The sequence below is a fragment of the Rickettsia aeschlimannii genome (assembly GCF_047973405.1).
GTDB lineage: Bacteria > Pseudomonadota > Alphaproteobacteria > Rickettsiales > Rickettsiaceae > Rickettsia > Rickettsia rickettsii.
The window spans coordinates 1-57,671 of record NZ_JBFQGO010000002.1; the positions used below are offsets into that span (position 1 = coordinate 1).

Here is a 57,671-nt window from a genome sequence, read left to right on the forward strand (position 1 = left end):
AAGATTAGCTTCTGCTTCTCATTCTGTATATAGGGTAGGTCCATACCATTATTTTATTAAAGCCCTCTTTATATAATAAATGAATATTTGCCAATAATATTTCAGCATCGTCTTGGTTTATTCCAGCTTTTTTTAAAGTCATGGGATTACTTTTAGCATTTTCTTCTAAGTTTGTTATGGCCTTTTCTAAATTAATTTTTTCTTTTGGATCACTAGCTTTCGCTAGTTTTTTGTTTAATTGTTCTAAGCATGTAACTTTCATTAATTTCTTCTTTTATAATTATTCTACAGAAAACCATAAAACATGGTAATTTTTAGAAAATAGCAAGGATTAGATTAATTTTTCTTAACGAAATCAAGGGATGAGTGTTAAGGATAATTTAGAAATACATCAAATAGCAAATTATATAGAGTAACTTGCTTTTATATTAGATCACACCAAATATTGCTTTAAATATCTACCGGTATGGCTTTCCTCACAGGCAGCGATGTCGGCAGGGGCGCCACATACAACTATCTTACCTCCTTTGTCGCCCCCTTCAGGACCGACATCAATAATATAATCTGCAGTTTTTATAACATCTAAATTATGTTCAATAACTAAAACGGTATTACCCATATCAACAAGTTTATGTAACACTTTTAACAATTTATTAATATCGTCGATATGTAATCCCGTAGTCGGTTCATCAAGTATATAAAGCGTTTTACCGGTTGAACGTCTTGATAATTCTTTAGCAAGCTTAACGCGTTGTGCTTCACCACCTGAGAGAGTAGTAGCAGACTGACCGATTTTAATATAACCTAGACCCACTTCATTTAAGGTAATTAATTTTTCATAGATTAACGGTATTTTTTCAAAAAACTGCATCGCATCTTCTACAGTCATCATCAAAATATCGGCAATAGATTTACCTTTATATTTTATTTCAAGCGTTTCTCTATTATATCTGTGACCGTTACAAATATCACACTTTACATATACGTCAGGTAGGAAATGCATCTCTATTTTTATTAGCCCGTCACCTTGGCATGCTTCACATCTACCGCCTTTAACATTAAACGAAAATCTGCCTACTTTATACCCTCTAGCTTTTGATTCAGGTAATTCCACAAACCAATCCCTAATATGGGTAAAGGCACCTGTATAAGTCGCAGGGTTTGAACGAGGAGTTCTACCTATCGGAGATTGATTAATATCGATAATTTTATCAATATATTCAAGTCCTTTTAACTCTCTATATTTGCCGGGGAATACTTTGCTAGTTGGCTCTAAATGCTTTAGAGCCGCTTTATATAGAGTATGAATCATCAAGCTTGATTTACCGCTTCCCGATACTCCCGTTATAGCGGTAAAGGTACCAAGCGGAATTTTGATATCAACATTATCTAAATTGTTGGAAACCGCCCCAAGTAATTCAATTGCCCTATTATCATGCCCTACTCTTATTTCAGACGGCACTTTGATTGTTTGACGACCGCTTAGATACCTACCTGTGATACTTTCTTCAAAATTCTTTATTTCTTCAGCATTTCCTTCCGCAATAACACGACCGCCGTGAATACCGGCTCCCGGTCCTATATCAATAATATGGTCTGCTTCATATATTGTTTCTTCGTCATGCTCGACTACCAAAACGGTATTACCCAGATCTCTAAGCCTTTTTAGTGTCTCAATTAATCTTGTATTATCTCGTTGATGAAGACCGATAGACGGCTCATCAAGTACATATAAAACACCGCTCAGTCCTGAACCTATTTGAGATGCAAGACGAATACGCTGACTTTCTCCCCCCGATAAAGTACCTGCTTCTCGTGATAACGTTAGATAATCAAGCCCAACATTCATAAGAAATTTTAATCTCTCGGTAATTTCTTTGAGTATACGCTCAGCAATAAATAATTGCTTTTTATTTAATTTTTCTTCTAAGTGACTAAACCATTTTTGCAAGGCTGCAATACTCATACCTGCTACTTCACCTATATGAAAATTTGCTATTTTAACGCATAATGCTTCGTCTTTTAATCTAAACCCTGAACAAGCAGTACATTTATGCTCTGACTTAAATTTAGCTAGTGCTTCTTTAATTAAAACCGATTCTATAGTACGGTCCTTTTCTTGCAAACTTGGTATTATACCGGCAAAAGGTTGTTTTATTATTTGCGTTTTAGAACCATCGTGAAATTCAAACTTTATTGCCTCTTCTCCTGAACCTTCAAATAAAATATCCTTAACATTTTGTGATAAACTTACAAAAGGTACTTCAATAGAAAATTTATAATGATCGGCAAGAGCCTTTAATGTCTCTAGGATAAATTTAGAAGATGTACTACCCCAAGGCACTATTGCACCATCTTTAATAGAAATTCTTTGATCCGGAACTATTAAATCTCTATCAAAGAAAAACTCCTTACCTATCCCTTCACATTTAGGACATGCTCCAAAAGGGCTATTAAAAGAAAAGATTCGAGGCTCTATTTCAGTAAGCTGGAAACCCGATACCGGACAAGAATATTGCTCGGAAAAAGTAATACGCTGATTTTTTTCAAACTCGCTCTTAACTGCCGGCGGTAATTCTACAATTTCCAAATAAGTAATACCCTCGGCAAGATTTAACGAACTCTCTAAACTATCTGCAAGTCTATTACCTAAACTTTCGTCTAGAACTATTCTATCAACGATTACTTCTATATTATGCTTCTTATTTTTATCAAGTTTCGGTAAATCATCAATTTCGCAAACTTCCCCGTTAACTATTAATTTCTGAAAGCCTTGCTTTTTCAGATTCATAATTTCACGCTTGAACTCACCCTTATGTCCTCTAACAATAGGAGCGAGTAAATATATTTTCGTACCCTTAGGTAGTTCGTTAATTATATCTACCATCTCGGAAACTGTTTGGCTATGTATCGGAAGACCAGTTGCCGGAGAGTAAGGAATACCCACCCTTGCGTATAATAACCTAAGATAATCGTAAATTTCCGTTATAGTTCCAACCGTAGAACGTGGATTTTTGGAAGTAGTTTTTTGGTCAATTGCAATAGCAGGCGATAATCCAGAAATAGATTCTACATTAGGTTTATTTTGTAAATGTAAGAATTGCCTTGCATATGAAGATAAACTTTCAACATATCGCCTTTGACCTTCTGCATAAATAGTATCAAACGCTAAAGAAGACTTGCCTGAACCGCTAAGACCGGTGATAACAACAAATTTATTCCTTGGAATATTAACATTTATATTTTTTAGATTATGCTCTTTAGCACCGCGTACCTTAATATATTCTTGGTTCATAATCACTTCACTACAAAATCTTTGAGATATTTTTTAAAAAACCTGTAGTATTATAGGCTCTTTTATTTTATTATTGCAATAATAATATTTTAAAGTAGGTAGTAATCTATGGCAGGTAGTTTAAATAAAGTAATATTAATAGGTAATGTAGGGCGTGATCCGGAAATGAGAACTACGGGCGAAGGGAAAAAAATCATTAATCTTTCCTTAGCAACAACTGAAACTTGGAAAGATCGCATTACCAGCGAACGAAAAGAACGAACTGAATGGCATAGAGTAGTGATATTTAGTGAAGGGTTAGTATCTGTTGTAGAACGCTATGTCACAAAAGGTAGCAAATTATATATTGAAGGTTCATTGCAAACCCGTAAGTGGAATGATAATTCAGGTCAAGAAAAATATACCACGGAAGTTGTGTTACAAAACTTTAATTCACAATTAATATTATTAGATAGTAAAAACTCTAATAATCATACTCAAGATTCAGGACATAGCGAATATAAACATACTGAAACTAAAAATCATTCCTTTGACCATAGCGACTTAGACGACGAAATACCGTTTTAATCAAAATTGTTATGAAAAATTTTATTTGGGCAATAATATTTTTAATACCAATATTTCTTTCAGGGTGTTCTACTACTCATGATATAGCTAGCAGGGTAAAGCATTCGCAAGATATAGCAACTCAAAATAACTTTCAGATGAGGCTAGTAAACGGTGGTGATTTTACTCTTACAACTTATCAGCGTATTACCAACCGTAACCTACCTTTTGTATTCTATATTGAGGGAGATGGACATCTTGCGGATGGATCTGCTAATTCTGACAACCCTACTCCCGTTAATCCGATGCTCTTAAAGCTTGCTACAATGGATAAAAGACCGAATATTGTTTATATAGCAAGACCTTGCCAATATACTCCTTTAGAAATAAACTCAAAATGCATTAGCGATTATTGGTTAGATAAAAGAATGGGACAGGAAGTCGTAGATTCAATTAACAATGTCATAAATATTATCAATAACGGACAAAAATTTAGCTTAGTCGGCTTCTCCGGTGGCGGCGGGCTTACAATATTAATTGCCGCTCAAAATAGTAATGTTAAAGATATTATAACGATTGCCGGTAATTTAGATACTAAAAAGTTTGATAAATATCATAATTATCGTGGTTACTTAGTTAAATCCTTAAACCCGATAAATTATGCAAAACAGGTTAATAATATCCCTCAATTACATCTCTCCGGCATGGATGACAAAAGAGTCCCGCCTTTCATAGCAACACTTTACGTAAAAACAAGTAACTCACCGTGTGTAAAAAAGCAAACTTTTCCTAATATTTCTCATGCAAAAGGTTGGGATAAAGTTTGGTCTAATATATTAGATATTCCTGTGATTTGTAATTAGGCATTAGGAAATATCATTAATCTATATTCAAGCACTTATCATGGCTTTTGCCCTTAATGTTATGCCGGCTTTACCAAATTGTTTTAGACATTTTCCAATCTTTAAACGATTTACTTCCGTAACATTTACATATGCTGTATCAGCTACTTGTATATATGTTATTAGCTCTTTTGGTTTTCCTCATTTAATAAAAACCTTTGGAAACTGGGGAGTATTAATTATTATGATTCCAACAAGTATTGGATTTGGTATATTTCTTTTGAAAAATTGGAGAAAGAAAGTGGAAATTATCTAACAAAATCTTTTGCTCCTTCTCCGGTGATGTCTGCTTAATTGATAAATATTTATAGCAGGTTTCCTGTAATATCTCTTAGTTTAAGACACTCAGCAAAAATTATAAAATGCGTATTATTAGAAAATTAAAAGAAATAATTAGAAGTTTAATAATTAGTAATAATTATAATCTATAATATTGCCGACGTTTCACTAAACCTTGCAGCTTAAGACCGCCTTTAGCACGCATCCATCACAGTAACTCGTTAGCAGCGTTTGCATATTCACCTCCGTTTAGCTTTTACCGCAATGTTGATGCTTGAAATGCTCCAGCCCCGCAGTTGAAAATAAATGAGATTAAGGCGGCTTGTTGGTTTTCGGTTAATGGCACACCCTAGTGGACGATTATCGACACATTTACCAGCTTCGAGTAATTATTTTATTTATCTTTCTACAGATCTTCGCTTGCTTTTTTGTGATATATTCTTTGGGAGTAGTAATAGAATGAGGAAGGGGAGATTTATGTTTGTTAATAGTAGGCCTTTATGCGTTCTAGTGTTTGCTTAGTATTTTTATTAGCATGTGTTATAGCATCCATATAAATACCTACTTCTTTCTGTTCTTTTTTGAAAACTTCTCTATTTCCTATATTAGCCAAAGCTTTAAAACTATGTTTTATAACTTGTCCAATATTTTTAAAAACATGCGAATTATCTTTTTTAGCTGTTTCTTTGCACCATATATCTAGATTTTCTAATTCTTTTTTGATTTCAGGATTTTCCTTCCCTTTTTCATAAGTATTAATAATCTTTTCTAATTTTTCTTTAAACTCTTTTTCGTTATTACTCGGTTTTAAATTAAGTATTACACCAGAATGGTCTGATGATAGTTCTTTGAGGATATTAATAATCATTTCTTCTTTTAATCCATTATTAGCTCCATTAAGCAAATTTTCATATTTATGTTTACATATGGAGCTATACTTGTGATATCATGATTATTAAATATTAGTTAACACAAAAGAAATTAAAGCTTTAATTAATAAACTTGAGAAATATTTTTAATTAAATTATTAATATTTCGTTTTATAAGGTGATAAATTTACTATTTAGAAGAAAGAGCAAAGCTGCTTAGTTTAGAGACTTGGTGAAAGACAATTAATATTCAGTTAAACGGTCAAAAGCTTCATTTTATGCTGCATCTGCGGTTTGATACGTTTTGTAAAAATACCGAAAAATGAAGAATGGCGCACCCTAAAGGATTCGAACCTCTGACCCACAGATTAGAAATCTGTTGCTCTATCCAGCTGAGCTAAGGGTGCTAAACATTTATGGTAAACGTTATATCAGTTTAAGCAAAGTTTTTCAAGGATTCTTTTTTTTATTAAAAATAATAAGCAAATATGATAAAAAATATTCATGGATAAATTCTACAATTACAATTCTTCTTCACATCAGGCTTTACTTAGTTTTAAAGTAAAGACTAATTCTAAACAAAATCTAATTAGCAATTTTGTAATTATTAATAATATCCCATATCTAAAATTATCTATAAAAGCAATACCGGCACAAGGTAAAGCGAATGAAGAAATCATAAATTATTTAGCAAAAGAATGGAAATTATCACGTAGTAATATCGAAATTATTAAAGGTCATACTCATAGCTTAAAAACGATATTGATAAAAAATATTAATGAAGACTATTTAAATTTGATTATTAATTCCTATATTAAATAAGGTACAGTTGTTGCTAGACTTCCAATGTCATTCCCGCATAGGCGGGAATCCAGTTTATATTTATTATTTTCTAGATTCCTGCTTCCGCAGGAATGACATAAGCAGTCATATGACGAAAAAATAATTTATTAACTGGAATAATTATGACACAAGAAAAAAAGAAATTTGATGCCGAGGTTGGCAAGATTTTAAATTTAATGATTCACTCTCTTTATAGTAATAAAGAGATTTTTATGAGGGAGTTAATTTCCAATGCTTCGGATGCTTGTGATAAATTACGTTATTTATCTCAAAGTAATAGTAAATTAGTAGCTGGCGATAGCAATTTTAAAATTACGGTTAAAGTCGATAAAGATAACGGACAAATCATTATCCGTGATAACGGCATCGGCATGAATAAAGACGATTTAATTGAAAATCTCGGTACTATTGCAAGATCGGGTACGGCAAATTTTCTCAAAAGCCTATCCGGTGATTCTAAAAAAGACAATATGCTAATCGGTCAATTTGGTGTTGGATTTTATTCAAGCTTTATGGTAGCCGATAAAGTGACTGTAACCTCAAGAAAAGCTGGGGAAGATAAAGTTTATACTTGGGAATCAGATGGACTTGGTGAATATACTGTCTCAGATTCAGATAAAGAGTTCACAAGAGGCACGGAAATCGTTTTACATATCAAAAAGGAAGAAGATACATTCCTTGATCATTTTAGATTAAAACACATCGTTAAAAGCTATTCCGATCACATAGCAGTACCGATATATTTCTTTGATGAAGCTGGTAATAATGAAATCCAGCTTAATTCAGCTTCTGCATTATGGACAAGACCGAAATCGGAAATTACGGAAGAACAATATAAAGAATTCTACAAAAGCCTATCTTATGCCGTTGATGACCCTTGGATAACTATGCATAATAAAAACGAGGGAGCTATAGAATTTACTAACCTACTTTTCATTCCATCAAGCAAAACATTTGATTTATTCCACCCTGATCGCAAAAGGCGAGTAAAATTATATATAAAAAGAGTATTTATATCTGATGAGAACATAGATTTAATCCCATCATATTTAAGGTTTTTACGAGGCGTGGTTGATTCAGAAGATTTACCACTAAATATTAGCCGTGAATCACTACAGCATAATAGCGTGCTTGAAAAAATCAAAAATGCTATTACAAAAAGAGTGCTTGGCGAGCTTAGAAAAAAGAAAGAGGAATCACCTGAAGAATATAATAAGTTTTGGGCTAATTTCGGCGGTGCTTTAAAAGAGGGTTTATGTGAGGCTACTACCGATCATGAAAAATTATTAGAGGTATGCATATTCAGAAGTGCCTTGCATAATAAAATGATCAGCCTTGACGAATATATAGCGAATTTTAAAGAAGGGCAGAGTACTATATATTATTTAAGCGGTGATAACCCCGATAAATTACTTTCAAGCCCACAAATCGAAGGGTTGTTAAGTAAAAAAATCGATGTATTACTTTTTACCGATACAGTGGATGATTTTTGGGTAAATGTTAATAGCAAATATAAAGAACGTGCTATTAAATCAGCGACAAGAAGCGATATCGATGTAGAGCAAACTACTTCACAATCTGAGGAGAAAAATACAGATAGTAAAAAATCCGATGATGAATATAAATTGCTAACAGATTATTTTAAAGAGACACTAGGGGAGTTGGTAAAAGAAGTTAAGATCTCTAAAAAACTTACTTCAAGTCCTGCTTGTCTTGCCGTTAGCGACGCTGCTATGGATATTCGTATGGAAAGATTTTTGATTGAGCAGAAACAAATAGCTAATGCCTCAGCTAAAAATCTAGAGTTAAACCCTAAAAATAAAATCATAGAGAAAATCTTTAACGACTTAAAAGCAAATAATAAAAATAATGAAGAATTGGTTAATCTAATATTTGATCAAGCCTGTATTTTAGAGGGTGAACCGGTTGCTGATACAGGTGCATTTTCAAAGAGATTAAACGATATTGTACAAAAAGCCATATTATAACTTTAAACTTTTTTAATTTTAATGTAGAATAGTTGCAAACGTGAGTTTGGAAGTATTGTTCTGTTCGATGTCATTCCCGCGTAGGCGGGAATCCAGAAAGAACATTCAAAATATCTGATTATAGAATTTTATAATTAATAAAATGGATTCCCGCCTACGCGGGAATGACATCGAGAAAATGTCTTATTACAATACTATATTTAGCAAACATATAGATAAGATCAAAAGCGAAGGAAGATATCGAGAATTTAAGGCCTTAAAAAGACAAGCCGATAATTTTCCTTTTGCAGAACACGCTAATAAACAAATAGTTATGTGGTGCATTAATGACTATTTGGGTATGAGTAAACATGCAAAAGTAATGCAAGCTTCTATAGATGCCTTGCTAAAATACGGTGTTGGATCAGGCGGAACTCGCAATATCGGTGGTAATAATATAGCCATTCTTGAGCTTGAAAAAGAACTTGCAAATTTACACAAAAAGCAAGCAGCCTTAGTTTTTACATCCGGTTTTGTTGCAAATGATACAACACTTGCAAGTCTTGCTAAAATCATGCCGGATATAGTATTTTTCTCCGATGAGCTAAATCATGCATCAATAATTGCAGGGATTACAAGTTCAAGAGCCGAGAAATATATATATAGACATTTAGACATTAAGCATCTAGAAGAGCTTTTACAATCAGTCGATATTAATAGACCGAAAATTATTGTTTTTGAATCAGCTTACTCTATGGACGGTTTTTTCTCACCTATTAAAGATATAATCAACTTAGCCAAAAAATATAATGCTTTAACCTTTATCGATGAAGTTCATACGGTCGGTTTATACGGTAAACAGGGTAGCGGTATTGCCGAGCTTCTTAATTGTAGTGATCAAATCGATATTATTCAAGGGACCCTTGCCAAAGCATATGGTACTATCGGCGGTTATATCACTAGCAACCATAATTTAGTCGACGCTATAAGACTAACCGCTCCAGGGTTTATTTTCACTACTTCATTGCCGCCGGTAATTTCTACCGCTGCAACGCATAGTATTAGACATCTTAAAGAATCGAATAAAGAACGAATAAAACATCAAGAAGTAGTTACAAAACTTAAAAATTCTTTTGAACGTTTTAATATACCTTATTTGAAAAATGAAAGTCATATAGTGCCGATAATTATTGGTGATCCGATTAAAGCGGCGAAAGTCTCAAATATGCTCCTTAATGAATACGGTATTTACGTTCAACATATCAATTTTCCAACCGTACCGAGAGGTACGGAACGCCTCCGAATCATCCCAACCCCTGCTCATACCGACAAAATGATCAATGATTTATCTGTAGCTTTAGTGCAGATATTTGCCGAACTTGATATAGAATTATCTTCTGCTAAAGAACTTAACGAAGAAGTACGCTTAAATCTTATTGCTTAACGCCATTGCGAGAAGAATTACTTAGTAATTCGACGAACCAATCCAGTAAAAAATTCTGTAAATCAGAATTTTTTTAATTATTTTTTTGGATTGCCACGTAGCTTCACGCCTCGCAATGACGATTTGGCCTCCACGCAACAATGCTTTCAGTTGTTTAGCTCATGATGATATCTATCTTTGGTTAACAATGCCACAAATCTTATACCCAATTTATTTACTTGCTTTTGCTCCTAAATCATCTAGTTTATTGAAATATACTCTAAAAAAAGTAAGATATAACCCTTTAAATTCTTTTTAAAAAATAAAGTAATATGAATTTTAACTTAATATAATTACCGAATATTAATAACATAATTAATCATAATAATAAATGCTATGAGATATTTGATCTTAAATCCGCAATCGCAATTATTAAGTTTCTTAAGATTAATGCCGGAAAAGAATTTACTGCTTCCCAAATAGCCGTATGGATAGTTGAAACGTACTCTCAAGAGGCTGCTCGAAAAGCGCAAACAAGTAACGATAAGCTATTAATGAGCGTTAACAAGATGAGTAACACAAAAGAAATAGCGATTTTTGTATAAAAATGAAATGAAGACGCTATTACCTACAACCATACCAAAAATAGAACCGAACATTAAAATAATAAAAAAAGGGCTTTTGACTAAATATTGTTATGTTAATAATACCGATAAGATATTTGATATATCCAAATTATTAAAGCCCTTGAAAATTATAAGAAGCAGGAGCTTACTGCTATGGAAATGGCTCAATTGCTGTTAAGTGCTAACGCGAAATAATTAGTGATTGCAAAAATAGACGACTATATGCCAGCAAAGGTGAGTTCTGCAAAACTCACAGTTAGCAATGCCTAATCCTAATGGGATTTTACAAAAACTATTGCACATTTCAGTTCTTTAGTTTATTTTGATTAGCAAACTATATACAGAATTAATGGATTATTAAAATGGGAATTACCGTATTAAAAAACGAAGGACTAGATTTTCATGCAAGAATTTCTACTCCTTTAAGTGAGATAGATGACGATATTCAAAAAGAATTACTTGATTTAACCAAAAAAGTTAAAATAGCAGGCTTTAGAGCCGGTAAAGTACCGGTTTCAATTGTTAAGAAAAAATACGGTACTTCCGTCAGGAATGATATAATAGAAAGAAGAATTAACCATTCAGTAAATCGCGTTATTAAAGAGCATAATCTAAATATAATCGGTAGACCCAAAATTGAAGAATTACAAAACGAATCCGATAAAGCTTTAGAATTTACCGTAAAAATAGAGCTATTACCTAAAATTACTATTCCGGATTTAAAAAAAATCTCACTAGATCGTCCAAAATTAGAAGTAAACTCTAAAGATGTTGAAGAACAACTAGAAAAACTTGCCGCATTAACAAAAAACTATACTAAAGAAAGTAAAGCAAAAATAAAAACCGGAGATCAGGTTACTATTGATGCAATCGGGTACATCAAGGAGAAAGCTTTTGAGGACGGTAAATTAAATGATTTTAAGGTAATAATAGGTAGTAATACACTTATTCCCGATTTTGAGAAACAATTAATAGGTTCTAAAACAGGTAGTGAAGTAGATGTTAATGTTACTTTTCCTGAAAATTACCATGCTAAAGATTTAGCAGGTAAGGATGCTCGTTTTGTAGTACAAATTAAAGCAGTACATACTGCAGAACCTACCGTTATCGATGACGAATTTGCTAAAAAATTCCAAAGTAATAGCCTTGAAGAATTGCGTACACATTTTACTAAACAAATAGAAAATGAGTCGGAAGAAGCTATTAATACTATAATGAAAATGAACTTATTTGATAAGTTAGAAAAATTGTTAGATTTTGATGTACCGGAATCTTTATTAGAGCAAGAAAAAAATATTCTAAAGTCCGGAACCGATAAAAATGAACAAGATGAATCATTATTGAAAGATAAATCCTCTAAAGAAATAACAGCATATTATAATAAATTAGCCCTACGCCGTGTGCGAATAGGCTTATTACTTGCTGAATATGCAAAATCTAAAAATTTGCAATTAGAGCCTGATGATTTAAGAAAAGTTATTATGCAACAAGCACGTAATTTTCCTGGGCAGGAAAATATGATATTTGATTTTTATAAAAATAATCCTAGAGCAATTGAAGGACTTAAAGGTCCTGCCTTAGAAGATAAAGCTGTACAATATATATTTAATCACGAAATAAAGCTTAAAGAAAAGAAATATACTAAGGAAGAGCTAGAGAAATATCTAGAAGCAGAAGAGCAACGTATTACTTTAATTTAAAGTTTATTAATTGTCATTGCGGGGGGATATTATTGCGTGGGTATCAAGTCGTCATTGCGAGCGAACGTTAGTGAGCGTGGCAATCTCAAGAATCCTCGCAATGGCAATCCTCAGTATCCACGCAGGCAATACCTAGTAGTATTACTCCTGATTTTTTATAGTCTCTAAAGCAAGTTTAACTATTTTATTTACTCCAGCATTAGTGTAGGTAGAGATAGGAAAAACTTCTTTATTAGTAACTTTCTGCAACTTATTTATTTTCTCCTGTATTTCCTCATCTGTGAGAACATCACATTTATTAAGACATATGATTTCGATTTTATTTTTTAGATAATCGGAATATAATTCAAGCTCAAGACGTACCGTATTATAATCTGCAACTACATCATTACTAGAGCCATCTATTAAATGTATTAATACATTACATCTTTCTATATGCTTTAAGAATTTATCGCCAAGTCCGTGATCTTGATGAGCCCCCTCAATTAAGCCAGGAATATCGGCTATGACAAACTCTTCGTCATCAACATATACCACTCCAAGATTCGGCACTAAAGTAGTAAAGGGATAATCGGCAATTTTAGGCTTGGCTGCCGTTACAACGGATAAAAAAGTAGATTTACCGGCATTTGGAAGCCCCACAAGCCCAACATCAGAGAGAAGTTTTAAACTTAAATGAATCCACATTTCTTCGGCAATTTCTCCTTCCGTACGCTTTCTTGGAACTTGATTAACCGACGATTTGAAATGGCTGTTACCAAGACCGCCACTTCCTCCTTTAATTATTTCAAAGCTTTGATCATCCACAGTGAAATCATGCAATAATATATTGCCGTCCTTGGAAAAGATTTGAGTACCGATCGGGACATCAAGAACTAATGATTTTCCTGATTTACCGCTTCTATTTGAATCTTTACCGTTTTCACCGTTTTCTGCGGTAAAATGCTGTTTATATCGATAATTTACTAGCGTATTAAGATGGTGATTACTCCTGAAAATAACACTACCGCCACGTCCACCATCACCACCGTCCGGTCCACCTCTGTCAATAAATTTCTCACGATGGAAACTAACGCAACCATTGCCACCGTTTCCACCTTTTATATATATTTTAACTTCATCAATAAAATGCATATGATTTATATTTTCAACGTCATTGCGAAGGAGCGAAGCGACGTGGCAATCTCATCAAATCTCTTGAGATTGCTAGGCTCCTTACAGTCGCTCGCAATGACGACAATGTTTACCTCTCCCGAATACCCTTATACTCTCTATGCACATAACCGGTGTAACGCTGTCTAGGTCTACTGATTTTTTGTTCAGGGTCTTCGTGCATTTCTTTCCATTGTGCCATCCAGCCTACGGTTCTTGCTATTGCAAAAAGTACCGTGAACATTTGCGACGGTATACCCATAGCTTTATAGATAATACCCGAATAAAAATCAACATTTGGATATAATTTTCTCTCAATAAAATATTCATCTTTAAGAGCGATAGCTTCAAGTTCTATTGCTATTTGTAAGAGCGGATTGTTGTCTAGCTGCCCGAGTTCCTTTAATACTTCTTTGCACGTTTCTTTAAGTACTGCGGCACGCGGGTCATAGTTTTTATATACACGATGACCAAAACCCATTAACCTAAATGGATCATTTTTATCCTTAGCTTTAGCTATATATTTAGGAATATACTCAGAACTACCGATTTCTTTAAGCATATTTATTACCACTTCATTAGCCCCGCCGTGAGCAGGTCCCCAAAGTGAGGCAATACCCGTGCTAATACAAGCAAAAGGGTTAGCTCCGGATGAGCCGGCAATTCGGACTGTTGAAGTAGAAGCATTCTGCTCATGATCGGCATGTAGGATAAATATCTTATTAAGAGCATTTTTTATTATTGGATTTACTTTATATTTCGTACAAGGCGTTGCAAACATCATATGCAGAAAATTTTCGGTAAAATCTAACGAATTATCAGGATAAATAAACGGTTGTCCTATAGAATATTTATAAGACATTGCGGCGATGGTAGGTATCTTAGCAATCATTCTAATAGCGGTAAGTTCGTAATCTGCTTCCTTAAAATTCAATAAATCAGGATAAAATGCCGAAAGAGAACCGACAGCCGCAAGCATAATAGCCATAGGATGAGAAGAGCTACAAAAGGTTTGAAATAAATAGTGTAATCTTTCATTCACTAATGAATGATGAGCAACCTGTTTAGTGAAATTATTATACTGCTCGCCATTTGGTAGTTCCCCATAAATCAGTAAATATGCCACTTCTAAAAAATCACTTTTCTCAGCTAAGTCTTTAATATCATATCCTCGATGCCGCAAGATTCCTTTATCACCGTCTATATAGGTGATAGTAGACTGACAAGAAGCAGTAGACATAAAACCCGGGTCGTAAGTAAAGCAATCGGCTTCCGCAGATACCCTACTTATATCGATTACATCCTCACCGATACTTGCTTTAAGTATAGGTAATTTAAATATTTTTCCTCTGATTTTTAATTCAGCAAATTCTGAATCATTATTATTTTCATTGGTCATATGGATATACCTTATATTTTTATACATCAGTAAGTATAACCATAATTTAATGAAATTAGAAATGAATTATGATTTATTAGGATTTAAAAATTTTCTTTGATATCTTGCTCAACTTGCAAGGTTAATGAAAATTTAAAACGCACATGCTTCTACTTGCAACTGCAAGCCTAAAGCGTTTAATAAAGATCCTATATTGTCGACACTTGGATTACTGATAACATTCTATAATATATGTTGTCTATTTATATGAGCTTCTTTAGAGATTTTTCTATACCTCCTCTTGCTATAAATGGCTTCTTTTAAAGTAGCCATTATAGCTCATTATTATGATCCGCGAAATATTGCTCTAACGCTTCATTAATATACCCTACTAATATTTCCTCATTTTGTAATTTTTCTTTTAAATAATCTGTAAACTTTCCATATAATACCCTCAATTTCGTTTATAAACTTCTTCTATTATTTCTAAGGCTTTTTTAATATCTTTGCCTTGAGTATCTTTATTACCTGCATTTAATAGCAGAATATCTATTATAAAAATTGTATTTGTTTAGTGTTTTGCATATTAAGCTTAACTAGAGATGATTACACTGTCGCATATATACGACTAATTGTCCAGTAGAAAATTATTTTGAAAAGTACGTGAAGCTGTGAGTACTAGATTAATGTACAAGTTATGCAAGAAGTCTATTATTGACTAAATACTCCTTAATCTTGAGTAAATCATACCAAGAGGTGCGTTTTTGCATAGGTTGGCGGAGTAAATAGGCAGGGTGGAAGATTGCCGTAGTTTGAATAGGAGCGGATAGATATTTATTGGTATAAAAATAATATTCTTGTCTAATTTTAGTAATACCAGAATTTTTTCCAAGTAAGCTAGTTGCAGCCGTGCTACCGACTAGAATAATTAGCTTCGGGTTAATAAGAGCGATATGCTTCTCGACAAAAGGTCTACAAATATCGACTTCTTCGAACGTCGGCTGTCTATTAGCAGGAGGACGCCAAAATACCGTATTAGTAATATAAGCGTTATTTTTTCGTGAAATTCCGATAGCGTGTAGCATATTATCAAGTAAATTGCCACTTTCGCCGTAAAAAGGTATTCCTTTCAAATCTTCAGTACTTCCCGGGGCTTCGCCTATTAACATAATTTTAGCTTCCAAATTACCGTCACCGAAAACCGTATTAGTAGCAAATTTCTTAAGTTCACAACCATTAAAATTTAGTAGAGATTCTTTTAGTTCTTCGATATTATTAGCTTTATCGGCAAGAGATCTTGCTAGGGTTATATTATCATGAACTTTATCATTCATATTGAATGCAGTTTCTTTTGTAGACATAAGTTTTACTTGTAGCTTTTCAGTTAGTTCAGTATTATTACGTACCTTTAATTGCGTTGGATGTTCATGGCAATAATATTCAACACCGATTGCACTTAACCATTTAAGCGTATTATTCATTATCTTAAAATTAAAATATGTTAAAATATTCCGTACCACACGAACTAAGTGGCATAAGGCTTGATAAAGCTCTATCATCGCTTCTTGAAAATGTTTCAAGGAATCAAATCCAAAAAGCTATTAAAGATTCGCAAGTACTAGTTAATGATGTAATTATTTCTGATCCTGATGTTTTGGTCAAGGAGAATAATATTATATTATTTTCTTTTAAAGAACCTGAAGAGCTAAAAATTGCAGCAGCAAATGTAGCACTTGATATAATATATGAAGACGATGATTTGATAGTAATTAACAAAGCTGCAGGTATGACGGTACACCCGGGAGCAGGGCATCATGACGATACGCTTGTTAATGCTTTATTACATCATACAAAAAACTTATCGGATATCGGCTCATCAGAAAGACCCGGGATAGTACATCGTTTAGATAAAGACACTACGGGCTTGATGGTAGTGGCTAAAAATAATAAAGCACATATGCTACTTGCAAATCAGATAGAACAAAGGCAGGTAATACGGAAATATAAAGTGTTAGTGTGGGGAGTAATAAATCCGCTAGAAGGAGTCATTAAGAATAATATAGGTCGCAGCCGAAGCGATCGCCAAAAAATGACCATATTAAAATATGGCGGCAAAGAAGCCGTTACACATTATAAGACTCTAGAATTATTTTATAAAGGTAGTATTAGTATGGTGGAGTGCAAGCTTAGTACAGGTAGAACTCACCAAATTAGAGTACAGCTAAGCCATTTAAAGCATTCGGTAGTCGGTGACCAAACTTACGGCAATAACGACCGAAAAATTGCTCATTCTCCCCCTGAACTAAAAGCAAAATTAATTGATTTTAAACGTCAAGCCCTGCATTCTTGGTATTTAAGTTTTACTCATCCGACTAGTAATGAGATTATGGAATTTTCTTGTGAGTTGCCAAGGGATATGGAAAAGATAATTAGTTTATAATTGACAAAATATCAATTTTTTAATATAATATTAAGGTTAAGGATTAATATTTAAAAGATTTATAAAATGAAAAAATCTAATGCTAAATAAGAAGAAGCCTTATATTCTATGGAAGAGGGTATTTTAAACCTTAGAAAACAAAAAGTGATCTTAGAAGAGATTTTTACTTTTCTGCAAGATTTAAGTACCGCCACAGACAAAATTATTTCCTTAGATACATCAAATTATAGAGATTGGCCAGAAGTAAAAGATTTTATTTTAAAATTAGGTAATAATTTATCTTTTGAACCGCAATCTATAAAAATTGCTAGCTCTTCCCAATATAGTACAGAACATGAAATTAAAATTTCTGAATTCGTCAATGAAATTCTTTCTCTAAGATTAAAAACAGGTATAGATATTAATAATAATACGTATATTGATGATGCAAATTATAGGAAAGAAATTTTATTAAAAAAATTTTTAGAAGAATTTAAAAAATGATTTTAATGAGCAAGAAGAACAATTAAATAAATTTATAAAAGTCGCATGCAAAGAAGCAAAAACACCTGATAATATAGACATGCAATATAAGCTCTGCGGATTTTCTCTGAATTTGATTTCAGTAAAATAGATGAAAAATATTCTAATTTACAACATCTTTTTACAAAGCTATATAAAACACAAATCAGAAATTTATCATTATGAAGTAGAAGATGATTTACATTTTTATATGGTAAAAGTTAATGGAGTAAATGTAACTACTTGGCAAAATTTCTTAAAGAAACAGGGGGAGTTTATAAACCAGTCCGGGAAAAAAGAATATAGAAAAGCTTTTATGGGACTAGATGCTTTTGACTCTAGCATAGAATATCATGACCAAAATTTAACAGATGTATATGTAGTTTTTACCTATAATAAAGCATGGGAACAGAAAAGTAGTATTGATATAGCATCGGTAGAAATGATTATAACTATGATAACTTCTCAAAACGCAAATTTTATTTCACATATAGGAATAACAAAAGCTCCAATATATGACTATAAATAATACTAAAAAACATTCAAGTCTTTCGCTTAAACTTTATAGTTTTATTGCTAAATGTGTAGAGATTATTTATCCTAACAAAAAAGAATATATGATTACTGTTCCAACAAAAAATATGACTCATATTATTAAAGAATATGAGAAAAAATTTTAGATAAAATATATATAGGACATCAAGACACAAAAATACCGCAAGAATCTTTAGAGGAATTAAAATCTAAATATCAAAATACTAAGTGTACACGATATGAGGGACAAGAGTATAAGCATTATTTTAAAGCTTATTTAGAATATATTTTAAAAAATCAACAAGAAATTTTAGGTGAGAAAAAAGCTCCCATAAAATTTACCGAAGCAGGATATGGTGCTTTTTCTGACTTTATTTTGTATGGGAAAAATGGTAAAGTACTAAATAAACTAACTGCTGGCCAAATAAAAGTAGAGTTCGCTTGGTTTTGTTGTACACTAGTTCTTATTTATTAAAAAATCAACACGAACAAAAACCTTTAATCACTTGTGATTTAGAAACATTAGCAAATCTTAGCTTTAAAAATAGCTATATAGAACATGAATATTATTCAGAAATAATTGGTGATATAATAACATAAAACGGTTTATGAAAATAATTAAAATACCTAAAACCAAAAATTATCTTAAAATAGATATTATAACTCTAGAACCCGAATATTATAAGAATAAATTTGGTAATAATATATTTCGTGAATTTACTGAACTTAAAAAACGAGCACCGCTAGGTAGTGTAGATGAGATTTTAGAAATGAAAAATTTTGGCAGAAAATAAAACTTTCCATGCAATGTTCTATAAAGCAAATTCTTAGTAACGCTACAGATAAATTAAATAAAATAGGTATCAGTTCGCCGCAATTAGAAGCACGAATTTTACTACAGCATGTTATAAATAAACCTATTGAGTATTTACTTATTAACCTTGATGAGCAGTTAAATGAAGCCGAGATAGAAGCTTTTGAAAAACTGTTAGAGAGAAGATTAAAGCATGAACCGATAGTATATATTACAGGTGTTAAAGAATTTTACTCACGTGAATTTATTGTTAATAAACATGTATTAATTCCAAGAAGCGATACCGAAGTTTTAGTGGATGTTGTATTTCAATGTCATCCCCGCGAAAGCGAGAATCCAGAAAAAAAGCAACTGGATTCTCGCTTTCGCGGGGATGACATAAGCGAAAACTGCAATGACAAATTCTTAAATATCCTAGAACTTGGCACAGGTAGCGGCTGCATTGCTATCAGTCTATTATGTGAGTTACCGAATGCTAATGTAATTGCGACCGATATAAGTCTTGATGCTATAGAAATTATCAAAAGTAATGCGGCAAAATATGAGGTAACGGATCGCATTCAGATTATTCACAGTAATTGGTTTGAGAATATTGAAACTCAGAAATTTGATTTTATCGTTAGCAACCCGCCATATATAGCTCACAGCGAAAAATCAGAGATGGCAATTGAAACAATCAATTATGAACCGTCTATTGCTTTATTTGCTGAAAAAGACGGACTGCAAGCTTACTTTCTCATCGCCGAAAATGCCAAACAATTCTTAAAACCAAACGGTAAGATTATATTAGAAATAGGGTTTAAACAGGAAGAAGCGGTAACCCAAATTTTCTTAGATCATGGTTATAATATTGAAAGCGTTTATAAGGATCTACAAGGCCACAGTAGGGTAATATTATTTTCTCCTATTAATCTCAATCGGTCATATGCAAGACGTATCGGTAAAAGCTTATCAGGAGTGCAACAGAATTTATTAGATAACGAACTACCAAAATATTTATTTTCTAAAGAAAAGCTTATAAATGAAAAACGTAAAGTGTTTCTTGAGATAGGCTTTGGTATGGGTGAGCATTTCATTAATCAAGCTAAAATGAATCCTAATGCACTTTTTATTGGGGTAGAGGTATATTTAAACGGAGTTGCAAATGTTTTAAAGCTTGCAGGCGAACAAAATATCACGAATTTTTTATTATTCCCTAATAATTTGGATTTAATATCAAATGAGATACCAAGTAATAGCCTTGATGGAATTTATATTTTATTTCCCGATCCATGGATAAAAAATAAGCAAAAAAAGAAACGTATTTTCAATAAAGAACGACTTAAGATTTTACAAGATAAGCTAAAAGACAATGGTAATTTAGTATTTGCTTCCGATATCGAAAATTATTTTTATGAAGCAATAGAGTTAATACAGCAGAACGGTAATTTTGAAATTATAAATAAAAATGATTATTTAAAACCGCACGATAACTATGTAATTACCAAATATCATCAAAAAGCTATTAAGGCGAATAGAATGCCGAAATTTATGATTTTGCAGCACGTTTTAGGCGATCATTAATTGCAGCCCCTATATTCACTTCAGGTATAGGGCTAACTGCTATACCTCTTACATCATGAGATGCAGCATAATCGTCAAGTATTCTTAAATAAGCATAAAGATTTGCAGCGGCTTCTATAAAGTCACCTTTTACACTTAAGTTTAATGAGAATCTTCCTGTAAGATTGCTATTGCCAAAATTTAATCCGATTTCTTTATCCTCTAAATTTATAGCATTTAGCCTAACCGATACTTTTGGTGAATAGTGTTTTGCGAGCATTCCCGGAGCTTTTATAGTACTTGTCTCTGATGCTTTTAAAACTTCTATCCCTAGTATTTCTCCTAAAATTTCAGCAGTTATAAACCCTTCTCTAAGAATAGTAGGAGTAACAGTTGTTGTATCGATTATCGTTGACTCTAGCCCATATTTAGATTGATAGATTTCAGGTGCTAAAATAAAAATTTCCTGATTATCCTTAAAATGTTTTGTGACATGCTCAACGTTAGTTGGACTAATATAGTTTGCAGGGTTAGCACTTGGGGCAGCTATAGGTATGCCTGATTGTCTGATAAGCTCTAACGCTACAGGATAAGACGGTATCCGAAGTGCTATGGTATTTAGTCCTGCTGTTACGCTAGGGGCAATATTTGCATTCTCTTTTAAAGGGACAACTATAGATAATGGTCCAGGCCAAAATTTTTCTGCTATTTTTGTGGCTAAATCCTTAAACTCCCCTATTTCCTTTGCTTGCTCTATGGATGAGACATGCACGATAAGCGGATTGATAGCAGGGCGCCCTTTGAACTGAAAAATCTTTAAACACGCCTCATTATTTGTGGCATCCGCACCAATCCCATAGACTGTTTCAGTCGGGAAAATAACTACTTTACCTGATTTTATAAATTGAACCGCTTTGTTTATCATAAGCGGTTAAACTTAGCTACTTTATCAAATAATTCGCAAATATTCTGTAATAACGACAAACGATTTTGAGCGATCTTTGGATCAGAGTCATTAACGAGTACATTGTCAAAAAAGCTAGTAATGGGAGTTAATAGAGACGATAATAAATTTAAGGCTTTCTTATAATCTTTATCAGCTATACTATCTATAATTTGCGGAGAAACTTTTTGGATTACTTCAAATAATTCTTTTTCAGGTTGTGTACTAAAGAGACTCGCATCAACTAAGCCGGTAACTTTCTGATCACCAATTATATTGCTAGCTCGTTTGTAAGCATTTAATAATTGCTTGCCTGCGTCTTCTATTAAAAATTCTTTTAACGCATCAAGCTTAAAGTTTGTATCTACTAAATTTAAATCAAGAACTGCATTAATTAACGCAATATCATAGTCATTTTTAAAGTAAAATTTTGCTCTTTCTTCAAAAAAAGATATTATTAAATTCTTATTTTCATCAGATGAATCTTTATATAAGTTTATAGAAAAACTAATTAAATCATTAAAATTTAGCTCTAATTTATTTTCAAGTATTATTCTTATTATACCAAGAGCTTGACGTCTTAAGGCATATGGATCACCTGAGCCTGTTGGTGCTTCTCCTGCTATCATCAAACCTACTAAACTATCTAGCTTATCAGCTAAAGCAAGTAAAGCCGCATTTCCGCTTGGTACATTGTCGCTCAAACCTTGCGGTTTATAATGGTCTCTAATTGCAGCGGCTATTTCTGCATTTAGCCCTTCATGTTTTGCATAATAATAACCCATAATCCCCTGTAAATCAGGAAATTCCCCGACCATCTCAGAAACAAGATCACTTTTACAAAGTCTAGCTGATGTAATCAAATCCTTATTATTTGGAGCTATATAATTACAAATATCGGTTATGCGTTCAATTTTTTCTCTTAAATTACCAAGCTTTGCATGAAATGTTACAGCTTCTAATTGGCCTAATCTTGATTCTAAAGTTTTAGCTATATCCTGCTTACAAAAATATAAAGCATCCGAAAGACGTGCTGATAGAACTTTCTCGTTACCTTGAATAACTAGTTTAGCATTTGTAAATCTGCCATTACTGACAAAGAGAAAATACGGTGTGAAATTTCCTGTTTTATCAAATAAACAAAAATATTTCTGATGCGTACGCATTGAAGAAATAAGTACTTCTTTAGGTAACTCTAAAAATTTTTGCGGGATTTTTCCAAGCAGTACAACAGGAAATTCGCTAAGCCCTGCTACTTCTTCTACTAAACGATTATCTTCTTTTATAATTAAATCATGAGAATTTGCTAGTTCTAGTAAACCGGTTTCAATTATTACCTCTCTCTTTGCTCTTTCTAAAATAACATGATTTTCTAAAAGCTTATTTCTATAATCTTCAAAATCTGTTACTTCTAATTTTTTATTATCAGTAAGACGATGCCCATACGTAATATTATTAGCGGTTAAATGCCCAAATTGCATCGGTAATATTTCGCCGTCAAATATGCATAAAATATTTCGCAGAGGTCTAATCCATTTTATTTTGTAATCACCCCAAAACATCGATTTTGCCCAGCTATATTTATTAATAGCCTCTATAATAATCTCCGGCAAAATCTCTTTTATTTCTCTTTCTTTTGTTTTTTTGACAAAGAAATAATATAGCTGATTACTAATTAACTTAGTAGAAAGCTCTAATTTACTAACATTATGAGCTTTACAAAAGCCGTTAATAGCAGCTTCTGGAGCTTCTATGCTTGGTCCTTTAATTTCTTCCTCTTTTGGCAAAGTTATCTTTGGCAAATGGGTAGCATGCAGCGTTATCCTGCGAGGTCCCACGAATACTTGTACTTTTGCAAATATTTCGTTTTCTTCAAAAATTTTCGTGAATATATTTAAATAACCCTCTTCAGCATTTTTTTGCATAAAAGCCGGAATTTCTTCGCTAAATAGCTCTAATAATAACTCGCTCACTTGTTCATCTCCAACCATTTTGTACAACAAATTCTAGCTAAATGACGCACTCTTAAAACATAAGAAGCACGCTCAGTGACGCTAATTACTCCAAGTGCATTTAGTTGATTAAATGCATGAATTGCCTTAAGGCATTCATCATAAGCCGGCATAGGTAAATTAGCTTTGATTAATCTCTCACACTGGTCTTCGCTATCCTTGAAATGTCGCAGTAACATTTCACTATCGGCAAGCTCTAAATTATATTTTGAAAATTGCCGTTCAGCTTCGAAATCCACTTCACCATATTTTAAAGCTTTTTCGCCTACTTGCCCGTTCCAATCAAGCTCTCTTACTTCATCAACACCTTGAATATATAAAGCAAGCCTATCGAGTCCATAAGTGATTTCACCGGCAACGGGACGGCATTCAATACTGCCGATTTGCTGCATATAAGTAAATTGCGATACTTCCATACCGTTACACCATACTTCCCAGCCAAGCCCGGCAGCACCTAAGGTTGGCGACTCCCAATCATCTTCAACAAATCTGATATCATGAATTTTTAAATCTATGCCTAAACATTCTAAGCTTTTAAGATATAACTCCTGAATATTATCCGGCGACGGCTTTAAGATAACTTGAAACTGATAATAATGCTGCATTCTATTAGGATGCATGCCATACCTGCTATCCCCTGGTCTTCTTGATGGCTGAACATATGCAACAGACCAAGGTTTAGTACCAAGGCAGCGAAGCACAGTTGCAGGATGAAACGTACCGGCTCCAACATGGGCATCGTAAGGCTGCAATATTGCACAGCCATAATCCTGCCAATAATTTTGTAATGTCAGAATAATTTGCTGAAATGATAGTTTTTTCATAGGATATTATTATTGGGAAAGAAAATTTTGATCAGTTAAAAGGATCGAATATTTTTATATTAAACATATTATAATGTTTGATATTTCTAGTAACTAGTATCATATTGCTTTGTTTTGCCTGTGCAGCTATTAAAGCATCGATTGCATTCGTACTATCAATACTCATTAATTCACCCCACTCCTCACATATTTCTTTGTCAATATTAAGAATTCTTTCATTATAATCTATTATTATTCTTTCTAACCATTTTTCTAATTTCAAACTTGCTATTTTATCTTTCTTTGCTAATTTTGATATTTCCTTTCTTATTTCGCCGATAGTAATACAACTTAAGTGTAACTGGCTAGAATGAACAATTGAAAACCATACTGCTACTTGAGAATTGGATTTTTTCTTTTGAATTTCAGATACAACATTAGTATCTAATAAATATTTCATAATTCAAAATCTCTAGCATACCCTTTTGCTCTCTGAATATCCAAATTATCTGTCTTAGGTATGCTCAATAAATATTCTTTGAAATCAGGTTTTTGTTTAGTAAGTTGTTTATAGTCTTTTATATTAATAATTACAACTGCTTCTTCACCCCTTTTTGTAATACATTGAGGGGTACCACGCATTGCAATATCAATAATCTTACTTAACTTATTCTTTGCTTCGTGTAATTGCCATTTATTCATATAAATCCTCATATAGCTAGATTGTCTAGATTATTATAATATAAAGATTCAAAAAAATAAAATATTTTTTTATTAATTTAAGGTCTTAATAATACTCCTTGCCGATCTCGATTTTAGGGCGATTGTTTGCTACTCTCCAATCGTTAGTATCACGGAAAGAATAAACACAGCCGCAAAATTCTTGTTTATAAAAGTTCTCTTCTTTGGCAATTTCGTACATCCTGCTAGCACCGCCGTCTTTACGCCAATTATAAGTCCAATAGATCACCCCTTCATAATGAGATGCCGCCTTAGTTCCTGATTCATTAATTTGGTTTATATCTTTCCATCTAGAAATACCAAGCGAGCTAGTTATAACTTTAAAGCCGTTCTCATAAGCATATAAAGCCGTACGCTCGAAACGCATATCAAAACACATTGTACAGCGTATACCTCTCTCAGGCTCAAACTCCATCCCTTTAGCACGCCTAAACCAATTTTGCGGATCATAATCTGCATCGATAAATTCTATATTATGTTTCTCGGCAAATTTAATATTTTCGTTTTTACGAAGCTCATATTCTTTTTTAGGATGAATATTAGGATTATAGAAAAAAAGCATAAACTTAATGCCGGTATCGATCATTTTTTCCATTAAAGGGCCAACACAAGGAGCACAACAACAATGGAGTAAAACCTTGCTTTCACCGTTTGGTATTTCAAAAACTTCGCTCATATTAATTTACTAGATTCTTTTTATAGGTTTCTTTATAGAATTTTAGAATTATAGAAGATAACACGGCAAGTGCAATTAAATAATATGCAATAGCATAATTGTCTCCGGTAACTTTCGTTAATATCATTGCTAACATTGGAGCAGTACCACCAAATATAGCAACTGCAAGGTTGTATGAAAGTGCAACACCGGTAAATCTTATGCTAGTCGGAAATATCTCTACTAAAACCATTGGAATAGGCCCCATATAAATGCTAATAACTCCAGCAAATATTACTTGAGATATTATAGCTAAAGTAAAATTCATCGACCCTAAGGCTACAAAAATAGGATAGACTGATAAAATTAACAAGATAATCCACCCATATTAGTACAGGACGTCGCCCCACCTTATCCGAAACATACGCAGATATAAGAAATACTATCATCATTACGATTAATATTATACTACTAACAATTGCGCTTTGCTGATTAGTATAACCGAGTGTTTGCATAAAATTATCAATAAAAACCTTAGAAGTATAAAAAGGAGCAGTTACGGTAATATACAGACCAAGTGCGATAATTAGTTCTTTTGGGTATTTTGTTAATGTTTCTCGTAAAGGAAAACGTGCTAAACGCCCTGTTCCTTAGCTTTTTTATAAATAGGACTTTCTGCTAGGTTTTTTCTAATATATAAACCTACGGAGCTAATAAATAAACCGGCAATAAAAGGTATCCTCCAACCCTATTCAAATAGCATATCGGCAGGCATAAAATAAGAAAAACCGGCTAATGTACCAAATCCAAGCAACATACCGCCGCACATACTAACAAATGAGCTACTCCCCGCAAGTCCTCGCTGCTCGAACGAAGCATGTTCTACAATATATGAAATACAACTGCTAAATTCCCCTCCTAAAGAAAAACCTTGTATGAATCTAATAATAGTTAAAATAATAGGAGCGACAATTCCAATAGTTTTATAACTTGGTAAGAGCCCTATCCCGGCAGTCGGTATTGCCATAGCTATAATACCCATCACCAAAGCAGTACGTCTAGCGAATCTATCACCTATATTACCGAAAATAATACCGCCGAGCGATCGTACTACAAAGCCTGCAGCAAATACTGCAAAAGTTAAAGTCTCTCGCATTTCTGGATCCGAAAAAGAATGCCGCCCTATAATATAAGCAAATTGCGCATATAATGGCATAATCATACCATTCTAAAGCATGGCCGATCATGCCGGATATTACTACTTTTCTCATTAAGTTATTTTATTGATTTTATCAAGTAAAAATAGCTTTATTTCATGCGAATAGCTTTGCTTGCGTTGATACCGTAGTCGTCATTGCGAGAAGCGTAGCGGTGTGGCAATCTAGAAAAATAATTAAAAAAATTATGATTTACAGAATTTTTTGCTTCGTCGAATTACTGCGTAATTCTTCTCGCAATGACTATACCCTATCTATGTTTTTCATTAACCACTTTCTTAGTTAATTTAGCATTGATCTTAGAAGGAGAAACTTTAATATTTTGTTTGATGTTTTTTGTTTTTTCTTGAGATAGAAGACTTTCTTTATCATTTTGTAATGTTTTCATAAACTTATCTATATTGCTTTGTTCTAGTTTTATTGCATTATCATTATTCAAAATTAATCCTCCAATTTTTTCACCAAGTTCAGGTGCATATCTGACGGCAAAAATTGATGCCGGTACAACTATGATAGAAAAAGCCGCTCCCGCAGTCGCAACACTGATTGCTCCGACTAATAAAGCACAAACAGCACCGGCGATTTTTCCGGTTGCTTGTTTAAACATATTACTTTTTTGTGTAAATACTAAAGACATCTCTAATATTTTATTAAATTCTTTCTTTATATAGATGGTTGCTTCATCAATATTATTATATTTCTTCATTGCATACATTACAGAAGCCTTAAATAATTTTTTGTGAGACCCCGCATAATTTATTATTTTGTCAAAATTCTTCTCTTTTAAAAGAGTTTTAAATATATTTTTAATTTTTTCTTTTTCGGTGCTATTTATTATTTCATCTCCAAAACAAACTTCTACAAGATTTTCTGCTATTATATCTTGTGATTGCTCTAAAATATTATTCTTATTTTGCTCATTTTCGTCTTCAGAAGTAATCATTATTGCAAATAACTCTAATGCTACGGAAAAATTATCATCGTTAATAACCCGCATACCTAAATAATTTTTGAGTCTAGAAATACATTTATTAATATATTTTTCAGCTTCTGGTTTAGAATTAAGCCTTAGCGTATAATCTATAGCAAGCATATTTGCAATAGTAGAGCAAGTAGATTTCATAAGATTATTGACAAAATTATCAACAATATATTTTTTAAATAAATTAACGTTATTAAGTACTATTGCATTATTCATTTTGGTAATTTATTTTGAGACTAATTCTCTGATATATAATATCAATTTAGCATAAATAAGATTAGGAGCATGATTTACTGAAAGTTTATATATATTCTTAGGTGTTAACACTTCTTCATTACGTACTCGTACAAAAGATATAAGAGTATTAGGAGGCATATAAGAATAAATTTCAGAGAATATTTTTAGAAAAGTCAAAAAATCTGCACATGCATATTTTATATTTATGCTATAATTATTTACATGAATCGATTCACCTTCTCCTTCAATCGCCTGAACATTATTTTTAAAAAATACTGAATTTATAAATACATCTATAGGTTCTACTAAATCATATTTATTGCTTAAGCTTTTTATTTTAGGAATTAGTTCTTGATAATTTAAGCAACTCACACTACTTGGCACACTTAAATCTACATATTTTTTGTACGATTCTAATATTTCTTCTTTAGAGTTAATGAAAGAATAAAGCTTTAAAACTTCCTCTGTTAGATTTTCTTGTAAAACTTGTTTATCAAGAATAGATTTACTGTATTCTTGCTGGAAATTTTTTATTATCCAAATAGTTAAGGAAATAAAGAAGAAATATATAATAAATTGAAAAAATATAAGATTCTTTAAATACCTAATATATTTTTCAAACATTATTTTTACCTTGGGTTATTAGTGCCGTTGCATGGTTTATGCCATTCCCGCCTACGCAGGAATGACATGGAATATTACGTTTTATTATCAACTATATTAACCGATAAAGGAATTACTACCTGACCAAATATATCAAGTATTTTATCCTTATATATAACATAATCTATCTGCAAATTAGATAATTTATTTTTTACGTTTGTCATATGATCATCTAACATCTTTAGAGATTCATCTACCGATAGATTATTAGTATGATATTTAAGTATTAATTTGATTATTAATTGTCTCTTAGAAACTAACAAACTATTATCTATATTTGTTAATTCCCATTTAATTTCTTCTAATTTAAAAGCCGGATTTAAAGTAATTATTAGCCTTCTAAGTAAATCAAACGGCAGTGGTACCGGTGCTTCTAGTAATTTTTCTATTACATATAAATCAGCTAGGCTAGTAGTATTTTTAATATAAGGATATTTATATATGATACCATCATATTCTTGATTTATTGCATAATATTTTTCATTAATAGAGTTTATATCTTTGTAATTTTGTTTTGTATTATATCTGATAATACCGACCACTAATATTAATATTATAAGTAATGCATTATATAATTTAAATGTCAGATCCTTTATAGTAACTAGTTTTTTTATTGATTTTAAATTATTATTATAAGCGGGAAAACTCTTATATTCTAGAAACAGTCTACTAATATTCGTATCTATAAATCTTTCTTTTTCTAGAGTTTGTTTATTTAGTATATTATCAACCGGTATAAAGATTACAGGACGTTCTTCAAAATTTGTTGATTCTAATAAAGATTTTAACTCTTCATCTACTATAAGAATTATACAGGCTCTTTGGTCAAGAGTACTTATATAGTTTTTAAATAATATCAAACAATCATTAATTTCTTGTTCTATAATACCTTGAACATAGCCGGTTGTTTTATCAAATGGATACTCAAGATTTCTAATTGTTATTATATTATTTTTATGTTTGATAATAAATTTTATACCGCTAGCTTGTGATGCATATACACAAATTTGAAAATAATCGCTATATTTATCATTTTCTATATTCTGCACTATTTTATTTATAATAACTTTTAGCTCTAACGTTAAAAAGTAAATTCCTTTTAAATCAAGAGATCTTTTATCTATAATGCATGAAATTATATCACTTAAAGGTGTTTCAAATGGACATGACATAATTAAAGTCGACCAAATTTCACTTGGGGTAGTAGTAATTTCGTAAACACAATGTGCTATAATGTCTTCTTTATTAAAATAACCTTCAATAAATTGTTCAATAGGATCAAGTTTAACTATTGACTGTAATATAGGTATTTGATCGTGCCGTGTTTTACATTCGCTGCCGTCAAGTAAAAAATAAATATCGCTTTTTGGAAATTTACTAAAAAAGTTTTTATAAGGATTTAAGTCTATCTGTTCCCGAGTAGGGATAAATAATTTATCTAATAATTTATTATCAAGAAAAGTACTAAGAAATACACCTTTATTACCTAGTAACACCACAATCTTTTTTCTTTTGAAAGAAAATATTTTTAATTTTGTAGCAAATTGAACAAAATGCAATTTGATCGAATCAAAAATATTTTTCATAAATAAATTTATTTTAATCATAATTCAGTGTATTTTACTATACTGGACGTCATTTCTGCGTGGATACCTGAACCGTCATTGCGAATGACTGATAAGGAGCGTGGCAATCTCAGGACTTTGGCACGAGATTACGTACGTACAATTACTACGTAATTTTCCTCGCAATGACGAAAAATGATCCTCCCCGGAATGACATAACATTAAATAATATATCTTACCATGACTAAATTTACCACCGAAGAAGTTAGAAGTAAATTTATAACTTACTTTAAAGCAAATAATCATACACATGTACCGACCAGCTCGTTAATTCCACACAATGACCCTAGCTTAATGTTTGTTAATTCCGGAATGGTACAATTTAAAAATGTTTTTACCGGACAAGAAAAAAGACCTTATAACAAAGCGGTAACTAGTCAAAAGTCTCTTAGAGCCGGCGGTAAGCATAACGACCTTGAGAATGTCGGTTATACGGCAAGACATCATACCTTTTTTGAAATGCTAGGTAATTTTTCATTCGGTGACTATTTTAAAGAACAAGCCATATATTACGCTTGGAATTTATTGACTAAAGAATTTGAACTCCCAAAAGACAAGCTTTATGCAACAATTTATCATACCGATGACGAAGCAGCTTCTTATTGGAAAAAAATAGCAGGTTTTGGGGATGATCGCATCATAAAGATCAAAACAAACGATAATTTTTGGTCAATGGGTGATACTGGCCCTTGCGGTCCTTGTTCCGAAATTTTTTACGACCACGGTGAACAAATATATGGCGGACTTCCCGGTACTAAAGATGAAGACGGTGATAGATTTATCGAGATTTGGAATATGGTATTTATGCAATATGAACAAATCGATAAAGATACTAGCATAGAATTATCGCAAAAATCTATCGATACAGGTATGGGTCTTGAGCGTATGACGGCAGTATTACAGCATGTTAACAACAATTATAATATAGATTTATTTCAGGAAATAATTAATTTTACCGAAAATATAGTAAAAGTGAAAGTAGAGGGAGAAGCTAAATTTTCTTACCGAGTTATTGCCGACCACTTACGAGCAAGTAGCTTTTTAATAGCTGACGGCGTTATTCCTTCAAATGAGGGGCGTGGTTACGTACTTCGCCGCATTATGCGAAGATCCATGAGGCATGCTCATATGCTTGGGTCAAAAGAGCCGTTAATGTATAAATTACTGCCAAAACTTGTTGATTTAATGGGGAATGTTTATCCTGAACTTAAAAGAGCAGAAAGCTTTATAAGCAGTATCTTAGAACAAGAAGAAATTAGATTTAAAGCCACATTAGAACGTGGTCTCAAACTTCTTACCGAAGAAATAGAAACGCTAACAAAAGGTAATGAATTATCAGGAGAAGTAGCATTTAAACTATACGATACTTACGGATTTCCGCTTGATTTAACCGAAGATATTCTAAAAAACCGTGATATTTCCGTTAATCACAAAGGGTTTGAAGAGCAAATGCTTATGCAAAAAGAACGTGCTAGAAAATCTTGGCTTGGCTCCGGTGAATCAAAAACTGATCAGTTGTGGTTTGATATCAAAGAGCAACATGGTAGCACGGAGTTTTTAGGATATACACTTAATGAAGCAAAATGTAAAATAATTGCATTAATCAAAAATAATAATTTAGTTAATGATATAAAAGAGATAGATACACAATTCCTGCTAATCAGCAACCAAACTCCTTTCTACGGTGAATCAGGCGGTCAAATAGGTGACATCGGAACGATATTTACAACAGATTCTGAAGTAGAAGTAATAGATACTTTAAAATATTTAGGCTCTATTATAGTCCACAAATGTATTTTGAAAAAGGGGCAGATTAACGTAGGCGAGAACGCTAATTTTAGCATAGACATAAGATATAGGCAAAATTTAAGAATTCATCACTCGGCAACGCATATATTACATGCAGTACTGCATGAGGTACTTGGTAAACATGTTACTCAAAAAGGTTCGTTAGTCGCTCCGACTTATTTACGCTTTGATATTAGCCATTCTAAAGCTGTGACTAATGAAGAAATTACTTTAATCGAAGATAAGGTAAATGAGATTATTAGAGATAATCATGAAGTAAATACTACATTAATGGCAACTGAAGATGCAGTTAAACAAGGAGCTATGGCACTGTTTGGCGAGAAATACGACTCTGAAGTAAGAGTAGTTAAGATGGGTGAGACTTCTTTAGAATTATGCGGCGGTACGCATGTCAGACGTACTGGTGACATCGGTTGCTTTAAAATCACAAGCGAAAGTGCTATAGCAGCAGGTGTTCGTAGAATTGAAGCAGTTTCCGGTGAATTCGTAATTAAATTAATGAGAGAAAAGGATAGTTTACTTAAATCGATAGAAAGCAGTTTAAAAACTAATAAAAATGAACTTATTACTAAGGTTAATAATATCTTAGAGCGTAACAAGGAAGTTGAGAAAGAGTTAGAAAAAACTCATTTAGCTAGTTTAGATTTAAGTATAGAGCAAATTGAAAAGCAAGCTGCACAAATAACAGGAATAAAACTATTATACAAAAAAGTAGGAAATATAGACAATAAAATATTACGTCAAGCTGCCGAAAATTTAACAAAAAAAGTAGAAGATTTGATAATGGTATATATTGCCGAGGGAATTGGTAAATTATCTATTACGGTTGCGGTGAGTAAAGCTATAACAGACAAATACAACGCAGATATAATTGCAAAAAAACTTTCTTTATTCTTAGGTGGCAGCGGCGGAGGTGGACAAGCAAGCCTTGCTCAAGCCGGTGGAAATGATATAGGTAAGCTAACTAACATCCATGAAAAATTATACAGTTTATTGACAGTGTCGTAGTGTACTAATTTTTTAGGACGTCATTACGAGTGTGCTTTGTAGATGGATACCCGGTTGTCATTGTGAGCAGCCGTAGTACTTGCGTGGCAATCTCGTCAAATATCCTAAGATTGCTTCGTTAATTACTTCGTAATTTCCTCACAATGACAAGGTATTCACGTAACAATGCCTATGCAGGGAGGCATTGTAATGACAAAATTTATGGTTGTTAATACGCTGCTTTCACAAAATAAAGACCGGAGGCGGGAGCAGTAGGACCGGCGACTTTTCTATCTTTGGCTTCTAGAACATCTTTAATTTGTTCTGCCTGCCAAATATTTTTACCAACAAGTACTAAACTGCCGACAATATTACGTACCATATGATGCAAAAATGACGGGGCTGAAAGATATAATTTTATTTCTTCGTCTTCTTTAATAATATTAAGTTCAGTTAAAGTTTTAATCGGTGATTTTGATTGACATGAGCTAGCCCTAAATGAAGTAAAATCATGTTTGCCTAATAGATAAACGGTAGCTTGTTGCATAGCCGGAACATCTAAAGGTGAACTAATCCACCATGCTCTATTTAAATCAATTACCGATGGATAAGGTCTATTAATAATTCTATATATATAATAACGAGAGGTAGCTGAAAACCTAGCATGAAAATTATTGGGGGCTAATTCACAATTCCATACTCCTACGGCATACGGTCTTGCAAAATAGTTGATAGCCGTAATAATTTTGTGAGGTTCTAAATATTTTGAAAGATCAAAATGTGCTACTTGACCTATAGCATGAACACCGGCATCTGTCCTTCCTGACCCAAACAATATCACCTGTTCACCGGAAAACTTATAAATCGCTTCTTCTAATATCTGCTGTACCGACATTACTCCTGCTTGTCTTTGCCAACCTGCAAGATCTGTGCCTAAATATTCAATGGTAATTTTATATCGATACATAATAGCCCACTGTCATCCTGTGGCTTGACCACGGGATCTTGTATCACAGCCCGTGTCCTGAGATCCCGAATCACGGGATGACAGTATAAGTATTATCATGCTTCTAGTAAATCCGATGGATTACCTTCACCACGCTTTCCTCCGTTTCTAAAGCTATTAAGTTTTTTGGATCTAATAGGATGTTGTAACTTTCTTAAAGCCTTTGACTCGATTTGTCTTATACGTTCTCTAGTTACTTTAAATTGCTGCCCTACTTCTTCTAATGTATGGTCAGTATTCATACCTATACCGAAACGCATTCTAAGCACTCTTTCTTCACGAGGCGTAAGGGTTGCAAGTACTCTAGTGGTAACCTCTCGTAAATTTGACTGAATTGCCGCATCAATTGGTGCTACTGCATTCTTATCTTCGATAAAATCGCCTAATTGACCACCATCACTATCATCACCTACGGGATTCTCAAGACTTATAGGTTCTTTAGCTATTTTCATGACTTTACGCACTTTATCAAGCGGCATTGAAAGACGGTTAGCGATTTCCGTTGCTGTTGGTTCATATCCGAGTTCATTAAGCATTTGCCTTGAAGTACGTAGTATCTTATTAATTGTTTCAATCATATGCACAGGAATACGTATAGTCCTTGCTTGATCAGCAATAGCTCTTGTTATAGCTTGTCTAATCCACCATGTAGCATAGGTAGAGAATTTATAACCACGGCGATATTCAAATTTATCCACCGCTTTCATAAGTCCTATATTACCTTCTTGAATTAAATCTAAAAACTGCAACCCTCTATTAGCGTATTTTTTAGCGATAGATATAACTAAACGTAAATTTGCTTCTATCATATCTTTTTTTGCTTGTAGCGTTTGTCTCTCACTTTTTTGTATAGTATTCACTAGTTTTTTAAAATCATTAACTAAAAGACCGGTTTTAGATTCTATAACCGATAATTCAACAATCATTTGATCTATATAATCCGATTCTTTAGTCATTAACTCTTTCCAAGCGCCTTTTTTATTTTTCAGCATTTTTTCTTTCCATGCTGCATTGATAACCGATCCTATATATTCATCAAGGAAATTTTGGCGAGTTACTCCATATTTTTCAGCAAGTTTTAAAAAAGCTGTTTCTTTATTAATTAAATCACGATTTATTCCATACATCTTACCTAAAATTTCTTCCGTTCTTTTAGAATTAAAATGTATTTCCGAAACTTCATTTATTAATAATTCCAAATTATTATATTTTTTGCTATTTTGTAAAACCTTCGGCTTAAAAGATTTCTCATAACATTTTTTAGTTCCAATGAGTAGCTCTTCGCAGATAAACGAAATCTTTTTCATACGCTCTATAATATTAGGTAATATCTGCGTTTCTACTCTAGATATAGATAAGTGATTATCCTCATGCTCTTCTCCTTCGGTCTCACTACTATGTTCTTCATCATTTTCGGGTGTTTCGTCATGTAACATGTTAGCTTCTAAATCTATCAGATCACGTAGTAACATTTTTTCATTAACTAAATCTTCATACCATACTATAAAACAACGCATAGCAATAGGGCTTCTGCATAAGGAAGCAGTCATTGTTTTATGTCCTTCCTCAATTCTTTTTGCTATTTCTACTTCATTTTCACGAGTTAAAAGATCGACTCCCCCCATATCCTTAAGATATAATCTTACAGGATCATCGGTAGCACCTATATTTTCTTCTACCTCATCCTCAGGTTCATTATCAATATTGGTAGATAGCTTAAATTCTTCATCCATTCCGATATCAAGCTTAATTTCATCATCTTCATTAGATTCTAAAATATCTACTCCCGCATCGGAAAATTTTAATATAGCTTCCTCTAATTGTCTTATTGAAGGATTTTTATTAAGAGGAAGAGCGTTGTTTATATCATCATAAGTGACCGGTATCTTTTTAGATTTAGCTTTTTTAAGTAAACTATCTATTTTATCTAGATCATTGTCTATATTGCTATTGCTCATTAAATACCTATATGCTTTTTCTTTTAAAAGAAGTTTGAAATAATTAAGTTATCGTGTGATTAATAAAAGATTCGTTTAAAACTTGAAGTTCATTTGCAATCTTCAGAATTTCTTTTTTATATAGTAAAACTTTTTCAAAGTCGTGATTGTCAGTACTGTTTATGGTAATAGCGTATTCTTGTTGTAAATTTATTAGATAATATTTCTTATGTAGCCACTGCCATAATAAATCCAGTCTGATATTATTTTTACTAAATGAGATATCTAAAAACAAATTATCGGTTTTTGATAATAATAAAAAAATATCAAAAAAGCTAGTTTTTTCCACAATTGCAGTAATTTCACTTGCTTCTACGTTATTATCTATAATCTCGTTTAAATACCAATTACGGAATTCTTCAAGCGATTTATTATTAAAATTTAAATTTAAGATGAAATCTCTAATATCTTTCTCTTCAAGTATTATAGGAAATTTAACCAACAAAGCACAAAAAGCGTGTTCTAGCATTTCAAGCTCCGAATAGCCGTGACTTGAAATTATAGGAGCCAAATTTGAGTTTTTAGTTGTAGCTTTCTTCTGTGTTGTGACTAGATTTTGCCATATTTGATCTTTAAAAAACCTGTAATAACTTGCTTTTAAATCACTATCCGATATTTTGCTGCAATAATTTTTTAAATTTTTTTCTAAATTAGCTTTTTTTTCCGCAGTTTTAAAACTCTTGCCGCTATACTCAATATGCCAAATCATTTCTGATAAGCTTATTCTTTTATCTATAAGCTTTGCAAAAAAATCAGCACCGTTTTTATTTACTGCATTGTCGGGATCAAGTCCGCTTGGTAACCTAATAAAAGAAATTTTCTTTTCACTATTAATAAGCGGTAATGCTAAGTTAATAGTTCTTATGCTAGCTTTTATGCCTGCATTATCTCCGTCAAGACATAATATAATTTCATCGCCAGCACGCCATAATTTATGTAAGTGATTCTCGGTAACGCTAGTACCGAGACTCGCAACCGTTTCACTAAAACCTGCTTGATGTAGTGCTATAACATCAAAATAACCTTCTACTAAAATCGAATGATTTTTTTTATAGCTACTGCTTATCGCTTTATGCTCACCGTATAGAGTTTCACTTTTTTGAAATACTATAGTTTCAGGTGAATTCAAGTATTTAGGCAGCCCCTCCCCTAGTATTCTACCACCAAAGCCTACAATTTTATTGTAAACATTTCTAATTGGAATAGTAATACGGTTAGAAAATAAATTATATATTTCACCGTTTTCTCGCTTGCCGATTAGCCCTGCTTTACCAAGCTTTATAATATCTATATTTTTATCGTGAAAAAATTTTTTAAATTTATTATTCTTCGGGGCAAAACCTATTGAAAACTCTTTTACTGTTTCTTCGGTAACACCCCTTTCGTGTAGATAATGTAATATTTCAGGTGTTAATTGTGTCCTGAAAAACTTATTGGCGAGTTCTAAAATATTTAGAATTTCATCGGATTCTTCATAAAATTCTTTCTGTTTCGCAGTTAATTTCGGTATCTCTATACTGTAATCGGTTGCAAGCTTTATAGCAGACTCATTATAAGATAAACCACTAATATTAGAAGTAAATTTTATAACGTCACCGGCTGCTTTACAACCAAAACAATAGAAAAATCTCTTACTATCACTAACCGTAAAAGATGGGGTCTTTTCTTGATGGAAAGGACATAAACCTACATAGTTACCGGATTTTCTAGTTAAAGCTACTTTTTCCCGCACTACATCCGATATGTTAATACGGTTTCTTAAGAACTCATAAAATTCCGGTGCAACTCTCATTATATTACAATATGTAGGAAAGAATAGCTGTAGAAAGACAATAAGAAAGCGGTATAGACAAATTATCGTTAATTCTTAAATCTTTTGAATAAAATTCAGCTACTGTAGCCCCTATACAGCTTATAATAATAATAATAAAACTTGTATTATATCCTAAATAGAAATACACTAATATACTTATAAAAATTGCAGAAGCTAAAAAGGTAATAGAACCGGCTATAGATTTACCGTTACCTAAACCATTTCCTATTTTAACACCGACAAGAGCCGCTAAACAATCTGAAATAATTAAAATCAACCACGAACAAATCACTAAATTTTTAGGGAAAAGAAGAGCAGTTAAGAAAAAACCGAGCATCATAAAGCTAACGCCGCTTAAAGCAAAAGAACCGTTATTTTCTTCAAGCCTTATAACTTTTGAAAAAAATCTAGTTACAAATTCGCTAATTTTTGCATTATTATGACGTGATACATCTAAATATAATGTAATAGCCGTTATTATAAATAATAATAACGTAATAGCGGTTCTTGGAATAAATAAATAAAGCAGCGGAAATATTATAGCCGATAGGTGGAAAATTTTACGCTTTTTCTCAAAGTCAAAATCTTTAATTTCCATAAGATTACTAATTTGTTACTATTGTTATATGAGAAATAATGCCAACATCATTGCGAGCAGTATTCGATGTCATTCCTGCGAAAGCAGGAATCCAGTAATCTTTGAATTGTCATACCGCGACTTGATCGTTGTATCCAGTCTTTGTTAGTTTTTTCTGGATTCCTGCTTTCGCAGGAATGACATAACAGAATCCGCTTAGACAAGGACCGCTTGCAATGACGATATTTAGGCAATGCCAAATAAATGCCAAATAATTAAAAAGGCTTATTTGACAAATTTCACTATTACAAATATACTTGCTGAAATCTATATTATTGAAAATAGTATACTAAAATTACTAAATCTATACAATATAATTATGAATACAAAATTTCCTATCACCGCTAAAGGTTTTGAAAAATTAGAACACGAGCTTAAACATTTAAAACATGTAGAACGTAAAAAAATTAGTGAAGATATAGCCGAAGCACGAGAACACGGCGATTTATCCGAGAATGCGGAATATGAAGCGGCACGTGAGAAACAAGCATTTATAGAAGGGCGTATTAAAGAGCTTGAAGATATGACGGCAAGAGCCGAAATTATTGACATTGGTAAATTATCGGGAGATAACATAAAATTCGGGGCTACGGTTACTTTGATCGACGACGATACTGAAGAAGAAGTAACATATATTATTGTAGGAGAATATGAAGCCGATATAACTAGAAAAAGAGTTTCAATCGCTTCTCCTATAGCAAAAGCTTTGATTGGAAAATCGGTAGGTGATTTTGTAGAAGTTACAACACCGAAAGGATCTAAATCATACGAAGTAGTTACCGTTGAATATAAAGAACTAGAACTTATAATTTGATTTTTTTGTCACTGTAAACGTTAACCGTATAGCTTGTTATGTAATTCCCGCCTACGCGGGAACGACATCGAGTAGGTTTTTCGACCCATGCAACAACCACTGCTCCTCGCAATGACGATTTGTGGGTATCAACAACCAGGTATGACAATTATTAATTACTTCTTCTTAAACATCTCGAGCATTCTTTTTGTTACTATAAATCCGCCGAAGATATTTATAGAAGCAAGCAGCGTTGCAAAATACCCTAGTAGACCGGGAAAACCAAAAGCAGAGCTACTTGCAGCAATCATAGAACTAAGAACTATAATACCTGAAATAGCGTTAGTAATAGACATAAGCGGAGTATGGAGTGCAGGCGTTACTTTCCACACAACATAATAGCCCACAAAAGAAGCTAATACAAAAATAGTTATAGCAAATACTAGCGGATCTATAGTACTTGTGTTTGTTTGCCAACTAGTATCTATTACCAAATCTTTTAATTTATCTGACAATTCTTGGGTATTATGGGCAATTTCAGTAGCCTGTTTAGCCATAGTCGGTAATTGATTCATATATTTAATTTCTCACTCACAATTTTTCCGTCTTTAGTAATCAACATCTCACGTACTAACGCATCATCCATATTAAACTTACCGTCTTGCAATGCATAGGTTAGAAAATTATACAAATTCTTAGCATATAATTTTGAGCTGTCGGTAGCAATTTTAGTAGCAAGGTTTGATAAACCTATTATGGTAACTCCGTACTTAGTAACGATCTTATCCGGTTCTGAACCTTCCACGTTCCCGCCTGTACTAGTCGCTATATCAACAATCACTGAGCCGCGCTTCATAGATTCTAGCATTTTTTCTGTAACAAGCAGAGGTGCTTTTTTTCCCAGAATTTGTGCAGTAGTAATAACTATATCATATCCTTTAATAATTTTTGCTAAAAACTCTTCTTGTTTAGCTTTATAAGCTTCCGAACTCTCGTGAGCATAGCCTGATTTATCTTGTAAATCCTCCTGTAATTCCAGTGAAACAAACTTAGCTCCTAAGCTTTCTACCTGCTCTTTGGTAGCAGCTCTTACATCATATCCTGCAACAATGCTACCAAGCCTTTTTGCCGTTGCAATAGCTTGAAGACCGGCAACACCGATACCAAGCACTAAAGTTTTACACGGTGAAATCGTCCCTGCTGCCGTCATCATCATAGGAAAAGCCCTTGTGTAATGATAGCTTGCTTCAATTACCGCTCTATAGCCTACTAAGTTACTTTGAGAAGATAAAGCGTCCATATTTTGAGCTTTAGTAATTCTCGGCACAAACTCCATAGCAAAAGTCGTAAGGTTTCTTTTAGCTGCCGCTTTTATATATTCATGATTTAAATAAGGCGATAATAATCCTACAATAATTGCTCCTTTTTTTGCAAATTCAAGCTCACTATATTTATCCGTAACGGATGAAGGTTGCACCTTTAATATAATATCAGCATCAGAAATAATTTCGAGTGGTACCGAAGATATTTTAGCACCTAGAGCAACATATTCTTCAAACCGGCATGAAGCCCTATATCTTTTTCTACCGTAACCGCATAGCCTTTTTTGACTAGTAATCCTGCTACTTCAGGCGTTATAACGGCTCGTGTTTCATGCTTGGCTTTTTCTTTTAAAGCAACGATTTTCATAAATACTAATTATATTTTGCATTAACTGAATACATAAGGTATTTTAAACATAATTTAAAATATAAAACAACGAAAATGAAAAAAATATTTTTTCTAATCATTATTTATCTTTTTGTGAATTCAAGCTTAGCATTTGGGGCAGATGATAAAACAGCTATTTCGGAGCTAAAAATTTATCTACGTACGATAAAATCGGTTGCGATAGATTTTACTCAAGAAGATTCGTACGGTAAAATAGTTAAAGGAAAATTACTGATCCATAAACCTTATAATTTTAGATATAATTATTATCCTCCTTTCCCTTTAGTTATAATAGGTACTAAAAATTTCGTATCGATGTATGATTATGATATGGAGCAAGTAAGTCGTATTAATAGAAGCGAAAATACATTTAATTTTTTATTAGAAGATAATGAGCATTTTGACAAGGATTTTATTTTTGAATCGGTAATTAACGAAAGAAATATTTCTAAAATTACTATTTATCATACTCTAACGGAAAAACGTAGCGAAATTACTTTTAATAAAGCTACTCAACAAATTGAAGCATTAAAAATATTTGAAGATAATAATATAGTCACTATTACTTTTGATAAAATAGCTAAAGTACAAAAATTTTCCGATGATTTGTTTAAATTAAAAAATCCTGAAATATTCGGTCCTCCTGAAAGATTAACAAAATCGGAAATAGAAAAAAAATATATTGTTTCTTGAAAATAAACAGGTTATGTTAATTATGCTAGTAGTGGGCATTGTACCTGTTTAGTTGGTCAGGTCTGAAAGGAAGCAGCCAGAGTGGGATTCGATGGGTCATTACTAGCATTATTCTAATTTTGATGTCATTTCTACAGCAAGGCGGCTTGTTTTATGTCATTCCCGCTTTCGCGGGAATGACATAGAGAACCATGCAATAAAGCCAGTTTTTTGCTAAAATGACATAAAAAGTCTTATAACTATTGTGCTAGATATAAATTCATCAAATCAATATATTCCTTTTGCAAGGAAATATCGTCCTAGTAACTTTGCCGAGCTTCAGGGACAAGAGGTATTAGTCAAAGTTTTAAGCTATACTATTTTAAACGATAGGCTCGCCGGAGGCTATCTTTTAACAGGTATTAGAGGAGTCGGTAAAACTACTTCCGCCCGAATTATTGCTAAAGCCGTAAACTGTTCTGCTTTAATTACCGAAAATACGACTATTAAAACATGCGAGGAATGTACGAATTGCATCAGCTTTAATAATCATAATCACCCTGATATAATCGAAATTGATGCGGCAAGTAAAACTAGCGTAGATGACATACGTAGAATTATAGAATCAGCCGAGTATAAGCCCCTACAAGGTAAGCATAAAATCTTCATTATTGATGAGGTGCATATGCTCTCTAAAGGGGCATTTAATGCACTTCTTAAGACACTGGAAGAACCGCCACCTCATATAATATTTATCTTTGCAACGACGGAAGTACAAAAGATACCTGCAACTATTATCTCAAGATGTCAACGTTATGATTTAAGACGGTTGAGTTTTGAAGAGATTTTTAAGCTACTTGAATATATAACTAAGCAAGAAAATTTAAAAACCGATATAGAAGCACTAAGAATTATAGCTTACAAATCGGAAGGGTCGGCACGTGATGCAGTCTCTATTTTAGATCAAGCAGCTAGTATGTCGGCGAAATCTGACAACATAATTAGTCCTCAAGTAATTAATCAAATGCTTGGGCTTGTCGATAGTTCGGTTATAATAGAATTTGTCGAATGTATTATCCACAGAGAGACGGAAAAAGCTATAAATTTAATAAATAAACTTTACGGTTCTTCAGTTAATCTTGAGATTTTTATAGAATCGGCATCAGATTTTATTGCTTATCTTAATAAAGTAAAAATATTACCTAATTATAGTTTGCCTATATATGAATCATTTAATGATAGAACTAAAAGCATATTAGATAAAACCAGCTTGCCGCACTTATCAATCTTATGGCAAATATATAATAAGGGAGTAGGGGAAATAAAAATTTCCTATAACCAACTAACAGAAACGGAAATGTTAGTCATAAAATCTATATATTCGACGTCGCTACCCTTGCTTACAGATTTTGACGGTAATAATCAAAATTTAAATCAATCAATTAATCCGGAAATAAAAAAAAAATTTGAAATTGTAGATTTTCTTGAATATTTATATAAAAATAATGAGATAGATATATATTATTTCCTGCTCAATCATACGGAACTTAAAAATCTCAGTAATAATATATTAGAGTTCGTAAGTCTTGAAGTTACAAGCAAAATAAAAAAACAAATAGAAGATTTGTTAGCTGCTTTTACTAATGAAAAGTTTAAGATAGTAATAATAAAAGAGCAGAACAAGCAAACCTTAAAAAATCAGTTAATTGGTAAGATTGAAGCAAGTAACGATTTTGGTTTAATTAAAAAATATTTCCCAAATATAACAATTTCGGATATCTTACTTAAAAGCTAAAAATATATAGGATAGAATTATGGTAAATTTTAATCAGTTTTTAAAGCAAGCCCAATCAATGCAAAAGAAAATGCAAGAAGCTCAAGAGCAAATGGCAAATGCAAGATATACCGGTAAAGCTGGCGGCGGACTTGTTGAGGTTATTGCAACCGGTAAAGGCGAAGTTGAAAAGATTTCAATTGATGAATCTTTATTAAAAGCAGAAGAAAAAGAAATGCTTGAGGATTTAATTAAAGTTGCCTTTAATGATGCTAAACAAAAATGTGATGAAGATTCTCAAAATTCTTTATCAGGAGCTTTAAACGGTATGAGCTTACCACCAGGCTTTAAAATACCGTTTTAACACGGCTCTTATGTCATTCTCGCAAAGGTTGTGTTGAGTGGATACAAGTCGTCATTACACACGAACGTTAGTGAGCGTGGTAATCTCAGGAATTCTTCCCAAGATTGCTTCATCAATTTACTATTGTAAATTTCCTCGCAATGACGGAAAAACTGCTCCACGCAACAACGTCTTTAGTCGCTTAGCTCATGACGATTTGGTACCCATATTTATTCACAAAATATCATCACAATAAGATGTATCTATCCCCAACATCTCGTTAAGTTCTGTTTGTGCTACCTCACCTCAGGCAAAACTTTAAGTTTCTCTTTTAATATTTGATATTCTTCATTGTTGTCATCATTGTATATTTCTTTATATTTCAATAGCCGTTTTATCCCTAAGAGAAGGGATAATCATATTGTTTAGTTTATCTAATTTTTGCTCTAATGTTTCTTTTTGCTCTTCTGTTAGCTCTTTTTTACCGGTTTCTAAAAAACTTTTCAAATTACGAGCATCTTGTAGATATAAGTTTAACAACATCAAATATTATAATTAGTATCCAAAAGTTTTATTGATGCTTTCCAAGCTATAAATTCTATTAATTTTTCAAATGAAACTTTCTACTAAACTTTCCGTTTCTACATTCTTCTGCCAATTCATGAAAATCATCTTCACAATTTACGTCATCAGGATTATGCATTAAGTAGTATTTTAACTATATTTTCTTTACTTAGAATAGAAGCTATATGCAGAGGTGTATCATCGTGTTCATTTAGGGGTATTGCTGCAAACTCATTAGAAACAGCCATCTTATTATTGACAAGTTCTTTGATCTTCTTAATGTTTTCATTGTAAATAGCATTAAACAAATTGATTTTGAAATCGTTTCGTCATATTTAGATTTATACATAAAACCCCTTTTATTTAAAAAAGGCATGTTAGCACTTTTTGATATAAAGGTCGAGAAATAATTAATAATTTAACTATTTCTTAATAAAAAGGAAATTTGTAAAAAAATAGACATCTTTCCAAAGCAGTTTATAGAGAGGAATTTAAAGGATACATGGAAGCACTTGCCGCTGTAGCATATATAAACATACGTGAAGATTAGGGATTAGGATCGACGTAACAAATTGCCTTTAGAAGCAAGTTATGCAGGAAGTCTAATAATTCAAGATCAATAAATCCTTATCAATCCTGAAACCTTTGAAACGCTCAAGTAGTGACATACCAAGAAGCGAAATATTAAGGTCACCAAGACCTACATGTCCTTTGATGTTCTTAAATTCCGTACCGATTACTACACTATTTAAGGTTATAGGGGCGGCTTTATTTTCGCCGTTAGCTGTTAGATAAGTTCTAGTATATTTTAATTTAGTTAAGTCAAAGCCTAATTTTTGAGCATCTTCTTTAGTTAAAGCTATATCACTTGCCCCTGTATCTACCATAAATTTTATTTTAACGTTATTTACAAAAGCATTGATATAAAAATGCCCGTCTCTGCTACGGGCTATAATAATTTCTCCGACTTCAGTAGACCATTTATATGATGGAATTAAAGCAGACATTACTCTATGATAAGCGTAGTTCAGCTCAAACCTAAAAACATAACCGGTTATTATAACTAAGAAAATTGCTGCCCATATTGCTAATTGCAAACAAAATCTGCGTATTTCATTTTGGCTAATAGTACTGTAAATTATACTAAATAATATTAATAATGACGCACAAAAACTCCCTATATTTTGTGGTGCTTTAAAAAATTTTGGATAATGTTGATTGACATATTTGTATAATAAACCGGTTACAATTACGGTGCTGCAAATGATAAAAATAAGTTTTATGAGTTTTTTATTCATATAATATACTACAAGTAAATAAAAAATAGGTATACCAAGTTCTATCTGAGTATATAATTTTAATCTATATAATCAAACCAACCCAGCCCATTTTTAAGTGGAAAACTACCTTTTTGGTTCACTAGAATAACAATTCCAAGTTCTTCTGACGGTATAAAGCCAATAAAAGAATTAATACCGTTAATATAGCCTGAGTGAAAATTAAATCCTTGAGCATCCTTTTACTTTAAGAATACACCATCCAAGGGCATAATATGACTCCATCATTTTTTGATCAATAGGTCAAATCGGTTGCCATTTAAATCCAAAAACATCTTTGTTTGATTTTACTATTTTATACAGCGGTAATATTTGTATATCTTGCGTTTTAAGCGTTGTACGCAAATTATCTATTGCAGCATTTAAACTTGATTTTTTACAATTTAAAACTTCTTCAAGTAAACTAAAAACGATGTTACTATACTTATAGCATTGCCCGTGTTTACAACTAGCTTGTTGTTTTTTTAGCAACGTTAAAAGCTTTAAGCGATTCATTCCTTGTTCAATTTCAATATTTCCTGAGAATTGATAACCTGTTGTATGGCTAAAATATTATTAAGACTAATAGCATTTTTTAGGTATGGTAATTTGAATTTTTCGTCAAAATCTAAACTTTCTTGATCTACCATTAATGCAATTGCCGTTGCTGAAACAGCTTTTGAAACCGATGCTAAAGGAAATAAAGTTTTATCCGTAATAACTCCACTATTACCTTTCTGATTTCCAAACGTTGTTTTATAAATAACTTCACCTTTGTATAAAATTGCAATTGCTCCTCCTTGTAATTCGTCTTTTTGCAATTCAAGCTTTTTAGTTTTTGCGGTAATTCTACTCGTGTCTGTGCCAAAACTGTACTATGTGATAATAGTAACATTATACTAAAAAATAGTATAAGCTTTTTATTCACATGGCGATATTATTTATTGATTCTATGTCATTCCTACGAAAGCAGGAATCCAGCTTTCTAAACAAATTATATACTAAATTTTTATATGATTTTTTTATTTTTACCATTTTTTACTGGGTTCCCGTTTTCGCGGGAATGACAAAAGCTACTTTTAACCGCTATTGCCTTTTCTTTATCTTTTAATCTAATAGTAGCAAGCTCTAATAAATATTTGTCATCTAAAGCTTCAATAATTTGCTCATATAATTCAGCCGGAATTAGATAAGCAGTCGGTTTATTATGATTTAATAGGGCAACAGGCTCACTACTTGCCTTATCCAATAATGCAAGTAGGGCTTTTTTAAATTCTGATATACTAACTGCTAGGTTTGCATAAATATGTTCCATTATTGACTCCAAGTAAACGAAGAAAGTTATACCAAGATCAACTTGGAAAAGAGCAAGGAGTCTACCTAAATTAAATACTAATTATAGGCTATAATTTTATCTTTATCAAGAAAATCACATTAAATCGCCGATATTCTCTAAAAACAACCTAGCTCGATGCGATGCCGGTTTATTAAAAAAATCCTCGGCAGGCTGATTTGCTAAAATCTGTCCTTGATCCATAAAAATAACACGATCCGCTATTAATTTTGCAAACTTCAAATGGTGCGTGACCACTACCATGCTCATTTGATCTTTTAATAAATTTATATTCTCTATAACATCTTTAATATTTTGAGGATCGAGTGCCGAAGTCGGTTCGTCAAATAACAAAATTTCCGGCTTCATCATTAAAGCTCTTGCTATTGCGGCGCGTTGCTTTTGCCCTCCTGATAGGCTTGCCGGATATGAGTCAAATTTTTGCGTTAGCTTAAATTTTGCAAGCAATTCCTTTGCCATAGAAATTGCTTGTTCTTTTAGCAAATTTAAAACATTTACCGGCGTATAGATTAGGTTTTCTCCTACCGTTAAATGCGGGAATAGATTAAAATTTTGAAAAACCATACCAACTTTTAAACAAAGCTTTCTTCTATCTTTAAGCAGTAGCTTCTTCCCGTCTACCAAAAAAGTACCACTACTTGGTTCTTCTAAATTATTTAAAATTCTAAGCAGAGTAGTTTTACCGCTTCCCGAAGGACCGATTATTACAGTAGTTTCCTTGGTAGTAAAACTTAAATCAATATTCTTAATTGCGTAATTCTTGCCATAACGCTTACAAACTTTTTCTAAAATAATCATAAACTAGACTGTAAATTTATAACCGTCATAAAGCGGCTTAACGTTATTTGGAAGCATTTTCGTAATCTCATGATAATCTATCGTGTGTCTCATATTGGTTAATACTATCTGCTCAGGTTTATATTTTTCACGCCATTCTAGAACTTTATCAAGCCCTGCATGATTCGGATTTGATTTATAATCCATACAATCTAATATCCATATTTTTATATCTTTTAAAAATTTATCTGATTCAGGAGGAAAATCGATTACATCGGACGAATAAACGAAATCACCTATACGTAAGCCCAAGCTATCTATAGGACCGTGATGCTGTCTAAAAAATTGTATTTCTATAGTATTAATCTTAATTTTATCAAAAAAACTAACAGATTGAGTTGTGAACAGTCGCCCAAGCTTAAATAACTTATCGTTAAATAGATAATCAAATTTTGTATGGAGCTTTGCCGTACTATCGTGATCTGTATAGATTTCAAATGGCTTGCCTTGCATAAAAGTAAATACTCGTAAATCATCGATGCCGTTAACGTGATCGGAATGATAATGTGTTAATATAGCACAATCGAGCTTATTTATCTTTTCTCGTAATAGTTGATTTCTAATATCAAAACCGAAATCAACTAATATTTGACTATTTTCATCGTTAATATATATTGCTGATCTAGTCCTTTTATTGTACTTTGAAAGAGATGTGCAAGTACTACAATCGCACCCGATCACCGGTACGCCTATAGATGCTCCACACCCAAGTATTGTTACTTGTAACATAAATATTTAAAATAATGTTTGAAGTTTTTTATAATTTTTGCGGCTTAAATCAAGAAATATTCTTATTTTTGAATAAAATTACTAATATCGGCTTTATACCTTATTTTTTTAAAATAATTTCGTTTTGTTTTAATATCGCTAATTTCGCCTTAATATATATTTTATACTGTATATATTTTTATATTCAATTAAAGAAAACCAAAAATGATAAGAAGCGGCAAAATAAATTCTGGCACGATTATAATAAGTTAGTTGAAATCGCTATAATATACGGGGTATTCGGTTTAATTTTTACCACTCTTAAATTTTCAGTTAATTTCCCTCGCCCTTATTGCAGTCTTCCTGTAGATAGTTTCATGACCATAATAAATACTGCAAACGAAAGATGCTTTTCAAGCTTTCCAAGCAGCCACGCAGCTCTTAGCTTGTTAGTAACGTATTTTGCTTGGAATTATATAAAATTACCATTAAAAATCTTAATGATTTGTGTTATTATGCTCGTGTCTTTATCTCGCATAAGCCTTGCTATGCATTACCCAAGTGATATAATCTACGGCATTATTATTGCATTTATAACAATACTGATAGGTAAGTTAATTTATCGCATCTTTGCAAATCATATAAATATAATAAGAAAGATCGGGGATTTTCTATTAATGAGGCAGTAATTAAGAAAAAACATATAAAAAACTTGTTTTTTAATCTTGGAAGTTTTTAATATGCGCGCTACAATGTAGCTACATTATTGAAAGAAGATTTTTATGTCTGCTGATTCTATTGTGCGAGCCCGTATTAATGAAGACGTGAAAGAAGAAGCAGCTTTTGGAATAAATTTGGATGATATTTTACTGAAAGCAGTTAGGTACTTGGTTGCTGATATAACATGACCTATACATATGAGAGACCATGCCCTTATAGGTAATTGGAAAGATTGTAGAGATTGTCATATTAAACCGGATTTAGTATTAATTTATAGAAAACCCGATGCTGACACATTGGAGTTAATACGATTAGGTTCACACAGTGCACTTGGTTTTTAATTATTTTGAAATGAACCGGGAACGAGTTCCTACAAAACCCATCTAACCATCCATAGTACTGGACAGTTTTTGAAAAGCGTTTGATGTCGCTCCTAGCTAAAAACGAGAATGACATCAAAAAACCAAACAAACATTATGCTACTATACCAAAAATACTTTATAAAAAATATCTTACCGCTGCTTATAGTCGTTACTTTTTCAGGGACTAGTATAGTATGGATAACGCAAATATTAAAACTTTTATATTTATTTGATAAAGGTATAAAAGTTATGGACTTCTTCAGTTTAATAGTTTTAGTACTTCCTACTTTATTATTTATTCTGTTACCGGTAATAACGGTTATTACCGTGATTTATATCTATAATAATTTAAAAGTCGAGCGACAATTAATTATACTACAAGCTTCAGGAGTTAATAATGTACAGCTAGCACTGCCTGCTTTATATGTCGCATTAATAGTTATGCTACTTGCTTATTATATATCTTCTACCATCCTGCCGTTATCTCATATAAACTTAAAATCACGTTTAAACTTTATAAAGAATAATTATATCTCAAGTATGATTGAAGAGAAAACTTTTAATAAAGTAACGAAAGATATCACTGTTTTTATAGATAAAAAATCAGCAGGAAATATTATGAACGGCGTAATAATATTTGATAATCGCAACGCTGATAACCCATCAGTAGTATTTGCGGGTTCAGGTATTCTTAATATATATGATAATAGCCCGATTTTTGAACTTAATAAAGGCATAAGACAAGAATATGACGTAAACGGTAATTTAACTCAGTTAACTTTCGATTCTTTAATGATAAAACTGCAAAATGATAATCTTTTAGTATCGCAAAGAACTAAACATAATAAAGAAGCAAATGAATATTATATAAGCGAATTACTTGTCCCTCCTCATGATTTAGCTATTACTAAAAAAATTAAATTAATTGCTGAAGCACATCAAAGAATAATTTGGCCTTTATACAATTTTGTATTACCTTTTGTAACACTTGCAGTTTTTTTGAGATATCCTTATAGCAAAAAAATAACTTTTATGCCGGTATTATTTTCTGCCTTAACAGTATTGCTAGTTACTTCAATTCATTTTATATTACAAAATCTTGCTTCAAAAAATCTAGATTTTATTTTTGCTTGTTATTTCAATTTGGTTATTGCTTTAACGATCGGATTATATTTATTTGTACGTAAAAGAATATAAATTTATTAGACTACTTTATTCCAAGCTCCACGAGGATTTTGAGTAAAACAATCTATTTTGTTTTCCTGTCCGGTAAATTTATTTATTTTAACTGTTAATTCTTTTAAATCTTCCGGTAAATCGGTTATTATAATTATCCTTTTGAAAACTCTTATATACTCTTTTACTTGTAAAATTTTTCCTATATCTGTAGGCGAAATAATAACAAGCACACTAGCATTATTAGGATTTTGTAACTCATCAGTAATATAAATAGGCTGTTTTTCAGGCTGCGGATCAAGTTTACTACCGTGAGGTATAAATTGCTTACGTGAATAAGTCCAAAGATTTTTATTGAGCATTTCTTGTTGATCTGCATCTGCAGTTAATATCACGCTTTTAAGATCAGAGTTATAACATTTTTCTATCAGAAGCAATATCGATTTTAGAAGCAATTCATCGCTTGTTTGATAAATACTAAATTGCTGCATAAAAATTTTATGTTATTTTTTATGAGAAAATTTAAGTGGTACGGATGAAGGGACTTGAACCCCCACGCCTCGCGGCACAAGAACCTAAATCTTGCATGTCTACCAGTTCCATCACATCCGCGTATGGTAATGCCATTCCTATAAAAGGGTGGCCTTGTTGCATGGATTCTATGTCATTCCTGCCTCTGCGGGAATGACATTAAAGTATTTCCATCAAAAAGTTATAATACACATCATATAATTTTTGTAAATCGCTAATTTTTGTGTATTCGTTTATTTTATGTGCCATTTCAGATAATAAACCAAACTCTACTAACGGACAATAATTTTTGACGAATCTTGCATCTGACGTACCACCGCTTGTAGAGAATTCAGGCTTTATTTTAAGCGTATGCTCTACTACTTTAGCAAATTCTTTTATTTTATCGCTAGGGTTCTGAATAAAACCTTCAGCAGAACTACTATATTCTAACTTATAATCTACTTTATATTCTTTACAATGCTGTTTAATAATTTCTTCTACCTGTTTTGCTAAAGTTTCTGCACTATGTAAATTATTAAAACGTATATTGAAAGATGCTTCCGTACTTGCCGGAATTACGTTTGAAGTATTATTACTGACCTCGATATTCGTTACTTCAAGATTTGAACGTTGAAAAAATTCAGTACCTTCATCAAGTTTTATATTTGTTAACTCATTCAATATTATTATTAAGCAAGGCAATGGGTTATTTGCTTTATGAGGATAAGCTACATGCCCGCTTAAGCCTTTTATATTTAATTTAAAGTTAACACTTCCTCTTCTGCCAATCTTAATTGCATCGCCTATTTCTTTTTCACAAGTAGGTTCACCGACAATAGCAAAATTTATCTTATATCCTTGATCATAAATATATTGCAGCATTTCTTTAGTACCATGCTTTGCTTTTCCCTCTTCATCACTAGTAAGTAAGAAACTAATGGAACCTTTAAAATCGGTATTATTTTTTATAAAATCTAAACTGGCAGCTAGAAAGCAGGCTATAGCCCCTTTCATATCCACCGCACCTCTGCCATATATCTTACCGTCTTGCTGACTAGCTTTAAATGGACTCGCATTATACCAAAGTTCATGATTGCCTGCCAGCACTACATCTACATGACCAACAAAGCAAATATTAGGCTCATTGCTACCGAAAACAGCATAAAGATTAGTGACTTGCTCGCTTTTAGAATCACCGAATATTTTTATTTCGGTCTTAAAGCCGTGCTGTTTAAGCAAATCATCAATATACTCAATAGCCCCATCGCTCTTAGGAGTTACAGACTTAAAACCAATCAAATCTTTTAAGTAGTTAATGTACATCAATTATTGCCAAAGAGAATTTAATGTGGTTTTTAGTTTGTTTTCAAATTGTTTTATATAGTTTTTAAGGTTGTCAATCTCACTTTGATTATTATCAAGCTCTGTTACTATTTCTTGCTGTTCTTCAAGAGGCGGGATAGGAATTTGTAAATCCTCTAAATCTTTCAAATAAACGTGAGGTTGGTTGACCTGATCCAGCTTGCTTTTGGTATATTATATTTTGCTGAGATTTTAAAATATAATATAGATATTTAGTTAACAATAGTTTTTCATTAATTGAATAGATTACGTTACAATCTAAAGCCCACATTGGCGAATTTATGATACCAAATATATCCAGCATATGCTCCCCCGATGAAGAAATATGTTAATCATTTTACCTTTTTTACCTACTATTAACGTTGTACACTCCTTATGCTCAAGAGAAAATATTACTTTTTAATTTATTGATAACGATATCGCCAAATTTAACAATTTCCCATTGTTTATTTATTTCCAAATAAGGATGCCAATTATCTATTATCTGTTTTGCCCCCTCTATTATCTTTTGATAGCTATTCAATTCTTCAATAATTTCCTGTTGTTTTTCTAGAGACAGAAGAGGAATATAAATTGAGTTTATATGTTCTCTATTTAAACCAGGCTGAGCACTTTTATTATAAGCTAAGTTCTTAATTTGATTTTGAATTATATCGCTATTTAAACAATAAAATAAATAAGATTGATGTATAATATTCGGTTTCCCTCTAAAAATATAAACATGTTCATTAACCATTACTTCTATTTGTGGTAAAATTTTATCATATACAAAACACACTTTACCCGTTAATGCTCCGTCTTTACACATTAAAATATCATTGTTTTTTACTAATCCTTTTTTAGCTATTTGATAAAAATCGAGATCTATAAAAAGAATTTTAGATAAATTTCATCCTCGCCTGTTTAAATCATTTATACCGACAATTTTTCTTTTTTTATTGTCTAGAGTAACACCGATATTCTTAACCTCATAAAACCAATATTCTTTTTGATTATTCGGTTTACGTGCATCGATAAAATAAAGTATTGACGTTTTTACTCCTGTATAAGGTAAAAAAGTACCTTGCGGTAAAGAGATAACGAGTTGCAGCTTTGCTTTTGATAGTAAAAATTGACGAACAGCAGCGGTGTCTTTTCTCAATAAGAACCCTTCAGATACTACCAATGCCATTCTACCACCCTCTTTTAAATTTTGCAGGCAATGCAAAACACAAGCAGCATCACCGTTATTTTTTGCAATGCCGTTATAATAAAGAGGAGTTATATGATTTTTTGTTATAGTTTTGCTGTTTTTGCTAGTTTTTTTAGTGATAGTTTGAGAAAATGGCAATATGTAACCGATAATATCATCGTTTGATTGTGCTTTGATATTATTCCACCAAGATTTTTCATTGTTTTCGCTTAATAATTTTAAGAATAATATATTTTTATATTTTTTCTGCTCGGAGCCCTTCACTTCTTAAAAGATTATTCAAGTTTTTAAATATCGATATTAATTCTTCACGTGATACTTTAATTTCTTTCGGTATTAGCCAAGCTTCATTACTGCTTGCTTCTAAAAAAGCTAATAATTCTTTTTCATGTAGTAATTCCCTTACTTCATCACCGTTTAATAAGCTCTTTATTATTAGCAACAAAACCAGCTTCGTAGTAAGGCTCCATTCATTGCGAACACTATTTAGGTACATCAAGCAATTTTGCATATTCCGTTGCTTGATCTAAAGCTTGCCTTAAATCCACTCCTGTTTTTTTGCTTCTATTATTGCAATAGGTTTATTATGTTTATTATTATTACTTTCATATAAGATATAATCCGGTCTTTTTCCGTTTAATCTTGTCTGTTCTGTTTTTGATTTTGGTTTTTGGAAATAAACATTCTTTTTAGTATCATTATCTATATGCCATCCCTTATTTACAAGGTTATTGCTGATAATCCATTCGGTTTGCTTGTTCTGCTAACATAAGAATTGCTTAGATATTTTTTTTGTAATTAATAATTATATTTTCTTACACTTATTATACAAACTTATAAAAGTACAAAAAATAACTTTTTATCTCACTAAAAAATAAATTATTGCTATGGATTTATATAGATTTTTGACTTTCTTAATGAAATTAAATAACTTATTATTATGAGCTTGTTATAACTAATATTAAAATCATGAGTATAAATAACCAGTTAAGAGAATTAATTAAATCAGGTACTTTTGCCGGTATATCATTAATTATTGCTTTTACCTTAGCAATAATTGTCAGCAATAACATTTTCCTAACGAAATATTATTCTTCTTTTATTTACAGTAAATTTTCTTTAACAATAGGAAATGTAAGTTTACAAACAACTTTTATAGAGTTAGTTAATGATGGTCTCATGACTTTCTTCTTTTTATTAATAGGTTTAGAGATGAAATTTCACCTAGTAGAAGGTGAACATAAAAATAAAAAAAACTAATATTACCTGCTGCAGCAGCCCTTGGAGGTGTGGTAGTTCCTGTCTTAATATACATGTTTTTTAATTACGATAAACCGCGATTAATAAAAGGATGGGCTATTCCTATCGCAACTAATACTGCTTTTGTCATTAGTATGGTGGAGTCAGGTACTCACGGTACTTTATGCGGAGCTATTATAGCACTTTTTATACCTGTTAATATAAAAGGAGAATTTAACACTTCTTTTAAAAAACTTGAAGACTTAACTCGTCCTTTTGTAAATTATTTTATTTTACCGCTTTTTGTATTTATGAATTCCAGTATCCTTCTAGAATATTTTGCATTTAAAGGCACTTGTTCCAACTCAATACTTGCTTTAATTTATGGGATAATATTTGGTTTATTTGTAGGTAAGCAATTAGGTATTATGCTATTTTCATATCCATTTATAAAATTTAAACTCTGTAATTTACCAAGTGATACTTCATGGTTAAAATTTTATTCTATTGCCCTTCAAACTCTATGAGAGCTGCAGTAATAATAGGCTCTTTAATTTCTGCATTATTTGGCGTAGCCGTTCTAAAATATTGTACTGGAAAAGAGTAATGGAGCAAATTAAACTAGTATACTCATTAAATAACGATGATAGGACTTTAATAACACATCATATTTTTGTTTGGAAAAAACAGGATATGGTACTATATAGATATTATTAGAAGAATGAATCGCTTTTTCAAGCTTATTTAGCATAAAAGGCATATTATAATTATGCTCTACTAAAATTATTGAAGTAAGATTGTAAGTTACAATAAAATCAACTGCTTTCTTAATATTATCTTCTTCAGACATTATATTATTCGGAGCAAGTATTACCTGCTGTTCTATAACATTACGTTCCTTTAACAAATTTTTTAATTGCTCTGTAGATTCTATACCAGTAATAAATAATATAGGTGCATAGCCTGCCTTAAGCAAGGCACTACCGGTTTCAATTTTATGTCCTCCTCCTGCAAATACTATTATTGCATTAGTGGTATTACTATTAAGCTTATAAGAATTTATTAAATATAAATAATAACCAAAACCACCGACCCAAAGAGCAAAAATTGTGAGTAAAAATTTTCTGATCATTTAAATATTTTATTAAATTCAGTTTGAATAATTTTATCAAATTCAGACATTTCAACATGAATCCCTAACTGATTTAAAGATGTTACTAAAGAATTTTCAAGTCCACAAGGAATAATACCACTAAACTTACTTAAATCTGTTGAAATATTTATAGCTACACCGTGATATGTAACCCATTTTCTTACTCTAACACCTATTGCAGCAATTTTAGCAAATTCATCTTTCCTTACTTTTACCCAAATTCCTACTTTATCTTTAATAATATACGCTTTAATTCCAAAATAATTTAAGCTATTTATAATCCATTCTTCAAGCATTCTTATATATAGTTTTAAATCTTTGTGTCGATTTGGTGAAGCTAAATTAAGAATTGGATAAATAACACGCTGACCCGGTCCATGAAAAGTAAATTTACCGCCACGTCCTGTGTAAATGACCGGAATGTCACCGTAATTTAATAATTCTTCTTGCTTATAATTAGTACCGGCTGTATATACTTCCGAATGTTCAACTAAATAAATAATTTCCGGCTCATGATCACTAATTACTTTATTAACGTAATCTTCCATTAATTTCAAAGTAATTTGATAATCCGCAAAATCCGGTATAGTTATAAATCTTATCATATTAATTCAGATTTATATTTCAATATTAATGCATCTAAAATTGCTATGGTTTCAGCATCCAAATCGCCGGAAAAATTACTAGGACGAAAATGCATTTGAAACGAAATTATAATATCTTTCATTTTAGAGTCTAAAATTCCGGTAACTTCAAGTTTATAACCGTATGTAATAAATTTTTGCTGAATTGCTGGAATATCGGTTATGTCGACTTGCAGCAATAGATCGTTAAACACCTGTTCATCATACCAAGCTCCAATATCGTTATCATATAATAGTTTCCAAGGAAATAGTGGGCCAGGGTCCTGTTTTCTACCTGGAGCAATATCAGAATGCCCAACCA

General features: G+C 32.0%; 61 protein-coding genes, 2 tRNA genes, 1 other RNA gene and 5 pseudogenes (1 of these 69 running past the window's edge). 26 read left to right on the forward strand and 43 right to left on the reverse strand.

The features are described from left to right. Positions 1-4: 4 nt before the first annotated feature. Together AB4K15_RS01305 and uvrA are read right to left on the reverse strand one after the other, a co-directional pair. Positions 5-262: a hypothetical protein gene (locus tag AB4K15_RS01305; RefSeq protein ID WP_500224065.1), complete on the reverse strand. Its 258-nt coding sequence runs from the start codon at positions 260-262 to the stop codon at positions 5-7. Positions 263-433: 171 nt separating this feature from the next. After that, positions 434-3,295, reverse strand: coding sequence for an excinuclease ABC subunit UvrA (uvrA, locus tag AB4K15_RS01310; RefSeq protein ID WP_032073683.1), 2,862 nt, complete (start codon positions 3,293-3,295; stop codon positions 434-436). Positions 3,296-3,403: 108 nt separating this feature from the next. Here uvrA and AB4K15_RS01315 point away from each other — a divergent pair, with 108 nt between their 5' ends. The 3 genes and pseudogenes from AB4K15_RS01315 (at position 3,404) to AB4K15_RS01325 (ending at position 5,037) form a co-directional block, all read left to right on the forward strand. Beyond that, positions 3,404-3,862, forward strand: coding sequence for a single-stranded DNA-binding protein (locus AB4K15_RS01315; protein WP_500224068.1), 459 nt, complete (start codon positions 3,404-3,406; stop codon positions 3,860-3,862). 11 nt (positions 3,863-3,873) lie between these two features. Then, positions 3,874-4,704, forward strand: a complete 831-nt coding sequence (locus tag AB4K15_RS01320) for an alpha/beta hydrolase family protein (protein ID WP_500224070.1) — start codon at positions 3,874-3,876, stop codon at positions 4,702-4,704. Positions 4,705-4,744: 40 nt separating this feature from the next. Next, positions 4,745-5,037, forward strand: a pseudogene (locus AB4K15_RS01325) (hypothetical protein). Between the two features lie 124 nt (positions 5,038-5,161). Here AB4K15_RS01325 and AB4K15_RS01330 read toward each other — a convergent pair. From AB4K15_RS01330 to AB4K15_RS01340, 3 genes and pseudogenes are all read right to left on the reverse strand, one after another. Further along, positions 5,162-5,368, reverse strand: a pseudogene (locus tag AB4K15_RS01330) (lysozyme). 138 nt (positions 5,369-5,506) lie between these two features. Next, the gene (locus AB4K15_RS01335; protein WP_500225663.1) at positions 5,507-5,890 is read right to left on the reverse strand and encodes a hypothetical protein; all 384 of its coding nucleotides are present in this window, start codon (positions 5,888-5,890) and stop codon (positions 5,507-5,509) included. Positions 5,891-6,221: 331 nt separating this feature from the next. Continuing rightward, positions 6,222-6,298, reverse strand: a tRNA-Arg gene (locus AB4K15_RS01340). Positions 6,299-6,395: 97 nt separating this feature from the next. Between AB4K15_RS01340 and AB4K15_RS01345 the strand changes: the two genes are divergently transcribed. From AB4K15_RS01345 to tig, 4 genes are all read left to right on the forward strand, one after another. After that, on the forward strand, positions 6,396-6,713 hold the full coding sequence (locus AB4K15_RS01345; RefSeq protein WP_032073686.1) for an A1G_07140 family DUF167 domain protein: 318 nt from the start codon (positions 6,396-6,398) through the stop codon (positions 6,711-6,713). A gap of 143 nt (positions 6,714-6,856) precedes the next feature. Continuing rightward, positions 6,857-8,722 carry a molecular chaperone HtpG gene (htpG, locus tag AB4K15_RS01350; protein ID WP_500224073.1) on the forward strand — a complete coding sequence of 622 codons (1,866 nt, stop codon included), beginning with the start codon at positions 6,857-6,859 and terminating at the stop codon, positions 8,720-8,722. Between the two features lie 178 nt (positions 8,723-8,900). Beyond that, positions 8,901-10,145: a 5-aminolevulinate synthase gene (gene hemA / locus AB4K15_RS01355; protein WP_032073688.1), complete on the forward strand. Its 1,245-nt coding sequence runs from the start codon at positions 8,901-8,903 to the stop codon at positions 10,143-10,145. 967 nt (positions 10,146-11,112) lie between these two features. Beyond that, positions 11,113-12,450, forward strand: coding sequence for a trigger factor (gene tig, locus AB4K15_RS01360; protein ID WP_032073689.1), 1,338 nt, complete (start codon positions 11,113-11,115; stop codon positions 12,448-12,450). A 141-nt stretch (positions 12,451-12,591) separates the two neighbouring features. Here tig and obgE read toward each other — a convergent pair whose 3' ends face one another. From obgE to AB4K15_RS01380, 4 genes are all read right to left on the reverse strand, one after another. After that, the gene (obgE, locus tag AB4K15_RS01365) at positions 12,592-13,584 is read right to left on the reverse strand and encodes a GTPase ObgE (protein WP_032073690.1); all 993 of its coding nucleotides are present in this window, start codon (positions 13,582-13,584) and stop codon (positions 12,592-12,594) included. A gap of 109 nt (positions 13,585-13,693) precedes the next feature. Then, positions 13,694-15,001: a citrate synthase gene (locus AB4K15_RS01370; protein WP_032073691.1), complete on the reverse strand. Its 1,308-nt coding sequence runs from the start codon at positions 14,999-15,001 to the stop codon at positions 13,694-13,696. A 311-nt stretch (positions 15,002-15,312) separates the two neighbouring features. Then, positions 15,313-15,438 carry a hypothetical protein gene (locus AB4K15_RS01375; protein WP_032073692.1) on the reverse strand — a complete coding sequence of 42 codons (126 nt, stop codon included), beginning with the start codon at positions 15,436-15,438 and terminating at the stop codon, positions 15,313-15,315. Between the two features lie 237 nt (positions 15,439-15,675). Next, on the reverse strand, positions 15,676-16,461 hold the full coding sequence (locus AB4K15_RS01380; RefSeq protein ID WP_032073693.1) for a uracil-DNA glycosylase family protein: 786 nt from the start codon (positions 16,459-16,461) through the stop codon (positions 15,676-15,678). Between the two features lie 17 nt (positions 16,462-16,478). Between AB4K15_RS01380 and AB4K15_RS01385 the strand changes: the two genes are divergently transcribed. The 7 genes from AB4K15_RS01385 to trmB all read left to right on the forward strand — a co-directional run bounded on the left by AB4K15_RS01385 (position 16,479) and on the right by trmB (position 20,832). After that, positions 16,479-17,420 (forward strand): RluA family pseudouridine synthase, encoded by a 942-nt coding sequence (locus AB4K15_RS01385; protein WP_032073694.1) that lies wholly within the window; start codon positions 16,479-16,481, stop codon positions 17,418-17,420. Between the two features lie 108 nt (positions 17,421-17,528). Continuing rightward, complete coding sequence (locus tag AB4K15_RS01390) at positions 17,529-17,903, forward strand: hypothetical protein (protein ID WP_048751030.1); 375 nt, start codon at positions 17,529-17,531, stop codon at positions 17,901-17,903. A 130-nt stretch (positions 17,904-18,033) separates the two neighbouring features. Then, positions 18,034-18,450, forward strand: a complete 417-nt coding sequence (locus tag AB4K15_RS01395; protein ID WP_500224084.1) for a hypothetical protein — start codon at positions 18,034-18,036, stop codon at positions 18,448-18,450. Beyond that, positions 18,437-18,601 carry a hypothetical protein gene (locus tag AB4K15_RS01400; RefSeq protein WP_500224087.1) on the forward strand — a complete coding sequence of 55 codons (165 nt, stop codon included), beginning with the start codon at positions 18,437-18,439 and terminating at the stop codon, positions 18,599-18,601. The genes AB4K15_RS01395 and AB4K15_RS01400 overlap by 14 nt, the downstream gene beginning before the upstream one ends. 301 nt (positions 18,602-18,902) lie before the next feature. Beyond that, positions 18,903-19,055: a hypothetical protein gene (locus AB4K15_RS01405; RefSeq protein ID WP_500224089.1), complete on the forward strand. Its 153-nt coding sequence runs from the start codon at positions 18,903-18,905 to the stop codon at positions 19,053-19,055. An 8-nt stretch (positions 19,056-19,063) separates the two neighbouring features. Then, positions 19,064-19,249, forward strand: coding sequence for a hypothetical protein (locus tag AB4K15_RS01410; protein ID WP_004997160.1), 186 nt, complete (start codon positions 19,064-19,066; stop codon positions 19,247-19,249). Between the two features lie 8 nt (positions 19,250-19,257). Continuing rightward, a complete protein-coding gene (gene trmB / locus AB4K15_RS01415; protein WP_032073695.1) occupies positions 19,258-20,832 on the forward strand; it encodes a bifunctional peptide chain release factor N(5)-glutamine methyltransferase PrmC/tRNA (guanosine(46)-N7)-methyltransferase TrmB in 1,575 nt (524 codons plus the stop codon). On the opposite strand, the gene AB4K15_RS01420 is transcribed toward trmB, so the two are convergent. The 10 genes and pseudogenes from AB4K15_RS01420 to AB4K15_RS01465 form a co-directional block, all read right to left on the reverse strand. Continuing rightward, positions 20,798-21,736 (reverse strand): L-threonylcarbamoyladenylate synthase, encoded by a 939-nt coding sequence (locus tag AB4K15_RS01420; RefSeq protein ID WP_032073696.1) that lies wholly within the window; start codon positions 21,734-21,736, stop codon positions 20,798-20,800. The genes trmB and AB4K15_RS01420 overlap by 35 nt on opposite strands. Then, complete coding sequence (gene glyS, locus AB4K15_RS01425) at positions 21,733-23,727, reverse strand: glycine--tRNA ligase subunit beta (protein WP_500224094.1); 1,995 nt, start codon at positions 23,725-23,727, stop codon at positions 21,733-21,735. The genes AB4K15_RS01420 and glyS overlap by 4 nt, the downstream gene beginning before the upstream one ends. Next, positions 23,724-24,590: a glycine--tRNA ligase subunit alpha gene (locus AB4K15_RS01430; protein ID WP_032073697.1), complete on the reverse strand. Its 867-nt coding sequence runs from the start codon at positions 24,588-24,590 to the stop codon at positions 23,724-23,726. The genes glyS and AB4K15_RS01430 overlap by 4 nt, the downstream gene beginning before the upstream one ends. 31 nt (positions 24,591-24,621) lie before the next feature. Next, complete coding sequence (locus tag AB4K15_RS01435) at positions 24,622-25,029, reverse strand: type II toxin-antitoxin system VapC family toxin (protein ID WP_032073698.1); 408 nt, start codon at positions 25,027-25,029, stop codon at positions 24,622-24,624. After that, positions 25,026-25,271: a type II toxin-antitoxin system Phd/YefM family antitoxin gene (locus AB4K15_RS01440; protein ID WP_032073699.1), complete on the reverse strand. Its 246-nt coding sequence runs from the start codon at positions 25,269-25,271 to the stop codon at positions 25,026-25,028. Before AB4K15_RS01440 ends, AB4K15_RS01435 begins: the two co-directional genes overlap by 4 nt. Before the next feature lie 85 nt (positions 25,272-25,356). Then, positions 25,357-25,986: an epoxyqueuosine reductase QueH gene (locus AB4K15_RS01445; RefSeq protein WP_032073700.1), complete on the reverse strand. Its 630-nt coding sequence runs from the start codon at positions 25,984-25,986 to the stop codon at positions 25,357-25,359. Position 25,987: 1 nt separating this feature from the next. Beyond that, positions 25,988-27,236 (reverse strand): annotated as a pseudogene (locus tag AB4K15_RS01450) (MFS transporter). A gap of 196 nt (positions 27,237-27,432) precedes the next feature. Then, positions 27,433-28,380, reverse strand: coding sequence for an RP853 family protein (locus AB4K15_RS01455; RefSeq protein ID WP_032073701.1), 948 nt, complete (start codon positions 28,378-28,380; stop codon positions 27,433-27,435). 9 nt (positions 28,381-28,389) lie between these two features. Continuing rightward, a complete protein-coding gene (locus AB4K15_RS01460) occupies positions 28,390-29,025 on the reverse strand; it encodes a hypothetical protein (protein WP_032073702.1) in 636 nt (211 codons plus the stop codon). A gap of 74 nt (positions 29,026-29,099) precedes the next feature. Then, positions 29,100-30,671 carry a hypothetical protein gene (locus AB4K15_RS01465; RefSeq protein ID WP_032073703.1) on the reverse strand — a complete coding sequence of 524 codons (1,572 nt, stop codon included), beginning with the start codon at positions 30,669-30,671 and terminating at the stop codon, positions 29,100-29,102. A 198-nt stretch (positions 30,672-30,869) separates the two neighbouring features. On the opposite strand from AB4K15_RS01465, the gene alaS reads away from it, so the two are divergent. Beyond that, the gene (gene alaS / locus AB4K15_RS01470) at positions 30,870-33,506 is read left to right on the forward strand and encodes an alanine--tRNA ligase (protein ID WP_032073704.1); all 2,637 of its coding nucleotides are present in this window, start codon (positions 30,870-30,872) and stop codon (positions 33,504-33,506) included. A gap of 208 nt (positions 33,507-33,714) precedes the next feature. Here the strand turns inward: alaS and truA are convergent, their stop codons facing one another. From truA to AB4K15_RS01490, 4 genes are all read right to left on the reverse strand, one after another. Beyond that, positions 33,715-34,452 (reverse strand): tRNA pseudouridine(38-40) synthase TruA, encoded by a 738-nt coding sequence (truA, locus tag AB4K15_RS01475; protein ID WP_032073705.1) that lies wholly within the window; start codon positions 34,450-34,452, stop codon positions 33,715-33,717. A gap of 95 nt (positions 34,453-34,547) precedes the next feature. Further along, positions 34,548-36,449 carry an RNA polymerase sigma factor RpoD gene (gene rpoD / locus AB4K15_RS01480; protein WP_500224100.1) on the reverse strand — a complete coding sequence of 634 codons (1,902 nt, stop codon included), beginning with the start codon at positions 36,447-36,449 and terminating at the stop codon, positions 34,548-34,550. A gap of 43 nt (positions 36,450-36,492) precedes the next feature. Further along, entirely contained in the window at positions 36,493-38,280 is a 1,788-nt protein-coding gene (gene dnaG / locus AB4K15_RS01485; protein WP_032073707.1) for a DNA primase, read from the reverse strand. A 4-nt stretch (positions 38,281-38,284) separates the two neighbouring features. After that, positions 38,285-38,899 carry a diacylglycerol/polyprenol kinase family protein gene (locus tag AB4K15_RS01490; RefSeq protein WP_032073708.1) on the reverse strand — a complete coding sequence of 205 codons (615 nt, stop codon included), beginning with the start codon at positions 38,897-38,899 and terminating at the stop codon, positions 38,285-38,287. Between the two features lie 358 nt (positions 38,900-39,257). On the opposite strand from AB4K15_RS01490, the gene greA reads away from it, so the two are divergent. After that, positions 39,258-39,752: a transcription elongation factor GreA gene (greA, locus tag AB4K15_RS01495; protein WP_032073852.1), complete on the forward strand. Its 495-nt coding sequence runs from the start codon at positions 39,258-39,260 to the stop codon at positions 39,750-39,752. 155 nt (positions 39,753-39,907) lie between these two features. Here the strand turns inward: greA and AB4K15_RS01500 are convergent, their stop codons facing one another. Both AB4K15_RS01500 and AB4K15_RS01505 read right to left on the reverse strand, forming a co-directional pair. Then, a complete protein-coding gene (locus AB4K15_RS01500; RefSeq protein ID WP_032073709.1) occupies positions 39,908-40,306 on the reverse strand; it encodes an NAD(P) transhydrogenase subunit alpha in 399 nt (132 codons plus the stop codon). Further along, positions 40,303-41,420: pseudogene (locus tag AB4K15_RS01505) on the reverse strand (NAD(P) transhydrogenase subunit alpha). Before AB4K15_RS01505 ends, AB4K15_RS01500 begins: the two are co-directional and overlap by 4 nt. A gap of 75 nt (positions 41,421-41,495) precedes the next feature. On the opposite strand from AB4K15_RS01505, the gene AB4K15_RS01510 reads away from it, so the two are divergent. The 4 genes from AB4K15_RS01510 to AB4K15_RS01525 all read left to right on the forward strand — a co-directional run bounded on the left by AB4K15_RS01510 (position 41,496) and on the right by AB4K15_RS01525 (position 44,251). Then, the gene (locus AB4K15_RS01510) at positions 41,496-42,134 is read left to right on the forward strand and encodes a LolA family protein (protein ID WP_032073711.1); all 639 of its coding nucleotides are present in this window, start codon (positions 41,496-41,498) and stop codon (positions 42,132-42,134) included. A gap of 20 nt (positions 42,135-42,154) precedes the next feature. Further along, an RNA gene (ffs, locus tag AB4K15_RS01515) (signal recognition particle sRNA small type) lies at positions 42,155-42,248 on the forward strand. 130 nt (positions 42,249-42,378) lie between these two features. Then, on the forward strand, positions 42,379-43,908 hold the full coding sequence (gene dnaX / locus AB4K15_RS01520; RefSeq protein ID WP_032073712.1) for a DNA polymerase III subunit gamma/tau: 1,530 nt from the start codon (positions 42,379-42,381) through the stop codon (positions 43,906-43,908). A gap of 19 nt (positions 43,909-43,927) precedes the next feature. Continuing rightward, on the forward strand, positions 43,928-44,251 hold the full coding sequence (locus tag AB4K15_RS01525; RefSeq protein ID WP_032073713.1) for a YbaB/EbfC family nucleoid-associated protein: 324 nt from the start codon (positions 43,928-43,930) through the stop codon (positions 44,249-44,251). A 354-nt stretch (positions 44,252-44,605) separates the two neighbouring features. On the opposite strand, the gene AB4K15_RS01530 is transcribed toward AB4K15_RS01525, so the two are convergent. The 8 genes from AB4K15_RS01530 to AB4K15_RS01565 form a co-directional block, all read right to left on the reverse strand. Then, a complete protein-coding gene (locus tag AB4K15_RS01530; protein WP_500225666.1) occupies positions 44,606-44,776 on the reverse strand; it encodes a hypothetical protein in 171 nt (56 codons plus the stop codon). Positions 44,777-44,925: 149 nt separating this feature from the next. After that, the gene (locus AB4K15_RS01535; protein ID WP_500224105.1) at positions 44,926-45,102 is read right to left on the reverse strand and encodes a hypothetical protein; all 177 of its coding nucleotides are present in this window, start codon (positions 45,100-45,102) and stop codon (positions 44,926-44,928) included. Positions 45,103-45,396: 294 nt separating this feature from the next. Continuing rightward, positions 45,397-46,092, reverse strand: a complete 696-nt coding sequence (locus AB4K15_RS01540) for an aspartic protease APRc (protein WP_032073714.1) — start codon at positions 46,090-46,092, stop codon at positions 45,397-45,399. 282 nt (positions 46,093-46,374) lie between these two features. Then, positions 46,375-46,626, reverse strand: a complete 252-nt coding sequence (locus AB4K15_RS01545; protein WP_032073715.1) for a hypothetical protein — start codon at positions 46,624-46,626, stop codon at positions 46,375-46,377. After that, positions 46,623-46,931, reverse strand: a complete 309-nt coding sequence (locus tag AB4K15_RS01550; RefSeq protein ID WP_500224108.1) for a serine hydrolase — start codon at positions 46,929-46,931, stop codon at positions 46,623-46,625. Before AB4K15_RS01550 ends, AB4K15_RS01545 begins: the two co-directional genes overlap by 4 nt. 188 nt (positions 46,932-47,119) lie before the next feature. Then, complete coding sequence (locus AB4K15_RS01555) at positions 47,120-47,425, reverse strand: type II toxin-antitoxin system Phd/YefM family antitoxin (RefSeq protein WP_084698759.1); 306 nt, start codon at positions 47,423-47,425, stop codon at positions 47,120-47,122. A gap of 114 nt (positions 47,426-47,539) precedes the next feature. Further along, on the reverse strand, positions 47,540-48,262 hold the full coding sequence (locus tag AB4K15_RS01560) for an amino acid ABC transporter ATP-binding protein (RefSeq protein WP_032073716.1): 723 nt from the start codon (positions 48,260-48,262) through the stop codon (positions 47,540-47,542). 3 nt (positions 48,263-48,265) lie between these two features. Beyond that, entirely contained in the window at positions 48,266-49,030 is a 765-nt protein-coding gene (locus AB4K15_RS01565; protein ID WP_032073717.1) for an MBL fold metallo-hydrolase, read from the reverse strand. 14 nt (positions 49,031-49,044) lie between these two features. Between AB4K15_RS01565 and AB4K15_RS01570 the strand changes: the two genes are divergently transcribed. The 4 genes from AB4K15_RS01570 (at position 49,045) to AB4K15_RS01585 (ending at position 51,288) form a co-directional block, all read left to right on the forward strand. Then, a complete protein-coding gene (locus tag AB4K15_RS01570; RefSeq protein WP_032073718.1) occupies positions 49,045-49,698 on the forward strand; it encodes a phosphatase PAP2 family protein in 654 nt (217 codons plus the stop codon). A gap of 93 nt (positions 49,699-49,791) precedes the next feature. Continuing rightward, positions 49,792-49,917 carry a hypothetical protein gene (locus tag AB4K15_RS01575; RefSeq protein WP_500224115.1) on the forward strand — a complete coding sequence of 42 codons (126 nt, stop codon included), beginning with the start codon at positions 49,792-49,794 and terminating at the stop codon, positions 49,915-49,917. Positions 49,918-49,926: 9 nt separating this feature from the next. Continuing rightward, on the forward strand, positions 49,927-50,070 hold the full coding sequence (locus AB4K15_RS01580; RefSeq protein ID WP_014408051.1) for a type II toxin-antitoxin system YafQ family toxin: 144 nt from the start codon (positions 49,927-49,929) through the stop codon (positions 50,068-50,070). Between the two features lie 135 nt (positions 50,071-50,205). Further along, on the forward strand, positions 50,206-51,288 hold the full coding sequence (locus AB4K15_RS01585; RefSeq protein ID WP_500224118.1) for an LptF/LptG family permease: 1,083 nt from the start codon (positions 50,206-50,208) through the stop codon (positions 51,286-51,288). Positions 51,289-51,293: 5 nt separating this feature from the next. Here AB4K15_RS01585 and AB4K15_RS01590 read toward each other — a convergent pair whose 3' ends face one another. From AB4K15_RS01590 to AB4K15_RS01620, 7 genes are all read right to left on the reverse strand, one after another. Beyond that, positions 51,294-51,758 carry a DNA polymerase III subunit chi gene (locus AB4K15_RS01590; protein WP_032073720.1) on the reverse strand — a complete coding sequence of 155 codons (465 nt, stop codon included), beginning with the start codon at positions 51,756-51,758 and terminating at the stop codon, positions 51,294-51,296. A gap of 36 nt (positions 51,759-51,794) precedes the next feature. Further along, positions 51,795-51,879 (reverse strand) — tRNA-Leu (locus AB4K15_RS01595). A gap of 78 nt (positions 51,880-51,957) precedes the next feature. Continuing rightward, entirely contained in the window at positions 51,958-53,103 is a 1,146-nt protein-coding gene (gene dapE / locus AB4K15_RS01600) for a succinyl-diaminopimelate desuccinylase (protein WP_032073721.1), read from the reverse strand. Between the two features lie 3 nt (positions 53,104-53,106). Beyond that, positions 53,107-53,271 (reverse strand): restriction endonuclease subunit S, encoded by a 165-nt coding sequence (locus AB4K15_RS01605; protein ID WP_500224120.1) that lies wholly within the window; start codon positions 53,269-53,271, stop codon positions 53,107-53,109. A gap of 250 nt (positions 53,272-53,521) precedes the next feature. Further along, positions 53,522-53,950: a restriction endonuclease subunit S gene (locus AB4K15_RS01610; protein WP_084698760.1), complete on the reverse strand. Its 429-nt coding sequence runs from the start codon at positions 53,948-53,950 to the stop codon at positions 53,522-53,524. An 81-nt stretch (positions 53,951-54,031) separates the two neighbouring features. Further along, complete coding sequence (locus AB4K15_RS01615) at positions 54,032-54,598, reverse strand: HsdM family class I SAM-dependent methyltransferase (RefSeq protein WP_500224123.1); 567 nt, start codon at positions 54,596-54,598, stop codon at positions 54,032-54,034. Continuing rightward, a complete protein-coding gene (locus AB4K15_RS01620; RefSeq protein WP_500225669.1) occupies positions 54,570-54,845 on the reverse strand; it encodes a hypothetical protein in 276 nt (91 codons plus the stop codon). Before AB4K15_RS01620 ends, AB4K15_RS01615 begins: the two co-directional genes overlap by 29 nt. 458 nt (positions 54,846-55,303) lie before the next feature. Here AB4K15_RS01620 and AB4K15_RS01625 point away from each other — a divergent pair. Both AB4K15_RS01625 and AB4K15_RS01630 read left to right on the forward strand, forming a co-directional pair. Next, positions 55,304-55,665: pseudogene (locus AB4K15_RS01625) on the forward strand (Na+/H+ antiporter NhaA); the annotation flags it as partial. A gap of 63 nt (positions 55,666-55,728) precedes the next feature. After that, the gene (locus AB4K15_RS01630; RefSeq protein ID WP_500224302.1) at positions 55,729-56,100 is read left to right on the forward strand and encodes a Na+/H+ antiporter NhaA; all 372 of its coding nucleotides are present in this window, start codon (positions 55,729-55,731) and stop codon (positions 56,098-56,100) included. Between the two features lie 89 nt (positions 56,101-56,189). On the opposite strand, the gene AB4K15_RS01635 is transcribed toward AB4K15_RS01630, so the two are convergent. The 3 genes in view from AB4K15_RS01635 to AB4K15_RS01645 are tightly spaced (each overlapping or abutting the next) and all read right to left on the reverse strand, a layout consistent with a single transcriptional unit that may run on beyond the window. Next, the gene (locus AB4K15_RS01635) at positions 56,190-56,705 is read right to left on the reverse strand and encodes a YdcF family protein (protein ID WP_032073722.1); all 516 of its coding nucleotides are present in this window, start codon (positions 56,703-56,705) and stop codon (positions 56,190-56,192) included. Then, the gene (lipB, locus tag AB4K15_RS01640) at positions 56,702-57,331 is read right to left on the reverse strand and encodes a lipoyl(octanoyl) transferase LipB (protein WP_032073723.1); all 630 of its coding nucleotides are present in this window, start codon (positions 57,329-57,331) and stop codon (positions 56,702-56,704) included. The genes AB4K15_RS01635 and lipB overlap by 4 nt, the downstream gene beginning before the upstream one ends. Continuing rightward, positions 57,328-57,671 carry the 3' portion of an N-acetylmuramoyl-L-alanine amidase gene (locus AB4K15_RS01645; protein ID WP_032073724.1) on the reverse strand. The gene runs 400 nt beyond the window's last position, so 344 of the gene's 744 nt are visible here — the last part of the coding sequence; the start codon falls outside the window, past its right edge — the gene reads right to left on this strand; it ends in the stop codon at positions 57,328-57,330. Before AB4K15_RS01645 ends, lipB begins: the two co-directional genes overlap by 4 nt.

Bases quoted from the DNA above. Each gene is read 5' to 3' on its own strand.
- AB4K15_RS01305 (WP_500224065.1), bottom strand. From the start codon at position 262: ATGAAAGTTACATGCTTAGAACAATTAAACAAAAAACTAGCGAAAGCT.
- uvrA (WP_032073683.1), bottom strand. From the start codon at position 3,295: ATGAACCAAGAATATATTAAGGTACGCGGTGCTAAAGAGCATAATCTA.
- AB4K15_RS01315 (WP_500224068.1), top strand. From the start codon at position 3,404: ATGGCAGGTAGTTTAAATAAAGTAATATTAATAGGTAATGTAGGGCGT.
- AB4K15_RS01320 (WP_500224070.1), top strand. From the start codon at position 3,874: ATGAAAAATTTTATTTGGGCAATAATATTTTTAATACCAATATTTCTT.
- AB4K15_RS01335 (WP_500225663.1), bottom strand. From the start codon at position 5,890: ATGATTATTAATATCCTCAAAGAACTATCATCAGACCATTCTGGTGTA.
- AB4K15_RS01345 (WP_032073686.1), top strand. From the start codon at position 6,396: ATGGATAAATTCTACAATTACAATTCTTCTTCACATCAGGCTTTACTT.
- htpG (WP_500224073.1), top strand. From the start codon at position 6,857: ATGACACAAGAAAAAAAGAAATTTGATGCCGAGGTTGGCAAGATTTTA.
- hemA (WP_032073688.1), top strand. From the start codon at position 8,901: ATGTCTTATTACAATACTATATTTAGCAAACATATAGATAAGATCAAA.
- tig (WP_032073689.1), top strand. From the start codon at position 11,113: ATGGGAATTACCGTATTAAAAAACGAAGGACTAGATTTTCATGCAAGA.
- obgE (WP_032073690.1), bottom strand. From the start codon at position 13,584: ATGCATTTTATTGATGAAGTTAAAATATATATAAAAGGTGGAAACGGT.
- AB4K15_RS01370 (WP_032073691.1), bottom strand. From the start codon at position 15,001: ATGACCAATGAAAATAATAATGATTCAGAATTTGCTGAATTAAAAATC.
- AB4K15_RS01380 (WP_032073693.1), bottom strand. From the start codon at position 16,461: ATGAATAATACGCTTAAATGGTTAAGTGCAATCGGTGTTGAATATTAT.
- AB4K15_RS01385 (WP_032073694.1), top strand. From the start codon at position 16,479: ATGTTAAAATATTCCGTACCACACGAACTAAGTGGCATAAGGCTTGAT.
- AB4K15_RS01390 (WP_048751030.1), top strand. From the start codon at position 17,529: ATGGAAGAGGGTATTTTAAACCTTAGAAAACAAAAAGTGATCTTAGAA.
- AB4K15_RS01395 (WP_500224084.1), top strand. From the start codon at position 18,034: ATGAAAAATATTCTAATTTACAACATCTTTTTACAAAGCTATATAAAA.
- AB4K15_RS01400 (WP_500224087.1), top strand. From the start codon at position 18,437: ATGACTATAAATAATACTAAAAAACATTCAAGTCTTTCGCTTAAACTT.
- AB4K15_RS01410 (WP_004997160.1), top strand. From the start codon at position 19,064: ATGAAAATAATTAAAATACCTAAAACCAAAAATTATCTTAAAATAGAT.
- trmB (WP_032073695.1), top strand. From the start codon at position 19,258: ATGCAATGTTCTATAAAGCAAATTCTTAGTAACGCTACAGATAAATTA.
- AB4K15_RS01420 (WP_032073696.1), bottom strand. From the start codon at position 21,736: ATGATAAACAAAGCGGTTCAATTTATAAAATCAGGTAAAGTAGTTATT.
- AB4K15_RS01430 (WP_032073697.1), bottom strand. From the start codon at position 24,590: ATGAAAAAACTATCATTTCAGCAAATTATTCTGACATTACAAAATTAT.
- AB4K15_RS01435 (WP_032073698.1), bottom strand. From the start codon at position 25,029: ATGAAATATTTATTAGATACTAATGTTGTATCTGAAATTCAAAAGAAA.
- AB4K15_RS01440 (WP_032073699.1), bottom strand. From the start codon at position 25,271: ATGAATAAATGGCAATTACACGAAGCAAAGAATAAGTTAAGTAAGATT.
- AB4K15_RS01445 (WP_032073700.1), bottom strand. From the start codon at position 25,986: ATGAGCGAAGTTTTTGAAATACCAAACGGTGAAAGCAAGGTTTTACTC.
- AB4K15_RS01455 (WP_032073701.1), bottom strand. From the start codon at position 28,380: ATGAATAATGCAATAGTACTTAATAACGTTAATTTATTTAAAAAATAT.
- AB4K15_RS01460 (WP_032073702.1), bottom strand. From the start codon at position 29,025: ATGTTTGAAAAATATATTAGGTATTTAAAGAATCTTATATTTTTTCAA.
- AB4K15_RS01465 (WP_032073703.1), bottom strand. From the start codon at position 30,671: ATGATTAAAATAAATTTATTTATGAAAAATATTTTTGATTCGATCAAA.
- alaS (WP_032073704.1), top strand. From the start codon at position 30,870: ATGACTAAATTTACCACCGAAGAAGTTAGAAGTAAATTTATAACTTAC.
- truA (WP_032073705.1), bottom strand. From the start codon at position 34,452: ATGTATCGATATAAAATTACCATTGAATATTTAGGCACAGATCTTGCA.
- rpoD (WP_500224100.1), bottom strand. From the start codon at position 36,449: ATGAGCAATAGCAATATAGACAATGATCTAGATAAAATAGATAGTTTA.
- dnaG (WP_032073707.1), bottom strand. From the start codon at position 38,280: ATGAGAGTTGCACCGGAATTTTATGAGTTCTTAAGAAACCGTATTAAC.
- AB4K15_RS01490 (WP_032073708.1), bottom strand. From the start codon at position 38,899: ATGGAAATTAAAGATTTTGACTTTGAGAAAAAGCGTAAAATTTTCCAC.
- greA (WP_032073852.1), top strand. From the start codon at position 39,258: ATGAATACAAAATTTCCTATCACCGCTAAAGGTTTTGAAAAATTAGAA.
- AB4K15_RS01500 (WP_032073709.1), bottom strand. From the start codon at position 40,306: ATGAATCAATTACCGACTATGGCTAAACAGGCTACTGAAATTGCCCAT.
- AB4K15_RS01510 (WP_032073711.1), top strand. From the start codon at position 41,496: ATGAAAAAAATATTTTTTCTAATCATTATTTATCTTTTTGTGAATTCA.
- AB4K15_RS01525 (WP_032073713.1), top strand. From the start codon at position 43,928: ATGGTAAATTTTAATCAGTTTTTAAAGCAAGCCCAATCAATGCAAAAG.
- AB4K15_RS01540 (WP_032073714.1), bottom strand. From the start codon at position 46,092: ATGAATAAAAAACTCATAAAACTTATTTTTATCATTTGCAGCACCGTA.
- AB4K15_RS01545 (WP_032073715.1), bottom strand. From the start codon at position 46,626: ATGAATCGCTTAAAGCTTTTAACGTTGCTAAAAAAACAACAAGCTAGT.
- AB4K15_RS01555 (WP_084698759.1), bottom strand. From the start codon at position 47,425: ATGGAACATATTTATGCAAACCTAGCAGTTAGTATATCAGAATTTAAA.
- AB4K15_RS01560 (WP_032073716.1), bottom strand. From the start codon at position 48,262: ATGATTATTTTAGAAAAAGTTTGTAAGCGTTATGGCAAGAATTACGCA.
- AB4K15_RS01565 (WP_032073717.1), bottom strand. From the start codon at position 49,030: ATGTTACAAGTAACAATACTTGGGTGTGGAGCATCTATAGGCGTACCG.
- AB4K15_RS01570 (WP_032073718.1), top strand. From the start codon at position 49,045: ATGTTTGAAGTTTTTTATAATTTTTGCGGCTTAAATCAAGAAATATTC.
- AB4K15_RS01575 (WP_500224115.1), top strand. From the start codon at position 49,792: ATGTCTGCTGATTCTATTGTGCGAGCCCGTATTAATGAAGACGTGAAA.
- AB4K15_RS01580 (WP_014408051.1), top strand. From the start codon at position 49,927: ATGAGAGACCATGCCCTTATAGGTAATTGGAAAGATTGTAGAGATTGT.
- AB4K15_RS01585 (WP_500224118.1), top strand. From the start codon at position 50,206: ATGCTACTATACCAAAAATACTTTATAAAAAATATCTTACCGCTGCTT.
- AB4K15_RS01590 (WP_032073720.1), bottom strand. From the start codon at position 51,758: ATGCAGCAATTTAGTATTTATCAAACAAGCGATGAATTGCTTCTAAAA.
- dapE (WP_032073721.1), bottom strand. From the start codon at position 53,103: ATGTACATTAACTACTTAAAAGATTTGATTGGTTTTAAGTCTGTAACT.
- AB4K15_RS01610 (WP_084698760.1), bottom strand. From the start codon at position 53,950: ATGTGTAAAGACGGAGCATTAACGGGTAAAGTGTGTTTTGTATATGAT.
- AB4K15_RS01620 (WP_500225669.1), bottom strand. From the start codon at position 54,845: ATGCAAAATTGCTTGATGTACCTAAATAGTGTTCGCAATGAATGGAGC.
- AB4K15_RS01630 (WP_500224302.1), top strand. From the start codon at position 55,729: ATGGTGGAGTCAGGTACTCACGGTACTTTATGCGGAGCTATTATAGCA.
- AB4K15_RS01635 (WP_032073722.1), bottom strand. From the start codon at position 56,705: ATGATCAGAAAATTTTTACTCACAATTTTTGCTCTTTGGGTCGGTGGT.
- lipB (WP_032073723.1), bottom strand. From the start codon at position 57,331: ATGATAAGATTTATAACTATACCGGATTTTGCGGATTATCAAATTACT.